General features: G+C 43.1%; 51 protein-coding genes, 1 tRNA gene and 1 other RNA gene (1 of these 53 running past the window's edge). 34 read left to right on the forward strand and 19 right to left on the reverse strand.

Annotated elements, in window-relative coordinates; all coding sequences use genetic code 11:
• The first annotated feature begins 364 nt into the window (after positions 1 to 364).
• The 7 genes from L696_RS0124860 (at position 365) to L696_RS0124890 (ending at position 6,990) form a co-directional block, all read left to right on the forward strand.
• Positions 365 to 1,315, forward strand: a complete 951-nt coding sequence (locus L696_RS0124860; RefSeq protein WP_025686033.1) for an ROK family glucokinase — start codon at positions 365 to 367, stop codon at positions 1,313 to 1,315.
• 51 nt (positions 1,316 to 1,366) lie between these two features.
• Positions 1,367 to 2,266: an RNase adapter RapZ gene (gene rapZ, locus L696_RS0124865; protein ID WP_025686034.1), complete on the forward strand. Its 900-nt coding sequence runs from the start codon at positions 1,367 to 1,369 to the stop codon at positions 2,264 to 2,266.
• 12 nt (positions 2,267 to 2,278) lie between these two features.
• Positions 2,279 to 3,265, forward strand: coding sequence for a gluconeogenesis factor YvcK family protein (locus L696_RS0124870; protein ID WP_025686035.1), 987 nt, complete (start codon positions 2,279 to 2,281; stop codon positions 3,263 to 3,265).
• Positions 3,266 to 3,270: 5 nt separating this feature from the next.
• The gene (gene whiA / locus L696_RS0124875; RefSeq protein ID WP_025686036.1) at positions 3,271 to 4,215 is read left to right on the forward strand and encodes a DNA-binding protein WhiA; all 945 of its coding nucleotides are present in this window, start codon (positions 3,271 to 3,273) and stop codon (positions 4,213 to 4,215) included.
• A 135-nt stretch (positions 4,216 to 4,350) separates the two neighbouring features.
• On the forward strand, positions 4,351 to 4,620 hold the full coding sequence (locus L696_RS0124880; RefSeq protein ID WP_013368811.1) for an HPr family phosphocarrier protein: 270 nt from the start codon (positions 4,351 to 4,353) through the stop codon (positions 4,618 to 4,620).
• Between the two features lie 270 nt (positions 4,621 to 4,890).
• Entirely contained in the window at positions 4,891 to 5,649 is a 759-nt protein-coding gene (locus tag L696_RS0124885) for an SIMPL domain-containing protein (protein WP_025686037.1), read from the forward strand.
• 231 nt (positions 5,650 to 5,880) lie between these two features.
• Complete coding sequence (locus L696_RS0124890; RefSeq protein WP_025686038.1) at positions 5,881 to 6,990, forward strand: PdaC/SigV domain-containing protein; 1,110 nt, start codon at positions 5,881 to 5,883, stop codon at positions 6,988 to 6,990.
• Positions 6,991 to 7,118: 128 nt separating this feature from the next.
• Here L696_RS0124890 and clpP read toward each other — a convergent pair whose 3' ends face one another.
• Complete coding sequence (clpP, locus tag L696_RS0124895) at positions 7,119 to 7,715, reverse strand: ATP-dependent Clp endopeptidase proteolytic subunit ClpP (protein ID WP_025686039.1); 597 nt, start codon at positions 7,713 to 7,715, stop codon at positions 7,119 to 7,121.
• A gap of 209 nt (positions 7,716 to 7,924) precedes the next feature.
• Positions 7,925 to 7,999: transfer RNA gene (locus L696_RS0124900), tRNA-Arg, on the reverse strand.
• Between the two features lie 235 nt (positions 8,000 to 8,234).
• Here L696_RS0124900 and L696_RS0124905 point away from each other — a divergent pair.
• The 10 genes from L696_RS0124905 (at position 8,235) to ssrA (ending at position 20,219) form a co-directional block, all read left to right on the forward strand.
• Positions 8,235 to 9,272 carry a sugar-binding transcriptional regulator gene (locus L696_RS0124905; RefSeq protein ID WP_025686040.1) on the forward strand — a complete coding sequence of 346 codons (1,038 nt, stop codon included), beginning with the start codon at positions 8,235 to 8,237 and terminating at the stop codon, positions 9,270 to 9,272.
• 87 nt (positions 9,273 to 9,359) lie between these two features.
• Positions 9,360 to 10,370, forward strand: a complete 1,011-nt coding sequence (gap, locus tag L696_RS0124910) for a type I glyceraldehyde-3-phosphate dehydrogenase (protein ID WP_025686041.1) — start codon at positions 9,360 to 9,362, stop codon at positions 10,368 to 10,370.
• 123 nt (positions 10,371 to 10,493) lie between these two features.
• On the forward strand, positions 10,494 to 11,675 hold the full coding sequence (locus tag L696_RS0124915; protein ID WP_025686042.1) for a phosphoglycerate kinase: 1,182 nt from the start codon (positions 10,494 to 10,496) through the stop codon (positions 11,673 to 11,675).
• Positions 11,676 to 11,731: 56 nt separating this feature from the next.
• Positions 11,732 to 12,484 carry a triose-phosphate isomerase gene (gene tpiA / locus L696_RS0124920; protein WP_025686043.1) on the forward strand — a complete coding sequence of 251 codons (753 nt, stop codon included), beginning with the start codon at positions 11,732 to 11,734 and terminating at the stop codon, positions 12,482 to 12,484.
• 1 nt (position 12,485) lies between these two features.
• Positions 12,486 to 14,030, forward strand: coding sequence for a 2,3-bisphosphoglycerate-independent phosphoglycerate mutase (gene gpmI / locus L696_RS0124925; protein WP_025686044.1), 1,545 nt, complete (start codon positions 12,486 to 12,488; stop codon positions 14,028 to 14,030).
• 63 nt (positions 14,031 to 14,093) lie between these two features.
• Positions 14,094 to 15,380: a phosphopyruvate hydratase gene (gene eno, locus L696_RS0124930; protein ID WP_025686045.1), complete on the forward strand. Its 1,287-nt coding sequence runs from the start codon at positions 14,094 to 14,096 to the stop codon at positions 15,378 to 15,380.
• A gap of 340 nt (positions 15,381 to 15,720) precedes the next feature.
• Entirely contained in the window at positions 15,721 to 15,954 is a 234-nt protein-coding gene (gene secG, locus L696_RS0124935) for a preprotein translocase subunit SecG (RefSeq protein WP_013368823.1), read from the forward strand.
• A 187-nt stretch (positions 15,955 to 16,141) separates the two neighbouring features.
• Positions 16,142 to 18,769 (forward strand): ribonuclease R, encoded by a 2,628-nt coding sequence (gene rnr / locus L696_RS0124940; protein ID WP_025686046.1) that lies wholly within the window; start codon positions 16,142 to 16,144, stop codon positions 18,767 to 18,769.
• Positions 18,770 to 19,035: 266 nt separating this feature from the next.
• Positions 19,036 to 19,515: an SsrA-binding protein SmpB gene (gene smpB, locus L696_RS0124945; RefSeq protein ID WP_014279183.1), complete on the forward strand. Its 480-nt coding sequence runs from the start codon at positions 19,036 to 19,038 to the stop codon at positions 19,513 to 19,515.
• Positions 19,516 to 19,854: 339 nt separating this feature from the next.
• Positions 19,855 to 20,219: a transfer-messenger RNA gene (gene ssrA / locus L696_RS29935) on the forward strand.
• Here the strand turns inward: ssrA and L696_RS0124950 are convergent.
• From L696_RS0124950 to L696_RS31590, 9 genes are all read right to left on the reverse strand, one after another.
• Complete coding sequence (locus tag L696_RS0124950; protein ID WP_025686047.1) at positions 20,180 to 21,739, reverse strand: recombinase family protein; 1,560 nt, start codon at positions 21,737 to 21,739, stop codon at positions 20,180 to 20,182. The two genes, ssrA and L696_RS0124950, sit on opposite strands and share 40 nt — an antisense overlap.
• A 210-nt stretch (positions 21,740 to 21,949) precedes the next feature.
• On the reverse strand, positions 21,950 to 22,117 hold the full coding sequence (locus L696_RS30710) for a hypothetical protein (RefSeq protein WP_155985470.1): 168 nt from the start codon (positions 22,115 to 22,117) through the stop codon (positions 21,950 to 21,952).
• A gap of 98 nt (positions 22,118 to 22,215) precedes the next feature.
• Positions 22,216 to 22,665, reverse strand: coding sequence for a JAB domain-containing protein (locus L696_RS0124965; RefSeq protein WP_025686048.1), 450 nt, complete (start codon positions 22,663 to 22,665; stop codon positions 22,216 to 22,218).
• Between the two features lie 426 nt (positions 22,666 to 23,091).
• Positions 23,092 to 24,777 carry a DUF927 domain-containing protein gene (locus L696_RS0124970; protein ID WP_025686049.1) on the reverse strand — a complete coding sequence of 562 codons (1,686 nt, stop codon included), beginning with the start codon at positions 24,775 to 24,777 and terminating at the stop codon, positions 23,092 to 23,094.
• Positions 24,778 to 24,969: 192 nt separating this feature from the next.
• Entirely contained in the window at positions 24,970 to 25,512 is a 543-nt protein-coding gene (locus tag L696_RS0124975; protein WP_025686050.1) for a hypothetical protein, read from the reverse strand.
• A 96-nt stretch (positions 25,513 to 25,608) separates the two neighbouring features.
• Entirely contained in the window at positions 25,609 to 26,616 is a 1,008-nt protein-coding gene (locus L696_RS0124980) for a hypothetical protein (RefSeq protein WP_025686051.1), read from the reverse strand.
• A 370-nt stretch (positions 26,617 to 26,986) separates the two neighbouring features.
• Positions 26,987 to 27,706 carry a hypothetical protein gene (locus L696_RS0124985; RefSeq protein ID WP_025686052.1) on the reverse strand — a complete coding sequence of 240 codons (720 nt, stop codon included), beginning with the start codon at positions 27,704 to 27,706 and terminating at the stop codon, positions 26,987 to 26,989.
• A gap of 776 nt (positions 27,707 to 28,482) precedes the next feature.
• A complete protein-coding gene (locus L696_RS0124995) occupies positions 28,483 to 30,105 on the reverse strand; it encodes a hypothetical protein (RefSeq protein ID WP_025686053.1) in 1,623 nt (540 codons plus the stop codon).
• 166 nt (positions 30,106 to 30,271) lie between these two features.
• On the reverse strand, positions 30,272 to 30,418 hold the full coding sequence (locus L696_RS31590; protein ID WP_155985471.1) for a hypothetical protein: 147 nt from the start codon (positions 30,416 to 30,418) through the stop codon (positions 30,272 to 30,274).
• Between the two features lie 222 nt (positions 30,419 to 30,640).
• On the opposite strand from L696_RS31590, the gene L696_RS0125005 reads away from it, so the two are divergent.
• Positions 30,641 to 31,003 carry a helix-turn-helix domain-containing protein gene (locus L696_RS0125005; RefSeq protein WP_025686054.1) on the forward strand — a complete coding sequence of 121 codons (363 nt, stop codon included), beginning with the start codon at positions 30,641 to 30,643 and terminating at the stop codon, positions 31,001 to 31,003.
• Between the two features lie 33 nt (positions 31,004 to 31,036).
• Here the strand turns inward: L696_RS0125005 and L696_RS0125010 are convergent, their stop codons facing one another.
• From L696_RS0125010 to L696_RS0125030, 5 genes are all read right to left on the reverse strand, one after another.
• Positions 31,037 to 32,077, reverse strand: coding sequence for a hypothetical protein (locus tag L696_RS0125010; protein ID WP_025686055.1), 1,041 nt, complete (start codon positions 32,075 to 32,077; stop codon positions 31,037 to 31,039).
• An 88-nt stretch (positions 32,078 to 32,165) separates the two neighbouring features.
• The gene (locus tag L696_RS0125015; protein WP_025686056.1) at positions 32,166 to 32,681 is read right to left on the reverse strand and encodes a hypothetical protein; all 516 of its coding nucleotides are present in this window, start codon (positions 32,679 to 32,681) and stop codon (positions 32,166 to 32,168) included.
• Between the two features lie 99 nt (positions 32,682 to 32,780).
• On the reverse strand, positions 32,781 to 33,056 hold the full coding sequence (locus tag L696_RS0125020; RefSeq protein ID WP_025686057.1) for a helix-turn-helix domain-containing protein: 276 nt from the start codon (positions 33,054 to 33,056) through the stop codon (positions 32,781 to 32,783).
• 223 nt (positions 33,057 to 33,279) lie between these two features.
• A complete protein-coding gene (locus L696_RS0125025) occupies positions 33,280 to 33,642 on the reverse strand; it encodes a type II toxin-antitoxin system RelE/ParE family toxin (protein WP_025686058.1) in 363 nt (120 codons plus the stop codon).
• A 302-nt stretch (positions 33,643 to 33,944) separates the two neighbouring features.
• Positions 33,945 to 34,340: a hypothetical protein gene (locus L696_RS0125030; RefSeq protein WP_025686059.1), complete on the reverse strand. Its 396-nt coding sequence runs from the start codon at positions 34,338 to 34,340 to the stop codon at positions 33,945 to 33,947.
• Between the two features lie 325 nt (positions 34,341 to 34,665).
• On the opposite strand from L696_RS0125030, the gene L696_RS0125035 reads away from it, so the two are divergent.
• The 6 genes from L696_RS0125035 to L696_RS0125060 all read left to right on the forward strand — a co-directional run bounded on the left by L696_RS0125035 (position 34,666) and on the right by L696_RS0125060 (position 41,970).
• The gene (locus tag L696_RS0125035; RefSeq protein ID WP_025686060.1) at positions 34,666 to 37,653 is read left to right on the forward strand and encodes an HNH endonuclease domain-containing protein; all 2,988 of its coding nucleotides are present in this window, start codon (positions 34,666 to 34,668) and stop codon (positions 37,651 to 37,653) included.
• Positions 37,653 to 38,327, forward strand: coding sequence for a hypothetical protein (locus L696_RS0125040; RefSeq protein ID WP_049827519.1), 675 nt, complete (start codon positions 37,653 to 37,655; stop codon positions 38,325 to 38,327). The genes L696_RS0125035 and L696_RS0125040 overlap by 1 nt, the downstream gene beginning before the upstream one ends.
• A gap of 164 nt (positions 38,328 to 38,491) precedes the next feature.
• On the forward strand, positions 38,492 to 38,662 hold the full coding sequence (locus L696_RS31320; RefSeq protein ID WP_162833927.1) for a hypothetical protein: 171 nt from the start codon (positions 38,492 to 38,494) through the stop codon (positions 38,660 to 38,662).
• 627 nt (positions 38,663 to 39,289) lie between these two features.
• Complete coding sequence (locus L696_RS29940) at positions 39,290 to 39,775, forward strand: DUF6119 family protein (protein ID WP_342447955.1); 486 nt, start codon at positions 39,290 to 39,292, stop codon at positions 39,773 to 39,775.
• 325 nt (positions 39,776 to 40,100) lie between these two features.
• Positions 40,101 to 41,507 carry a hypothetical protein gene (locus tag L696_RS0125055; RefSeq protein WP_025686062.1) on the forward strand — a complete coding sequence of 469 codons (1,407 nt, stop codon included), beginning with the start codon at positions 40,101 to 40,103 and terminating at the stop codon, positions 41,505 to 41,507.
• Between the two features lie 4 nt (positions 41,508 to 41,511).
• On the forward strand, positions 41,512 to 41,970 hold the full coding sequence (locus L696_RS0125060) for a PDDEXK family nuclease (protein ID WP_025686063.1): 459 nt from the start codon (positions 41,512 to 41,514) through the stop codon (positions 41,968 to 41,970).
• Positions 41,971 to 42,001: 31 nt separating this feature from the next.
• On the opposite strand, the gene L696_RS0125065 is transcribed toward L696_RS0125060, so the two are convergent.
• Positions 42,002 to 45,718 carry a DUF1156 domain-containing protein gene (locus tag L696_RS0125065; protein WP_025686064.1) on the reverse strand — a complete coding sequence of 1,239 codons (3,717 nt, stop codon included), beginning with the start codon at positions 45,716 to 45,718 and terminating at the stop codon, positions 42,002 to 42,004.
• 346 nt (positions 45,719 to 46,064) lie between these two features.
• Here L696_RS0125065 and L696_RS0125070 point away from each other — a divergent pair, with 346 nt between their 5' ends.
• The 3 genes from L696_RS0125070 (at position 46,065) to L696_RS0125080 (ending at position 49,437) form a co-directional block, all read left to right on the forward strand.
• Positions 46,065 to 48,341 (forward strand): P-loop NTPase family protein, encoded by a 2,277-nt coding sequence (locus L696_RS0125070; RefSeq protein WP_025686065.1) that lies wholly within the window; start codon positions 46,065 to 46,067, stop codon positions 48,339 to 48,341.
• 403 nt (positions 48,342 to 48,744) lie between these two features.
• A complete protein-coding gene (locus tag L696_RS0125075) occupies positions 48,745 to 48,972 on the forward strand; it encodes a DUF896 domain-containing protein (RefSeq protein ID WP_025686066.1) in 228 nt (75 codons plus the stop codon).
• Between the two features lie 66 nt (positions 48,973 to 49,038).
• A complete protein-coding gene (locus tag L696_RS0125080; protein ID WP_025686067.1) occupies positions 49,039 to 49,437 on the forward strand; it encodes a DoxX family protein in 399 nt (132 codons plus the stop codon).
• Between the two features lie 434 nt (positions 49,438 to 49,871).
• On the opposite strand, the gene L696_RS0125085 is transcribed toward L696_RS0125080, so the two are convergent.
• The gene (locus L696_RS0125085) at positions 49,872 to 51,098 is read right to left on the reverse strand and encodes an MFS transporter (RefSeq protein WP_025686068.1); all 1,227 of its coding nucleotides are present in this window, start codon (positions 51,096 to 51,098) and stop codon (positions 49,872 to 49,874) included.
• Between the two features lie 229 nt (positions 51,099 to 51,327).
• Between L696_RS0125085 and L696_RS0125090 the strand changes: the two genes are divergently transcribed.
• From L696_RS0125090 to L696_RS32205, 7 genes are all read left to right on the forward strand, one after another.
• Positions 51,328 to 51,906, forward strand: a complete 579-nt coding sequence (locus L696_RS0125090) for a TetR/AcrR family transcriptional regulator (RefSeq protein ID WP_025686069.1) — start codon at positions 51,328 to 51,330, stop codon at positions 51,904 to 51,906.
• 31 nt (positions 51,907 to 51,937) lie between these two features.
• Positions 51,938 to 52,081, forward strand: a complete 144-nt coding sequence (locus L696_RS28990) for a hypothetical protein (RefSeq protein ID WP_162472205.1) — start codon at positions 51,938 to 51,940, stop codon at positions 52,079 to 52,081.
• 189 nt (positions 52,082 to 52,270) lie between these two features.
• On the forward strand, positions 52,271 to 52,927 hold the full coding sequence (locus tag L696_RS0125100) for a PspA/IM30 family protein (protein WP_025686070.1): 657 nt from the start codon (positions 52,271 to 52,273) through the stop codon (positions 52,925 to 52,927).
• Positions 52,928 to 52,953: 26 nt separating this feature from the next.
• Positions 52,954 to 53,985 (forward strand): TFIIB-type zinc ribbon-containing protein, encoded by a 1,032-nt coding sequence (locus tag L696_RS0125105; protein WP_025686071.1) that lies wholly within the window; start codon positions 52,954 to 52,956, stop codon positions 53,983 to 53,985.
• Positions 53,985 to 54,776, forward strand: a complete 792-nt coding sequence (locus L696_RS0125110; protein ID WP_025686072.1) for a TPM domain-containing protein — start codon at positions 53,985 to 53,987, stop codon at positions 54,774 to 54,776. Before L696_RS0125105 ends, L696_RS0125110 begins: the two co-directional genes overlap by 1 nt.
• A gap of 19 nt (positions 54,777 to 54,795) precedes the next feature.
• Positions 54,796 to 55,794: an SPFH domain-containing protein gene (locus tag L696_RS0125115; RefSeq protein ID WP_025686073.1), complete on the forward strand. Its 999-nt coding sequence runs from the start codon at positions 54,796 to 54,798 to the stop codon at positions 55,792 to 55,794.
• Positions 55,795 to 55,906: 112 nt separating this feature from the next.
• Positions 55,907 to 56,062, forward strand: a complete 156-nt coding sequence (locus L696_RS32205) for a VOC family protein (RefSeq protein ID WP_342447956.1) — start codon at positions 55,907 to 55,909, stop codon at positions 56,060 to 56,062.
• Positions 56,063 to 56,404: 342 nt separating this feature from the next.
• Here L696_RS32205 and L696_RS0125125 read toward each other — a convergent pair whose 3' ends face one another.
• Positions 56,405 to 57,671, reverse strand: partial view of a phytase gene (locus L696_RS0125125; protein ID WP_025686075.1) — the 3' portion only. 134 nt of this gene lie beyond the right edge of the window; the window shows 1,267 of its 1,401 coding nt (coding positions 135-1,401); its start codon lies off the right edge, out of view; its stop codon occupies positions 56,405 to 56,407.

Here is a 57,671-nt window from a genome sequence, read left to right on the forward strand (position 1 = left end):
ATGGCGGCTATGGACTGCGAGAAATATCTCGAAGGTAGCGCTGTTCATGACTGGAGCAAAACACTGGATCAATAAAGAAAGCTACAGGATACAACATGGCTAAGGTGAGGGCGATTGATAGGCCCTGTTAAGCCGTGCCTTGGATTCAGGAAGAGAAAGCCTGCTGCATCTGCACAGGCTTTCTCCTTTTTATGGATGATGAGACCTGAAGTTCCGCTAATCCTGCGCTTTCCAACAGGGAAGTGTCCTTGACCGTAACCGGGGCTTCAATTATAGTTGGAACGTAGGTAATTATTATGAAGTCAAGATTTTAATCATATATTTCATACACAGTTTTTAAGTAAACATAAAGGTGGCTTGGAACATGTCTGAAAGTATCTATGTGGGTGTCGATTTGGGCGGTACAGCAATCAAGGTGGGCATTTGTAATGAAGACGGACAGCTTTTGCACACATACGAAGGACCAACGGAAACAGCTAAGGGCGTAGACGTTGTGATCAGCAATATCGAAAAATATGTGCGGCACATTGTTGAGCAATCTCCCTATGAATGGGATCAACTGAAGGGTGTCGGAGCGGGCGTTGCCGGTTTTACGAATGTTCGCGAAGGTATTATAGTCCTCGCTCCCAATATTGGCTTTCGTGACGTACCGATCCGTGCACTGTTGGAGGAACGGATTGGCAAGCCTGTAAAAATAGACAATGATGCTAACGTCGCTGCACTTGGCGAGGCTTGGGCCGGGGCGGGCAAAGGCATAGAAAACTGCGTATGTTATACCCTGGGTACGGGTGTAGGCGGTGGCATTATTATTAATGGTAAAATATACCAAGGTTTCTCAGGCATGGCTGGAGAAATTGGTCATATGAGCGTCGTACCGGATCTGGAGGCCATTCAGTGCGGGTGTGGCAAAATGGGTTGTCTGGAAACCGTATCTTCTGCAACGGGCATTATCCGTATGGCAAATGACGCTGTGGAACGTGGAGATCGGACTTCCCTGGCGCTGGAAGCTCAAATCGCCGCCAAGGAAGTATTTGATGCGGCCAAGGCCGGGGATGAGGTTGCGCTGCGTATTGTGAAGCGGGCTGCCTTTTATCTGGGAAAATCTATGGCAGCGGTTGCCACCGTGTTAAACCCGGAGCTGTTTATTGTAGGCGGTGGTGTTTCCAAAGCGGGTGATTTCTTGTTCGAAGAGATGCGTCTGGTATTTGCCAAACTGGCACCTGAGCCGCTCCAGCAAGGGGTATCTATTGTTCCGGCATCGCTTGGCAATGACGCAGGTATCGTAGGAGCAGCCGGTTTGCTGCTGCGCTCCTGATCCATAGGTACATGACATAGAGCGAAGAAGCAAAAGGAGAGGGAAGTCCATATGACAGACAACCTAAAAAACGCTGCGCCGTGGGCAACACTCATTATTATTACGGGAATGTCAGGCGCAGGGAAGACCATTGCAGTGCAAAGCCTGGAAGACTTGGGCTTCTTCTGCGTTGATAATTTACCGCCTGTGCTGATTCCCAAATTTGCTGAATTAATTGAACAGTCCAACGGTAAGATAGGCAAAGTGGCGCTGGTGATTGACTTGCGCGGACGAGAATTTTTTACGGCCTTGTCGGAATCATTGAACTATATTAAGGATCATTTTACGATTCATTGTGAAATTTTGTTCCTGAATGCCAATGATGGTGTTCTCGTACAGCGATACAAGGAAAGCCGTCGTCGCCACCCGCTTGCTCCGGATGGTATGCCTCTGGACGGAATTCGACTGGAGCGCAAAATGTTGGAGGAGCTGAAAAGCTCGGCAACACAGGTCATTGATACAAGTGTGATGAAGCCTGCAACTTTAAAGGCGCGGATTATTTCCCGATTTTCTCATCTGGGGAGTAGCATGCTTTCCGTAAACATTACCTCTTTCGGCTTCAAATATGGTATTCCCATTGATGCCGATCTTATATTCGACGTGCGTTTCCTGCCCAATCCTCACTATGTGGACCAATTGCGGCCACACACCGGACAGGACAGCGATGTGTATGATTATGTTATGAAATGGCCTGAGACTCAGGCATTTCTGACCAAACTGTTGGATATGTTACATTTTTTGATTCCGCAATACCGCAAGGAAGGCAAGAGTCAGGTCATTATCGGTATCGGCTGTACCGGCGGTAAGCATCGTTCTGTCGCGATATCTGAATATTTAGGAAAAATGCTGGGTGCCAGTGAAACAGAATCAGTTTCAGTTTCACATCGGGATGCTGATCGCGACCGGCATTAAAGAGGTGAAAACATGAAAGAGACCGGATCACAACGGGAGCGCCCTCGTATTGTTGTTATGGGCGGCGGAACCGGCTTGTCCGTCATGCTGCGGGGGTTGAAACAAAAGCCGCTGGATATTACGGCTATTGTTACAGTCGCTGACGATGGTGGAAGCTCCGGGATATTGCGCAGTGAGCTGCAAATGCCCCCTCCGGGGGATATTCGTAATGTGCTGACTGCACTGGCTGATGTAGAGCCGGTGATGTCCGATATGCTGAAATACCGTTTCGGCGCAGGATCAGGCTTGGCAGGCCATAGTCTGGGCAACCTGATTTTGGCGGCGATGACCGATATATCAGGAGATTTTGTGACGGCGGTGCGTGAGCTTAGCCGTGTATTTGCTGTACGGGGGCGTGTGCTGCCGGCGGCGGAAGAAGGCGTTGTGCTGAGTGCCGAAATGGAGGATGGCACGGTGGTTACCGGTGAATCCAAAATCCCGGAGGCGGGCGGCAGAATCAAACGTGTTTTTCTTGAACCGACTCACGTGGAGCCGTTGCCTGAGGCTGTAGAGGCCATTAATGAGGCCGATGCGATCCTGATTGGTCCTGGCAGTCTGTACACCAGCATTTTGCCTAATCTGCTTGTACCGAAGCTTGCAGAGGCTGTAGTGAAATCAGACGCCATCAAAATATTCGTCTGCAACGTTATGACTCAGCCGGGCGAAACGGATGGATATACTGTGGGAGACCACCTACAGGCTATTTATGAGCATGTAGGGCATCATTTGTTTGATTATGTAATCGTCAATAATGGAGAAATTCCGCCCCAGGTACAGGAAATGTATGCCGAGCAGGGAGCCAAGCCGGTTCAAGTAGACATGGGAGAACTGACTGACCGGGGGTATAAAGTGGTGGCAGATACGCTTGTTCTGTTCCGCACCTATTTACGGCACGATGCCGACAAACTGAGCCAGCACATTTACCAATTGGTACAAAACTGGATATTAAGAAGGAGGTGAGTCCCTTGTCCTTTGCGGCACAAACAAAAAAAGAGCTTACGATGATCGAGAGCCAGCCCTGCTGTGAAAAAGCAGAACTATCTGCGCTCATACGCATGCTCGGTTCCGTACAGCTGTCCAATAAAAGGGTGACATTGGATGTATCCACAGAAAATGCCGCGATTGCAAGGCGGATTTACTCCTTGATCAAAAAGCATTTTCAAGTTCATATCGAGCTGCTTGTACGGAAAAAAATGCGCCTGAAAAAAAATAACGTGTACATTGTCCGCATTCCAAGCGGTGTACAAGAGCTGTTGAAGGATCTTTACATCGTATCAGAAGGGTTCTTGTTCACGGACGGGATTAATCGGGATATCATTCGGAAAAACTGTTGTAAGCGGGCTTATTTGCGTGGCGCTTTTATGGCAGGTGGCTCTGTGAACAATCCGGAGGGATCGTCTTACCATCTGGAGATCTCCTCGATGTATGAGGAGCATTGTCAGGCGCTGGTCGATCTGGCGAATGAGTTTCATCTGAATGCCCGCTGCATTGAACGAAAAAAAGGCTTTATTCTCTACATCAAGGAAGGCGAAAAGATCATTGAGCTTCTCAGCATCATTGGGGCGCATCAGGCTTTGTTCAAATTCGAGGATGTCCGCATCATGCGCGATATGCGCAATTCCGTAAACCGGATTGTTAATTGTGAAACGGCTAATCTAAACAAGACAATTGGAGCCGCTGTCCGACAAATTGAGAATATCAAGCTGCTGGAGAGGGAAGTCGGGCTGGATACGCTGCCAGATAAGCTGCGCGAGGTGGCGGAAATTCGTCTCGCCCATCCTGACTTGAATTTGAAAGAAGTTGGGGAAATGCTCAAAGGGGTCGTGAGTAAATCGGGGGTAAATCATCGACTTCGTAAAATTGATGAGATGGCTGACAAAATCAGGGGAGAAAACGGCCTGATTCCGTAAAAAGAGTGTCCGTGGGGCTTTCAGCCCCGTTTTTTTAGTTTTTTTTCTAGTGTCTGTCCCGGGTTAATGTTATAATGTGATAAATAAAATGGAGTAAGTAGTGTCCAGATTTATTTGATGAGGGGGTAAGCTAACATGTCAAAACATCCGGTAGTGGTACGCTTGAAAACAGGACTGCACGCCAGACCTGCTGCGTTGTTCGTACAGGAAGCGAATAAATATTCATCTGAGATTTTTGTGGAAAAAGAAGACAAAAAGGTTAATGCCAAGAGTATCATGGGTATTATGAGCCTTGCCATCAGTACAGGTACTGAAATTAACATTAGTGCTGAAGGCGCGGACGCCGAGCAGGCTGTAAACGCTTTAGTAAGTCTGGTTAGTAAGGTAGAGCTGGAAAATCAATAAACAAACATCTGCTTTGTGATATGGTAAATGCTCTTAGTGAAAAGCCCCTTTGGGGCTTTTTTTGTATCCGGAAAAACAGAGTGGTCAATCCCCTCCTTGGGCTGCTCTAATGGGGTCTCTTTGAATACCGCCGCTGTGTTTGGCCCAAGCTACAAGTAATTTACATCCTGTGGTGGTACTCTGTTCGGAAATATGGTGCCTAACTGCAACCTTTTCCCTTTGTTTCCGTCTGGAAGGTACACACATCATCAAGAAAAGAGGGCGAATATGATGAAACATTGGACAAAAGCTGCAAATACAGCAGTTCTGGCAGGAGCATTATTGGCAGGAGTAGTAGCGGGAGGATTATGGACAGGAGCAGATCGCGCCTATGCCGCGTCAGCATCTACGACGGTAAGCAGTGTAATTAATGTGAGTGGTAGCGGGGAGGTATTGGTTAAACCCGATATTGCCTATCTATCCATCGGCGTACAATCTGAAGGAAATACAGCAGCCGCTGCCCAAAAAGCCAACGCCGTTAAAATAAGTAAGGTCACACAACTGCTGAAAGAAAAGTGGAGCATCAGTGCGGACGACATTCAGACGAGTCAGTTCTACGTGCAGCCTAACTATACCTACGACGAAAAAGCTGGACAGAAGCTTAAAGGCTATATTGCCAACCATACACTTTCCGTTAAATACCGTGATTTGGATAAAATCGGTCAATTGCTGGATGGGGCCACACAATCTGGAGCGAACAACGTAGATAACGTGCGTTTTTCAGTAGAAAACTCTTCAGCTTATGAAGAAGAAGCCATTGCCAAGGCGTTGGGAAATGCTCAATCCAAAGCAAATGCTGTAGCCAAGGCAACCAAACGTGGGCTTGGAACTCTCTTGAACGTAACGGTAGATGGGGGAGATGCCCAAATCTTCACACAACGTGAGGCTACTATGAGTAAAGCACTCTTGGATACAAATGGTGGAACAGAGATACAATCCGGTCAAGTGACCGTGAAGGTCCAGGTATCGGCACAATACGAATTGAACTAACGTACAGATTATAACGAAGCCACAAGCTTCCTGCTTTATTTGCAGGATGACTTGCTGGTTTTTTTATATGTCGAAACTATTTTGTAATGAGTCTGTAATAGCTGGGCCCCTTAAATGTACAGATTGAAATCGGAGAGTGTACAGATTGTAAACAACGAACATTGGGGTATAGATATAATAAGTAAAGTAATCAATACACAGTACACATCTACAACAGGAGGAATACTTCATATGAACAAGCATACAAAAAAATGGGGCTCCGCACTGCTGGCAGCGGGTATTTTAGTAGGAGTCGCAGTTGTTCCCGTTTCCTATATCGAAGCAGCTTCATCCAAACAACAGGCTACAGCACAGCAACCAGGTATTTCTATCAAATGGAATGGTAAAACGTTGTCCACCAAAGGGATTCAGGTGAACGGAAGCACATTGATTCCCGTAGCAGTATTGCGCGACAGCCTGGGAATTCCGGTGAGTTATGATGCCAAAACAACGACTTATACCGTAGGTAGTGGGTACAACAAGCTTTTCATCATGTCCTCTTCCTCGTATACCTATGTCAATGTTAACAGAATCAGCACGCGTAGCATGACCGCCAAACAGATCGCCGGGAAGCTGTACATTCCTATGAGTCTGCTGAAAGACTATCTGGGTATCGATGCTCAGTGGAATGCAGCTCAGAAAACAGTAACATTGAGTAAAAGTCAGCTAAATCCGATCACGATTACGTCCCAATCTCTTCCGGCTTCGAGTGATGCAAAGGTGTCCTACAAGGTTAAGTACCCGCAAATCAGCGGTGGCCAGCTAAACCCTGAAGCTCAGCAGGCCATTAACAGTGTGCTCAAAAAGCAAGCGGAGGGAGTACTGGCAGCAGGCAAAAAGCAAGTAGCAGAGGGTGAGCCTACAGTAGAAAGACCGTATGCTTTCAGTAATGATTTTGCTATTGCCTATAACCAACAAGGGATTTTGAGCATCATTATGGAGGATTATTCTGATACGGCTGGTGCTCATGGCATGACGGCCCGTAAAGGATATACGTTCTCACTCGCTGATGGAAAATTGATGCAATTGTCTGACGTGCTGAAGGCCAATCCTAATTACAAACAGTTTCTTAATAGCGACCTGAAGAAAAAAATTAATGGTCCAATGGTGAATGAAGGCGGCTTTGGTGGCTTCAAGGATATTGCGGCTAATCCTAATTTTTATGTAACGAATAGCGGTGTGACGATTGTGTTTGACTTGTATGAGTATGGGCCTTATGCGTATGGTATTCCTGAGTTCACTTATTCGTTTGGTCAATTGTTGCCTCAAGGCAGCAAGCCTTTTGCTGGACAGAATGAATAGTACAAATGAATCATTTGGATTATTTATACCCAAAAGAACAGTAAGCGCAAAAAAGCTGCCTACCGGATACAATCATCCGGGGCAGCTTTTTTGGTTTACCAGCTATTCAAAGGCGATAACTCGTTCTCTTATACACCTTCTGGAGAGGAGCTAGTTAGCACTTTATCAATAATACCGTATTCCTTGGCATCATCTGCGGACATGAAATAGTCACGGTCTGTGTCTTTTTCAATGCGCTCCAGTGGTTGGCCTGTGCGATCTGCGAGAATGCGGTTCAATTTGTCGCGCATTTTCAGAATGCGGCGGGCGCGGATTTCAATATCCGTTGCTTGACCTTGTGCGCCACCCAGCGGTTGGTGAATCATAATCTCGCTGTTTGGCAAGGCAAAACGTTTGCCCTTGGCACCTGCGTTCAGCAAGAACGCACCCATGGAAGCCGCCATACCTACACAAATCGTAGACACGTCAGGTTTAATATATTGCATCGTATCGAAAATGGCCATACCAGCTGTGATCGAACCGCCAGGGCTGTTAACATACAAGTGAATGTCTTTTTCAGGATCTTCGGCAGCCAAAAACAGCATTTGCGCAATAATAGAGTTGGCTACAACGTCATTGACGTCCGAGCCCAACAAAATAATGCGATCCTTCAACAGTCTGGAATAAATGTCATAGGCGCGTTCGCCGCGGTTACTTTGTTCTACTACCATAGGAACATAGCTCACGTCAAAAAACCTCCCTTTAATATCGTTAATGGATTTGGTGGACATGCCGATTACACGTCCCTATTTATAAACTGTTACCGTATTAACCACATGATAAACAATTTCAAACAAAAAGTCAAAGAAAGTCAAACTAATGGTTAAAAAAAAAGAGCCCTCTGCGCTCTAGTTGGTTAAAATAGTATATAGAAACATTTAAACATTCATAAAAATGGCGCGCCCGCGAGGAATCGAACCTCGATCTCAGGCTCCGGAGGCCTACGTCATATCCGTTGGACCACGGGCGCACAGCTAATTGGAAACAAAGATGATTATATGATATACGGCATTGAATTGCAAGCTTTTATTACGTGCGCATATTCACATAAAAAGTTGAGAAATATAGGTTCAGATAGACTTGCATGTAGAGCAAATATTGGTTAAGATATACGTGGGACTTAAAAAGTTAACCCGGGACGTTTTAAGACCAGTTAGTGATATAGCATTAGAGACAGAACTTAGAAGTGTGCGGGAGTGGAAAGCATGCGAAAGATATTAGAAATACAGAAGCAGCTTCTGCCCGACCTCATGGATGTTTTGAAAAAAAGGTACACGATCCTGCATCAGATTATGCTGTCCGATGTCATTGGACGGCGAACGCTGGCAGCTTCACTGAACATGACCGAGCGCGTGTTGCGCGCCGAAACTGATCTTCTTAAAGCCCAAGGGCTGATTGAGATTGAGAGTGTGGGCATGAAGGTGAGCAAAGCAGGACTGGATCTGCTGGAACAGCTGGAGCCGATTGCGAACAACTTGTTCGGCCTGTCCCAATTGGAGGATCAGATTCGTCAAGCCTATGGTTTGAGGAAGGTGGTTGTCGTTCCAGGGGATTCGGATGCTTCTCCTTTAACGAAGCAGGAGCTGGGCCGTGCTGGGGCAAAAGCGCTGCTGAGCGTTATGGACGACGAGGATGTGGTCGCCGTAACAGGTGGCACGACGATTGCGGACGTGGCGGAACAACTGACACTACCTGCTAATGGCCCACTTAAGGGCGGATGGTTCGTACCGGCACGCGGGGGTTTGGGAGAAAGCATGGAAATGCAGGCCAACACAATTGCTTCCACAATGGCTCGCAAGGTCGGCTCACAATACCGTCTGCTCCATGTACCAGATTTGCTCAGCAATCATGCTTACAACTCCCTGCTTGAAGATGCGAATATTCAGGATATTTTGAGCCTGATTCGAGAGAGTCGGATCATCATTCACGGGATAGGCAACGCCATAGCGATGGCACGCAGACGCAAGCTTGACCCCGAAACCTTTGCCCAGATCAGCAGTGAGGGCGCGGTTGCCGAATCGTTTGGCTATTATTTTAACGAAGACGGTGTCGTTATTCACAAAATGCTGACGCTTGGACTCCGTTTGGAGGATATCAGGCGTACCGAGACGGTTCTAGGCGTAGCTGGAGGTAAGAGCAAGGCGGCCGCTATTCATGCAGTGCTGCGTTTCGGGCAGGAAGATATTCTTGTCACCGACGAAGGCGCTGCTGCTGAAATTGTAAGCCATTATTTGAATGGTTAATACGGATTTATGAATTGTGTTGTCTTGACGGGCTTTCGGGTCTGTCTTGAATATATAAACTAAACGAACTTTGGGAGGAACTCACTCATGACAGTTAAAGTTGGTATTAACGGTTTCGGACGTATTGGACGCCTTGCTTTCCGCCGGATTCAAAACGTGGAAGGTATTGAAGTAGTAGCAATTAATGACTTGACAGATTCCAAAATGTTGGCACATCTGTTGAAATATGATACAACACAAGGTACTTTCCAAGGAGAAGTAGAAGTACACGATGGCTTCTTCAAAGTTAACGGTAAAGAAGTTAAGGTTTTGGCTAACCGTAATCCTGAAGAACTGCCTTGGGGAGACCTGGGCGTAGATATCGTTCTGGAATGCACAGGTTTCTTCACAACTAAAGAAGCTGCTGAGAAACATTTGAAAGGCGGCGCTAAAAAAGTTGTTATCTCCGCTCCAGCTACTGGCGACATGAAAACTGTCGTTTACAACGTAAACCATGAAATTCTGGACGGTACTGAAACTGTAATCTCCGGTGCTTCTTGCACAACGAACTGCCTGGCTCCTATGGCTAAAACACTGCAAGACAAATTTGGTATCGTTGAAGGCCTGATGACTACAATTCATGCTTATACTGGCGACCAAAACACTTTGGATGCTCCACATGCTAAAGGTGACTTCCGTCGTGCTCGCGCAGCAGCTGAAAACATCATTCCTAACACAACTGGTGCTGCTAAAGCCATCGGTCTGGTAATTCCTGAACTGAAGGGTAAACTGGATGGCGCGGCTCAACGTGTACCAGTAGCAACTGGTTCCCTGACTGAGCTGGTAACTGTTCTGGAGAAAAACGTAACTGTTGAAGAAATCAACGCTGCGATGAAAGAAGCTTCCGATGCTGAAACTTATGGCTATACTGAAGACGAGATCGTTTCTTCCGACATCAAAGGTATCACTTTCGGTTCTTTGTTTGACGCAACTCAAACTAAAGTCCTGACTGTTGGCGACAAACAACTGGTGAAAACTGTAGCTTGGTACGACAATGAAATGTCCTACACAGCACAATTGATTCGTACGTTGGAATACTTCGCTAAATTGGCTAAGTAAGAACAGTCTCATCGCGCAACATCATAGAGCGGAAACAGCAGTTATTGTTTCCGCTCTTTATATATCAAAATGTGCCTTAAATTCCTGTTTCGTAAAATTAAAAGGGTGCGGAGGAATACGGAGATGAACAAAAAGAGCGTACGTGATATAGAACTGAATGGAAAACGGGTGTTTGTTCGTGTAGATTTTAACGTTCCGGTTGAGGACGGTAAAATTACGGATGACAAGCGTATTCGTGAAACCTTGCCAACGATTAACTACCTGATTGAAAAGGGTGCAAAAGTTATTTTGGCGAGTCACTTTGGACGTCCAAAAGGTCAGGTCGTTGAATCCATGCGTCTGACTCCTGCTGGCGTGCGTTTGTCTGAACTGCTCAAAAAGCCTGTTGTTAAAGTGGACGAAGCAGTTGGTGAGGCTGTTAAAGCGAAAGTGGCTGAACTGCAAAACGGCGACGTGCTGTTGCTTGAAAATGTACGCTTCTATCCAGGAGAAGAGAAAAATGATCCTGAACTGGCAAAGCAATTTGCTGAACTGGCTGACATTTTCGTGAATGACGCATTTGGTGCAGCGCACCGTGCTCATGCTTCCACAGAAGGTATCGCGCATCTTCTTCCAGCTGTTTCCGGCTTACTGATGGAGAAAGAATTGTCTGTAATCGGTAAAGCTCTTTCAAACCCAGATCGTCCTTTTACAGCCATTATCGGCGGTTCCAAAGTAAAAGACAAAATCGACGTGATTGACAATCTGCTGAACATTGCAGATAACGTAATCATTGGCGGCGGTTTGGCTTATACATTTTTTAAAGCTCAAGGTCATGAAGTGGGTCAATCCCTACTGGATGAATCCAAACTGGACGTAGCTCTTGGATTTATCGAAAAGGCGAAGAAGCTCGGCAAAAAATTCTATCTTCCGGTAGATATCGTTGTTTCTGACGATTTCAGCGCTACAGCGAACACGAACATTGTGGACATCGACGGTATTCCTGCAGATTGGGAAGGCGTGGATATCGGACCGAAAACACGTAAAATCTATGCAGATGTTATCAAAAACTCCAAATTGGTTGTTTGGAATGGACCAATGGGTGTATTTGAAATGGAGCCTTTCGCTGGCGGTACGCGTGAAGTAGCGGAAGCTTGCGCAACAACAGAAGCATACACCATCATTGGTGGCGGTGATTCTGCGGCAGCGGCTGAGAAGTTCCATCTGGCTGACAAAATGGATCATATCTCTACTGGCGGCGGCGCGTCCCTCGAATTTATGGAAGGCAAAGCACTTCCGGGTGTTGTTGCACTCAACGATAAATAATCAAACCTGCGCGTAATAAACGCTTTAGGGCACCTAATAGTTAGGAGTTGAAACCATTGAGAACACCGATTATCGCGGGTAACTGGAAGATGTTTAAAACCGTACCAGAAGCTAAAACCTTCATCGAAGAGATCAAAGGCAAAGCAGAGGTTGTAGGAGTGGAAAGCGTGATTTGCGCACCATTTACGAATCTTCCTGCTCTGGTTGAAGCAGTAAAAGGTACATCTATCAAAATTGGCGCACAAAACCTGCACTTTGCAGAAGACGGCGCATTTACAGGTGAAATCAGCGGCGGGATGCTGAAAGATCTGGGCGTAGACTATGTTGTGATCGGACACTCCGAGCGTCGTGAATATTTTAACGAAACCGACGAAACGGTGAACAAAAAGGTTCATGCGGCATTCCGTCATGGTCTGACTCCAATCGTATGTGTTGGCGAAAAGCTGGAAGACCGTGAAGCGGGTCAAACCAAAGAGGTTGTAAAAGTGCAAACTGTAGCAGCTTTTGCTGGTTTGGCTAAGGATCAGGCTGCACAAGTAGTTGTTGCTTATGAGCCAATCTGGGCCATCGGAACCGGCAAATCCTCTACTTCTCAGGATGCGAATGAAGTGATTTCCTATATCCGTAGTCTGATTAAAGAGCTGTATGATGAAAACACAGCAAATGCTGTACGTATTCAGTACGGTGGCAGTGTAAAACCTGAAAATGTTACTGAGTACCTGGGTCAAAGCGATATCGACGGCGCGCTCGTGGGCGGTGCCAGTCTTCAACCGGCGTCGTATATCGCGCTTGTTGAGGGGGCGAAGTAAGATGACAGCACCAAAACCGGTAGCTTTAATTATTATGGACGGGTTCGGGCTGCGCGACACCGTGGAAGGCAATGCGGTTGCACAGGCCAACAAACCGAATTACGATCGGTATTTAAAACAGTATCCTCATACAACGCTGACGGCTTCTGGCGAAGCGGTGGGTCTGCCGGAAGGACAAATGGGTAACTCCGAAGTAGGTCACTTGAATATCGGCGCAGGTCGAATTGTATATCAAGACTTGACTCGTATTTCGAAGTCCATCCGTGAGGGTGAGTTCTACGACAATGAAACATTGGTTAAAGCAGTCCAACATGCCAAGAAGAACAACACGAAACTTCACCTGTACGGACTTCTGTCCGACGGCGGCGTGCATAGCCATATCAGTCATCTGTTCGCTATGCTGGACTTGGCGAAAAAAGAAGGCTTAACAGAAGTGTACATTCATGCTTTCATGGATGGACGCGATGTTATGCCTGACAGCGGCGTGGACTTCATGCAGCAACTGATCGCCAAAATTCAGGAAGTGGGTATTGGTAAAATCGCGACTGTACAAGGACGCTATTATGCCATGGACCGCGACAAACGTTGGGAGCGTGTAGAGAAATCTTACCGTGCAATCGTGTACGGCGAAGGTCCTCAATATACAGATCCAATGGAAGCATTGAAAGAATCGTATGAAAAATCGGTGTTCGACGAATTTGTGGAGCCTACGGTTATTGTGAAGGCTGACGGAAGCCCTGTAGGGCTGGTCGAAAGCAATGACTCTGTTATCTTCCTCAATTTCCGTCCTGACCGCGCGATTCAACTGTCTCAGGTATTTACGAACGCGGACTTCCGTGGTTTTGACCGTGGTCCGAAATGGCCTAGAAATTTGCACTTTGTTTGCCTGACGTTGTTCAGCGAAACGGTTGAAGGCTTTGTAGCCTACGAACCGAAAAACCTGGATAACACATTCGGTGAAGTATTGGTGCAGAACAACAAAAAGCAATTGCGTATTGCCGAGACTGAAAAATATCCGCACGTTACTTTCTTTTTCAGTGGCGGACGTGATGTGGAGCTTCCTGGCGAAACTCGTATTTTGATCAACTCACCTAAAGTGGCTACATATGACTTGCAGCCGGAAATGAGTGCGTATGAAGTAGCGGATGCTGCTGTTAAGGAAATCGAAGCCGACAAGCATGATGCGATTATCCTGAACTTTGCCAATCCGGATATGGTTGGACACTCTGGCATGCTGGAGCCAACGATTAAGGCGGTAGAGACGACGGATGAATGTGTTGGACGTGTTGTAGATGCGGTTAAAGCCAAAGGCGGCGTGGTTATTATCATTGCCGACCATGGTAACGCGGATATGGAAATTGATGAGCAGGGACGTCCGTTCACAGCTCACACAACTAATCCGGTTCCGTTCATTTTGACTGACGAAAATATCGTTTTACGTGAGCATGGAATACTGGCTGACGTAGCTCCAACGCTTCTGGATTTAATGCAACTTCCGCAACCTGCGGAAATGACAGGAAAATCTATGATTGCATCCCGCAAGTAAGCTTGATTTAATAAGTATAGGCTTGACCAATAAATCATGAATCACAAAGGAGATTAAGTACAAATGACTATTATTTCTGACGTGTACGCTCGCGAAGTTCTCGACTCCCGTGGTAACCCTACGGTTGAAGTTGAAGTATATCTGGAATCCGGTGCTATCGGTAGCGCTATCGTTCCTTCCGGTGCCTCCACAGGCGCTCACGAAGCTGTAGAGCTTCGCGATAACGACAAATCCCGTTACCTGGGTAAAGGCGTTCTGCAAGCTGTTAAAAACGTGAACGAAATTATTGCTCCTGAAGTAATCGGCTTGGATGCTGTGAACCAAGTAGAAATCGACACGCTGATGATCAAATTGGATGGTACTCCAAACAAGGGTAAACTGGGTGCAAACGCAATTCTGGCTGTATCCATGGCTGTAGCTCGCGCTGCTGCTGAAGCTCTGGGCTTGCCACTGTACACTTACCTGGGCGGATTCAACGCTAAACAATTGCCAGTACCAATGATGAACATCGTTAACGGTGGCGCTCATGCCGACAACAACGTTGACGTTCAAGAATTCATGGTTCTGCCTGTAGGCGCGCCTACTTTCAAAGAAGCTCTGCGTGTTGGTGCGGAAATCTTCCATAACCTGAAATCCGTACTGAATTCTAAAGGTTTGAACACAGCTGTTGGTGATGAAGGCGGTTTTGCTCCTAACTTCAAATCCAATGAAGAAGCTTTGTCCACTATTATCGAAGCAATCGAAAAAGCCGGTTACAAACCAGGCGTTGACGTATTCCTCGGTATGGACGTTGCTTCCACTGAGTTCTACAAAGATGGAAAATACACACTGGAAGGCGAAGGCAAATCCTTCACTTCTGCTGAGTTCGTTGACCTGCTTGCTTCTTGGGTTGACAAATACCCAATCATCACCATCGAAGATGGTTGCTCCGAAGATGACTGGGAAGGTTGGAAATTGCTCACTGAAAAATTGGGCAACAAAATCCAATTGGTTGGTGACGACCTGTTCGTAACAAATACAGAGCGTCTCGGTAAAGGTATCGAAGAAAACATCGGTAACTCCATCCTGATCAAAGTAAACCAAATCGGTACGCTGACTGAAACATTTGATGCTATCGAGTTGGCTAAACGTGCAGGATACACAGCTGTAATCTCTCACCGTTCCGGTGAATCCGAAGACAGCACAATTGCTGATATCGCTGTTGCAACAAATGCAGGCCAAATTAAAACAGGTGCGCCTTCCCGTACTGACCGTATCGCGAAGTACAACCAATTGCTCCGTATTGAGGATCAACTGGGTGAACTGGCTCAATACCACGGCCTGAAATCTTTCTACAACCTGAAAAAATAATATTGCGCAAAGATGCTGACGGTGCCAGGCAGCTGTGATTCAAGAACACGGAGTCTGAGCGCTCAAAGTCATTTACGTAATTACAAAACAGACCTGTTCGCTAACGTGAGCAGGTCTGTTTTTTTGGTTTTTTCTTATGTGATGTCGGTTATACTCTTTTGCAAGGCTTAATGAAGTGGCTCGGTATAGCTGGTTGTTATCTACTGGAAGCTGTGGTAGAATGAAAATAGTGTTTTGCGTTAATTTCCAGCTATTCATAACATGATATGATCATGTTTTCATAAAAAAGGCTGTGTTGTTTTGCAAAACAGATGTATTAGCTCAGGAGGTGGGATTTTTCATGGAAATCTTTTTGAAAGTGCTGCTCGTTGTATTCTCGATTGCTGTTATTGCGGTTGTTTTACTGCAAAAGGGGAAAAGTGCAGGTTTGTCCGGTGCCATCTCTGGCGGTGCTGAGCATCTGTTCGGCAAGACAAAAGCTCGCGGTATGGATTTGATTTTGCAGCGCGTGACTGCTGTTTTGGGTGCGTGCTTTATGATCGTTTCCGTTTTAGTTGCATTTTTTGCAAAATAAGCTAAATAATAACCTTAAGCCTTCGTTTCACGGGAAACGGGGGCTTTTTTGGATTTTAGATAGGCAGGGATGCCTTCGATTAAATTCGTGTATACTAGGGTATGAGTATATAAAGAGCCTTGTATCAGGAACAAGGACCATGCGGATTATTACTGAAAATTAAAGGTCACCCGAGGTGGACGATATTATGATAACAGAGCAACAATTACTTGATTTTATGCGCGAGACCGCATACAAACCTATGACTTACCAGGAGCTTGAGCAGCATTTTGAAATTAAGGATGCGGCGGATTTTCGCGAATTCCTTAAGCTTTTGAACGCGCTGGAGGAAGACGGAAAAATTCTGCTGACCCGGACGAACCGCTATGGTGTGCCGGAACGGATGGATTTGCAGCGCGGACGTTTGCAGGCTCATGCCAAGGGATTTGCTTTTCTGATCCCAGAAGACCGGGAGCACCCGGATGTGTACATTCATGCTAATGACTTAAAGAGTGCGATGAATGGAGACACCGTACTGGTAAGAGTGACGTCGAAGGGACCTTCGGGTGGCCGTTTGGAAGGCGAAGTCGTGCGGATCGTGAAGCGCGCAGTGCTGCAGGTGGTAGGCGTGTTCCAGAGCCAGGAAGCGTACGGCTTTGTTTTGCCGGATGATAAGCGCATTAACCGGGATATTTTTATTCCAAAAGCCAGCTCCAACGGAGCCGTAAACGGTCAAAAGGTCGTTGTGCGCATTGTGAGCTATCCGGAAGGACGAGCTGCGGCGGAAGGCGAAGTGTTGGAGGTACTAGGTCACAAGGATGATCCGGGCGTCGATATTCTATCGGTCATTCGCAAGCATCAGCTTCCAGAAGCTTTTCCCGATGAAGTGACAGAGGAAGCGGAGAAGGCTCCCGATGCGATTACCGAAGAGGAAATTGTACGTCAGGGGCGGCGCGATCTGCGCGATAAAACGATTGTTACGATTGATGGCGAGGATGCCAAGGATCTGGATGATGCGGTTAATGTAGAGCGTCTGCCGAACGGTAACTACCGTCTGGGTGTTCATATTGCCGACGTAGGGTATTATGTGCGTGAGAGTTCCAAGCTGGATCAGGAGGCGTATAACCGCGGTTGTAGCGTGTATTTGGTCGACCGTGTTATCCCTATGCTTCCGCATCGGCTTTCGAACGGCATTTGTTCCTTGAATCCGCAGGTGGATCGGCTGACATTGTCCTGTGAGATGGAATTCAATGAGCATATGAAGGTCGTGAAGCATGATGTTTTCACCAGTGTCATTAAAACGAAGGAACGAATGACGTACACCAACGTTCGCAAAATCCTCGAAGAGGAAGATGCTGAACTGATGGAACGGTACAAGGATCTGGTGGAAGACTTCCGTACGATGAAGGAACTGGCGTTGAAGCTGCGAGCTAACCGGATGCGCCGGGGCGCGGTTGATTTTGATTTTGATGAAGCAAAAGTGATTGTGAACGATGAAGGCAAGGCCGTGGATATTGTTAAAAGAGAGCGTACCATTGCCGAGCAGATTATCGAGGAATTCATGCTGGCAGCCAATGAGACGGTAGCCGAGCATTTTCACTGGCTCAAAGTGCCGTTCCTGTATCGGATTCATGAGGACCCGGACCCGGAGAAGCTGCAAAACTTTATGGCTTTTGCCGCCAATTTTGGACACCAGATCAAAGGCCGGGGGAATTCTATTCACCCGCGTGCGCTGCAAACGTTGCTGGAAGATATTCAGGGCACGAAGGAGCAAACGGTGCTTAGCACAATGATGCTGCGTTCGATGAAGCAGGCGAAGTATGATGCGGAGTCGACAGGACATTTTGGACTGGCTGCGGAGTATTATTCTCATTTTACATCGCCGATTCGTCGTTACCCTGATTTGGTGATTCACCGTGTTATTCGTGAGGTATTGGAAAATGGCGGGGCTTTAACAGCCGAGCGCCAGGAGTATTTGACTGCACGGATGCCAGATATTGCGCAGCAATCTTCCGAGCGGGAACGTGTGGCTGTGGATGCAGAGCGTGATACGGAGCAGATGAAAAAGGCTGAATACATGCTGGACAAGGTCGGCGAGGAATTCGAGGGAATCATCAGCAGCGTAACCAGCTTTGGTATGTTCATTGAGCTGGACAATACGGTGGAAGGCCTGACGCGTCTGAGTGCGCTTACGGACGATTATTATCATTTTGACGAGCAGCATATGGCGTTGATCGGTGAACGTACCTCCAAGGTGTTCCGCATCGGAGATGAGGTTAAGGTTCGCGTCGCGCGCGTGAATATGGAAGATTACACGATTGATTTTGAACTCGTCGATATGAAGCAGCGGCAACGCCGTGAGCGCACGGGTGGTTCAAAGCCAGGCGTTGGCTTTACGCGTGGCGGTGAGGGCCGGGGTAAAGGCAAGCTCAATGAAGGGCGCGATCGTAAGGGTGGTAAGGACAAGGCTGGCAGAGAGCGTAAAGGCGTTCGTGATGCTGCCGGGAAGCCTAAAGAAGCTGGTTCAGGCGTAGGCGGCGGAGGTATTAGTACCGCAGGTCGCACGGGCCGTAGCGGTGGTAACGGAGCAGGAGCTGGCTCAGCCAGCGGCTTCGGTTTTGGCAGCGGCAAGGGCGGTTACAACTCGCCAGCATCAGGTGCGGGTAAACGTAAGAAGAAGACGTCAGCCAGCGGTATTTTTATCGGCGGAGCAGCTACACCAGGCAGTGATGTCAGCCCAAGCGGTGACGGTGCTGTACGTCGTAAGCGGAAGAGCAAGGGTAGCGGTGGTGGCGGTAACAGCACCGCTGGGTTTGTACGGAAAAAGAAAAAGTGAGTGATGTTGATGGTAGCTTACTTTCTTGTTAGATAGATGAATCTTTGGAATCAGTGTATTAAGCTGATCTTTGGTTTGATTACGGCGGTTTCTGTCTGATGTTTTGGACGGAGGCCGTTTCGTTTTAAAGACTTGACCTTTCTTGCTTTTACCGTCTGGATTTTGTTACAATATAGTTCTAAGCGGCTCATTTGCAGTTATTTAGTGAACAGGCTGGAGCTTTCTTTTTACGGAATAGATTACATTAGGAACAAGGAGTGGTATTCATGGGTAAGAAGGCAGACGGGAAAGTGCTCGCCCAGAACAAAAAAGCTTCCCATGACTATTTTATCGAGGATACCTACGAGGCGGGCATGGTGTTAACGGGAACGGAAATTAAGTCTTTGCGTAATGGTCGCTCTAATATCAGTGATGCGTTTGCTACCATTCGTAATGCTGAAATTCACATCCACAACATGCATATTAGTCCTTTTGAACAAGGCAATCGTAACAATCCGACCGATCCGACGCGTACTCGTAAGCTGTTGCTGCACAAAGAGCAAATTCGTAAGCTTATTGGTCTGTCCAAACAGGAAGGCTACACGATTGTGCCGTTAAAGATTTATGTTCGCAATGGCTATGCCAAGTTGTTGCTTGGACTGGGTAGAGGTAAAAAGCAGTACGACAAGCGTGATGCTGCAGCTAAACGCGATGCTCAGCGTGATATCCAACGCGCTTTGCGTGAGAAGCAGAAAATTGCGAGATAACGTAGCTTGAGTCGGCAGACTAAGTGAAGCCAGCGTGTGATTAGGCTGGAGCTATTTTTTAGGAACTACTTCGTTGTTAATTGAATTATTAGGCATGGTACAAATTACGTGAATAAGCTACTTGTTCCTGTAATGGTGCTATTTTATAGAGCTTAAATGGCTTCATTTCGTTTCGTTATGAAGTGTAATATGGTATACTAATGGAGTAGTAAGTTTTCATGTTTTTGTACTTCTGAGTTTGTTCGACTGTTGAGTCTCAGGATTCAGCTTCCGATATAGTATCATGCATGCTTATGCTCCGGTATTTCCGGATTTATCCGTGGAGCCCTTTTATAATAAGGGGGCGTTTATGGATTCGACGGGGATAGTTCGAGCATGGGTAGCGGGTAGTGGGGACGCGTCCGCTTCATCAACGCTAAAGCCTATTAAACGGCAAACAACAAAACAACTACGCTTTCGCAGCCTAAGAAACTGTGTGCGTGCTTCTACCCAGCATCGTCCATGTGACTGGGATAGGGGCTAACAAATAGTGGAATACGCTGTCTCATCTCCGCCTGCGGTGAGCTGAAGAAGATAATCAGGCTGACCCGAAGGGAATCCGGTGACAGGGAGTTCCTAGGGTGACATCAAAACTGTCACTACACCCGTAGAAGCTTATGTGTCGTTATCTTCGGACAGGGGTTCGACTCCCCTCGCCTCCATCGATCAAATCCACAACTTGTAGCTTAAAGATGACTTCTACGTGTTCTTTGTAGACGATCACCTTTTCTACATAGCTGCCGATGAACTTCTTGATCTCAGGAAGATTCCGGCTGGTGATGTGGTCCTGAAAGCCAGAAAGCAGTTGTCGCAGAGCATCCTCTGTGATGGCTGCTTTTTCTTTTACCTGCTGAGCCTCAAGGAGTTTCGTTTCTAGCTCAATCTTTTGCTGTTCCAGTGAGGACAACTTTTCAAGAATGGTAGGATTGTTCAGTCCGCCAGCTACCGCATTTACAATGTTATCGATCTGGCGCTCTACACCTTCCAGACTCTTGTTCAGGCGTTGTTGATCGGCTTTCACATGAGTTTCTTTGGACTTCTGGTACTCATTAAGCTGTTTAGCCAGAAGAGGGATAGCTTCATCGTTAAAAATCTTCTCTTGGAGTTGGGCTAGTACATAAGCTTCAATGTACTCCCGGCGTAATTCGGGATTCTTGCATGCCTTTGTTCGGTCACGGTTGCCGCAACGGTAGGTAACATATTTCAGTTTGCTTCTACCACTGTATTTGGTATTGCCCATCATGGCATACTGAATACCTACGTTTTTCAAACATTCCCCGCAAACAATGAGTCCGCTAAGCAGGTACATTTCTTTTGCCTTGTAAGCGCCAGGTTGGCGCTTGTTTTGATTCATCTTATCCTGTGCCTTCTGAAAATCTTCCTTGGTTACAAGTTGTGGCATACCACCTTCGACACGAATCACATCTTCACTATTTTTATGTCGATTACCATTACGCTTACCAGCCGCATCCTTGCTGTCGGTGAGGTTGAAAATGTAGGTGCCTGTGTACTTTTCGTTACGAAGAATCGTACCCAAGGTGCCTTTGCTGATGGGTTTACCGTAACGGGATTTGTAACTTTGCTCCGTCAGTTCCCGAATGATCTGATTGTACCCGTGACCAGCGAGGAACATAGAAAAAACAGTTTCGACGATGCCGCGTTCCTCTTCATTAATGATGTACTTTTTTGTTACAGGATCTACAGCATAGCCGATGGGAGGTAAGCCGCCTGTATGTTTACATTGGTATGCTGTTTCTTTCATCCCCTTCATGACCTCACGGGCCAAGTTTTTGGAATAGTACTCAGCCATACCTTCCAGCAACGATTCCAAAATGACACTTTCGGGAGAGCCATCTAGGTTTTCGGTGACGCTGTACAGTTGAATACCGTTCAATTTCAGTTTGCGTTTGTATTTAGCACTGTCGTATTTGTCCCGGCTGAAACGATCCAGCTTATGAACGATGAGCACATCAAAAAGACCTTTTTCGCTGTCGAGAATCATTTGCTGAAACTGTGGTCGTTTGTCAGAGGTAGCACTTTTGGCGCGGTCGATATAGATTTTAACGAGTTCAAAGCCTTTTTGTTTACAGTAGGCTTCAATGGCTCGAACCTGAGCGTCAATGGATTCATCCCGTTGGTTGTCACTGGAAAAGCGAGCGTAAGCTACGGCGCGTTGAATGGTCATAAGTATAGTTACCCCTTTCGATGTAGGCGAATGATGATGATGATGAATTTATAAAAGAAGGTGAATCTGAGGGAAAGAGTAGCCTCTCTGTAAAAGGAGAGGCCACAGATAGGTGTAGTTCACAAAAGCGTTAAATCGTTAAAGTGTGTGAATGTGTTCGCGTTCTGAAAAGTCTACCGCTCAGGTATCTTCAGGAACATAACTGTGAGCCTATCGTTTTCGCTTCAAAATGGTATCCAGCATTTCAACGGCAGGTTGGTAGTATGAAATAGTCGTTTCCCGTACCTGATCGGCAGTAATCCAGGAAGAGGCATCGGGATCAGTGCAAAATTGTTTGAGCTTGCGTCTGGAAATACGAGTCGAGTAATGCATTGGCATGAGAACAAAAACTCCTACTTATCTTTTTTTAGATTGGGCGATGATCTCGAATGCCAACTGAGCAGCAGCGACGATCAACGTGAGTATGGCTTGATTCATTACATGAGCCCCCTTTGCTTGAGGCTGACAAACGAGTCATCGCCCAAAATGATATGATCCAGCAGTTCAATACCTAAAATAGCACCGCTTTGTTGAAGCCGCTTGGTCATGTCCAGATCTTCCGTAGAAGGATCTGGCTTGCCAGAAGGATGATTATGACAAGCAATGATGGACGCAGCGTTGGACAGCACCGCTAGTTTAAACGTCTCCCTCGGGTGTAACAAGGACGAGCTGAGTGTACCCAGTGAGACCAACTGTAAGGCCATGGGCTGGTTCTTGGTGTTCAGGGTTAGGACACAAAAGGCCTCCCGGTCACAGTCCCCGATGAACTCTCGGAAAAGGCAAACGGTATCCTCGGGCCTGTGAACCACCCGATCTGCAAAAAGCAAAGATTTCTCTCGAATGGTGTGCAAGTGCAGAACTTGTACACGTTTAGCGGCTTGTTTCATTAATGTTCCTCCTTCAAACAGGCTGTGATGTAGTCTTGTGGTCAGGACTACAAAGATATAATGTCTGTTTGAAAAAAGGGTTGATTCGGTTTTAAACAAAGGTTGTTCCTACTAAGCGTTGGAAGGAAGCCTACTTGTGAAGCGTCTGTGGGCATGTTATAGTTACCAGGCATCAATGAAACCTCCATGATAAAATGTAGTTAATTACTATATCATGGTTATATTAAATGAATGAAACGACGACAAAGACGCCTCTATGCCCCTAAAACAAGAGTTTTTATGTTAATTTGTTTGTTTTTTAGGAAATCTCGCGTGAAAATCACGCCAAGATTCCCGTAGACAAGGATAGAAAAAACCATGAGCCATTAAGGAACATAGGAAAAAATCCCGTTTTCCCGTGGGAATTCGTTTACACCCTGTTTTGCATCATGCTTCGTTTACATCTGCTTCATCTGGATTGAGTCGAATACAATATACGGGTACCGTTGTTGATTCATCGTGAATTTTTCGTTTGCGTGTGTATCGGTCTCCTTCGGTGTCTAGCAAACCTCTGGTTTTCCAATCCTTTAATACCACCTTGGGTTCATCGAAGCCGCCATCCTTCATCCACTGATGAAACACCGATGGAAGAATATAGACGAATCTTTCACCTGACTTTTTATATAATCCACCGAATACTTTACGGTTCTCCAGTACAGCTACATCCATATGACTTCCTTTGCTTCTAATGCGCTTTAGGTCACTGAAGTTAGAACGGTTCATAGCAAATTGTTCGTAGAAGTATTCGAGCGCCTTTGCTCCGAGATCACGGTCATCTTTTACAGCTTTTTCATTTTCTATGAGTAGGTTTTGAATACCCTTCAGATCGAAATCAAGCTGAAGGGCCTCCTTTGCGATTTCTCCCGTGAGCATCAAAATAGCTAGCTTTTTAGCGATGCGTTGGGAAAAATGGCTCTGCTCAGGCATGGCATCTATAATGCGTTGAGTGCATTCCTGCCACATCTTAACCACCTGAGCTCTACCTTTAGCCAATAGAACCGTTGCGAACTTTGGTCCTGCATGTCCATAATTCCGCTGGATGACGTGTTTAATTTGATCGGCGCTCTTTGCATCATGTGTCCATTTGATATGACCAAGCTCTAAAATCCGCATGACAATTCCTATATTATGATTCGCTTTTGAGGTGAGTGCCCGCTCTCCATTGGATACAATAGTTGTACTCCAAGCCCCAGCCTCTTTTAGACGTGATTCTTTATCGAGGCGTCCTTTTTCCTTTCCCCCAGCAAGGTAGTAAGCGATCGTGGAGAAGTCCTGGATATCCGACATGGAAATTTCATCAAGACCAAAAATCAGGCCGAAGTTCCCCACCAAATTTCCAATGATGGCATTTTGAGTAGACATCCAGGTTTGCATCAGTCCGTTCTGGTTCGTTTCAGGATAGCCGAATGTAGAGATGGCCAGTGAGGTTGCTGTTGTTTTACCCTGAGTGCTGAGGCCATAGATATGAAAAATGAGGCTGTCGATCTTGGTTGCGGAACTGATTAGCCCAACCACTGCTGAGGAAAGGCCAATCAGAATTGCTAATTCGAGATTGTGGTTCCCCATCACCCATTTTTCTACAGCCAGTCTCCACTTCTTATAGCTGCCCTTTGGTTGAATGGCTAGCGGACCGTTGTATGTGGAGTTTATCCCAATGGTTTTGTAATGCTTAAAGATCAGTTGGTCACCGTACGTATCCCAGCCTAACTTTTGATGAACCTTGTTTTGAGGCGCATTGATTTCTTCATTTATTAAATGTTTGATGACCTGAGTAGCATTATATTCATATACATCTGCCCCAAGCTTTGCGAGTTCAATGATTTTATTTCTTTGAAAATCAGCACGGCTGATCGTTGTTTCTTTCAGCCGACCATTATATTCAAAAGTTACCGTGAAGGATACTTCTCCTGTATCTATGTTTTCATGCACTGTACGGATCTGAATGGCTTTGCCCACTTTAGACAAGCCCTTCTTTTCACCGCGATCTTCCCAGATGAATCCATCTTTCAGCATAATTTCAGGGTAGAAGATATTATCTTCCTCTAGCGAGTAATCCTGATTTGTATCTGTCATTCTACTTGCTCCTTTCGCTCGCTACTTATCTTTTTGTACATTCATGAAAAATGAACGTGAAAACGGGAAATTTGCTCGAATTCCCTTGCTATGGCAAGGTTGTTGCTATTAAATTTCTTAGTAAATGGCGGTATTTTCCCGTTATGAGGACGGGAAAGTACCTGTGTAAGAAAGCATTGGGTCTGCCTGTTATTAGATACGTCGTTTGCGTCTAGACTCAGGTTGCATCCAGATTTTGTGTGGTTCATCAGTGTCAGATTCAGTATCTTCATATGCATCATCCCAAGATTCCAGATCCAACTCTTCAGTATCCAGCACTTCATCATCATCCAGTTCATCGCTTTCTTCGATCTCATCCGTGTCTTCATCTTTCAGATGACGTTCGAGTTCCTCGATATCCTGTTGATTTAATTTGTTGACCTTTTTGACATTCGTATAAATTTGCTCATTGGCAACTGTGATCTTAACGAATTTTCCAATAATCTCTTCAAGGTCTACATTGATTGATCTGCGCCCTAGCGTTACATTAATCAAAATGTCGAGGGGATCGCGCTTTTTAGGATTAGATACATAACGGTTTCGAATAACTTCACCTGTCAACAGCGTAAACGATACGTAACAGGCTTTGTCGTTAGAAAGATCAGCTTCAACATCTGTGATTTCTGCAGTATACTCACCATCAGGAACAACCTGAAGTTCTGCCTTTTTCCCCTCACGATTGATCATAAAACTCATTGGTATCGACTCCCTTATTTATGATAGGTGGGTAGGAAAGAACCTTTAGGGGTTCTTTCCATCCATTAAAAGATAGGTGCTGTGTTCGTTCCTTGATTAACGCTCTGTCTCGGTCAGGATGAAGGAAAGGCTTCGCAACTCCAAATCATGATTGTTAAAAAAGTGCATGAAAGGCGGGCAGAGCAGTTCACGAATATTGATAATAATATGGGCTATGGTTTCTGCATAAGGCCCTTCAGGAGACATGCAGAGCAAGGTTAGGCAGCCATCCTGTTCCGAGCATTCCAGTACCTCAAACTTCTGGTTGACCAAATTTATAATTGCTGTTGCTGTCGTGTCTGAAGGAATAGCCAATTCAGCACGGGCGAATGGCATAAACAATGCCGTGGAATCAGATGGAGTAAATGGTTCAGACAACTCGACATCAAATTCAAGTGGTTGCTCTAACTGTTTCCTAACTTGAGACTTAAGCCACTCCATTTTACCCTCCAGAATGTAGTCCAAGATCGTTTTCTCCACTTCTGGAACCGAAGGCACTGGATGTGTTAACCCCGTAATCTCCATAAACTTTTTGGGTAAGAAATAACGCTCATAGAAGAATTCCTCCCACTCTGTACCATCCGTAATGCTAGAGAAGTGTACTTCGCTAACCATAAGACCGAGCTCTTTATCAAAGAAGTGGACAATGTTTTGCTTGATTTCTTCTTTTTGTTTACCCTCTAGTTCCATCAAATTAATGGGTATTGGGGGGGACCAAAGAAGATTCAGGCCTGATTCACAGTCAGCGGTAATAAGGTGATTTCCGAAGAGCAGTGTTTCAAGTCGATTACGAGCCTCCGCAATCAATAGGGGGTCCTCAACGGAAGGGAAAGCTTGATGATCCATTCCGTTAATTACTAATAGGATATTGTCCAGATACTTGCCTTGAATAAAGTGGTCGTACTCAGAGGCCAGTGACTTGTTCATTCTGAAGTTAGATTGTACTCTTGCTGCTTGCAACTCATGTAAAGACCAAGATTGATCTTGTCCAAGACTAGAGTTTACGAATACTGGCCAGAGATCATTGTTTTTCAAAAACTGAATTGCTAGAGAATTTGTTGTCATGGTTTCAGCCTCCAATGTGAAAAACAGTGTGGATGTAAACTAATCTGTGTGTCGGTCATTACTGGCTTCGACTGCCCGAAATTTACTCGACAAAAGCGTTTCTTTTTCGGCGCTATTAAGTTTTCAAAAGAGCTAATTACACTTTAAGTTTTCTGCAATTAATCATCACGGAAAGAAATAAAATGAAAATTTTCTGAGTTAATATGAGGACAGATAACTAACCATGAGTAGGAATAAAAATATTACTTTTATATGAGGATATGCGCTATAAAAAGGGAGGAGCCACACACCTTAAAATGTATTAATTACCAACACAAAAAGGATGTGATGACACATCCTTTTTGTGAGAGAAGTGATACTTCTATTAAGATTAAACTGATTCATCTAACATTTTCGCGATTGCCTGTTCAACTAAGTTAAGTCCTCCATAATTAGATTCTATATCTGATTTTTTTTGGGTTAGTTTTTTTTCAAGTAATCTCACTACTTTCAGAGCTACTTCGTTATCATCAGGTATTGAAAAGGTTCCATCTTCATCAACTTCTTCGAGTTCTTCTATGGCTTCATTTTTAAGTTCATCAGTGAATCTTACGAAAAGATCGCGTGCCACTTTTTTTGTAGCTGATAAAATTTGTTTTTCAATATCCAGTCTATCTTTTGAAGGCATTTGTTCAAGTAAAAAGAGGATGCAGTCTCGTAGTTCATCGAATTGGTCATGAACATCTTTGAATTCTAATGCTAATTTGTATTCTTCTGTGTTTTGGATTTTCCCTTTTAGTGAAGAGATAGTAAAAGTATCAATTTCTCTAATTAGATCGTCTCTATGTGACTTAATATCAGATTCGTTACTATTACTGTAAGATCTTTTTTTTGTGACATATGGATCATTATGTATGTTTTTTATAATGGCTCCAAATAAGGCTTCTTGCTCTTCAGTTAATACATACTCCTTAATTTTCTTCTCATTTACTCTCTGAAAGTCTCTTGTATTCAGATTAAAATTTTCACAAATTTGTTTGATGTAATTTATTACTGTTTTTTCAGTTACATAGTATTTTTTAGCCAAATCTTTGCTTGTATAGAGCTTCATGATAGTACCCCTTTACTGTTTTTATTTTTTCTAACTACTAAGATATTAGGATAAACTAATTTTACTCTGAAATATAGTATTATGTCTTTCTATGATCCTACGTGCCGCACGCTGAGCGTCTCAGCGTCATACAAGATTATAATATACATTTATTTATAATTTTGTGTCGTGGAAGTGTGGGATTTTTTTGATCAGAACCATGAATTGAAAAAAAAGAAGAGCCTTCGGAGTAATTACCGATAGCTCTTCGTATTTGATTAATAGAACACATTGGACGGATGAGGTCTCAACTCATACATATATTCAAGAGCGCGACAGTCTCCGAGGGAAATATAGCATACATTCATTGTGTTCTTTCTAGACTTACTCCATAAATGTTGCTGATTTCCGTGTGGTAGGTAAGGTATTATCTTCTCCAGCAACAACCTCAAAGTTCACGAGGCTACTTTTGTCGCCTTGTCCTTTGGTCTGAATGGTGTGTACGCCTGGCGAAAGATAGAGCTCAGCCGAATTGGTTTGATTATTTTTCACCTTCATCACTTGCTCATCATCAATGTAGACCGTAACCTTACCAATTCCATTTAAGAGCCGCCTGTACGTTCCACGTTTATTACAACAAGTTCTTGATTTTTATCTGTTGTGTTTGAAGCATTGTTGTTGCAACTTGTGAGCAATGATAGCCCAAGTATGAGTAAAATGAGAACACTGAAATCTTTCCCAAGACGTTTTATAGTTAAATCCTTCCAAAATAATTAGCTTCGACACAAAGGATATTATTACGCCTTCACAAATAAACCATTAGTATACTTGTATTCCTCGTACAGTCCCTGCGAACCGTATGGAAGTAGGAACTGGTTGCCAGACATTAAAATATCCGATTGTCCTATGCCACTCCACAGCAGTTCTAAAGGGTTAGTTCCCTGCTCCGAAGCCATGAAATTATAGGTGAGTATCCACACGTACATGTCGGCTTGTCCATCACTCGCAACCAAAACAATTTCAGGCGTTCCATCTTGAGTAAAATCATGTTCTTTAACAGCAAGCGAGTAATCAGGCAACAGGTCCCCAAATTCATCAAAGGGACTACTGCCTTCTATGGAAGGCAAGGATATGTTCCAGCCCTGCCCCAAAGCATGATCGACAACTTGTGCTTTCACGCCATTGGGATGATCCAAACCCAGCACAATGTCCATGTTATCCCCATCTAAACGAACAGGATAGGTGAGATCAGCAGCAGGAGGAGTCCAGTGGTTGAAGTCTTTTAAGCTCACTGTTGGGGCGGCACCTCCTGCTGGAGATGGAGTCTGTACTTCCTTCACAGGTGTTGTAGCTACCCACACAGGAGGAGCGGGTTCCTGTTCAGATGATTTGGCTTCGACATTGGTTTGAGCCGGGGGTTCTGACTGAGGGGACGTTGATGTGGAAGAAGTAGAGGCGCTTTCCTGCCAAGCCCCTTTATCCGAGGATGGGTTGCTTCCGTCCAGTTTGGAAGTGACCTCTACTAAAAAGTAAGTCCAGTCCGACAGATCTTGTCCATTTCCGTCAATAGCGTAAGCAACGGGGGTAAATTGATTTTCAGCAAACACTTGAAACACGGTTTGAATGTTGATGCTCACGCCTTGATCGGTGTAGGTGGCTTGGTACATAACGTATTTGTTCACATCTTCTTCGTTGCCGCCCTTGTTGACTTGTTTCCAGACCACATTGCTAAAATACTTGTCATTGCTTAGGGCTTCGTCCATCGTATGATGGGTGCCGCCTGGAACCGCAGCATTTTTAACCCAGGTGACGTATGGGTTATCAAAGCCTCCGCGTGAAGCAATGGCAAACAGTAAAATGAGGATTGCGATAATCCCAGCGCTTACTATGCTGAATATCTTTTTAGGCTTGTTGCTTAGCACTTGGGGAACGATGGAATCTTGTCCCGATTCTGTGTTGTCGGAATGCTTTATTTGATTAATTGTATCTGCTAAAAATTGAACGAATGAGTTTGCATCACCTTTAGAGCCAGTCATGATGTTCAGGTTATTTCCTGAACGTTGTCCGATTTGAATGTTGATGTTAAAGGTGCGCCACAGAAAAAGAGCAGTCAAGAGTAAGGGTAAAAAGTTCATGGTTATCAGAGTGACGAATACAAACAAAATAGCAAACACCAGGTCAAACCAATTAATTTTGGAGCCCACAGCCATGGAATTGATGTTGGTGAGCGAAATGTCCTGAGTCGATGGTTGTAAGGGGAAAGCGCCTAAGATGAAGTTTTGTCTAGTTAGCAACAGTTTTTCGCCCTCGAATGTAACGGTTGTTTTCTTTTTTAAGTACGTAAGATAACTGAAACCCCCGTTCCATTCAAAAGTAAAATTCTTTGGGGTAGGTGGAGCTTGTTCTGCCTTGGTTAGCATGTGCGGTGCACCTTTCTATATTGATTTAACGTAGCTAATGAAAATAAATATAAGCTTTGAGATTTGTATTATTATGAATTAGTCCAGCTTAGTTATTCGTTGTTTTGTGCAAAAGGCCAGCTTCGGGCTGGCCTTGTTTCCTATCTTTGAAAGAAACTTACCAGTGCTACATCCACATATTCCTAAAAATCCATTTTCTAATGACTACAGCGAGTATTGCACCGAATACGATGCCTGAAATGATGCTCGTATCCGTAGAAATAGATCCAATCAGTCCAAGGACTGCTCCCCCAATAGCCCAATTCATTAACATTCAATTCAACCCTTTCAGTATGAAATAGAAGACGATTTTGGCGACTTTCCACCTATGCAGGATACTGATGATATACAATTTGGCCTGCTACTCAAGTACTATAAGTAAGATAAATCCATTATAAAGTACTTATAATACCTTAAACAAGATATTTTTATAGTTTAGTAGTATTACTTAACCTTATTCATTTTAACTACCCTTACTTTATAAGGGGTGCATAGGATGTCTGATTTGTTAAAATTGGTCGGAGCAAGGATCAGGAATTTACGCAAGCAGCGAGGACTTTCTCAAGCAAAGCTTGCAGAACTGTCCGAATTACAGGACTCCTATATTGGCGGCATTGAACGAGGAGAGCGAAACATATCGCTGAAATCAATTGATAAAATTACTTCTGCACTTGAAGTTGAACCTGTCGAAATTTTTAGATTCGGCTCATTAGATGGAATTGAAGGAAATACAGAGAAGCATCATGTTGTAGAAATGCACCGTTCTTTACTCATGGAAAGAAGTTTTGAGGAGGTTGCAATGATTCAAAGAGTTGTGCGCGACATGCTTCACACATTTGATAAAGAAAAGAATAAATAATGTAGTTTTCAATGTAATTTTACGATGATTAGATCAAAGATCATGCTCCTTAATATATTTCTTATTAACAGTAATTTTTGTTCCTTGAAAATGAGTGTAAAACTTCATGTCACGAGTCGATTGGTTGGCTTGTACTGTAAAAGCCTGTTGGAGCGAAGAATCGTCCGTAATGAAGTAATCCCGTCCTTTCTGCTTACCAAACAAGGAAATGAGAGCATATTTAAAGCTTGCGGGATTACAAATGCCTCCAGTACCCAAAGGGAGCAGCTCAACGACCTGTCCTATGGTAAGTTTTTGCCCCACATCAGGCTGTTTATCCAGTAAGGAGAGCAGGCAAGCAAATAGAACATCTGCATTGGAGCGCAAAGTGATTTTCTCCAAGTCGTAGTGTTCTGTTTTAGCGTCATTCCATGAGAATTGCCAGATGTGAGGCTCACTAGTCATGTAGCTGCTATCTACATTTTTGTAAGCATGACGGTTGCCGTAGGCTTTTAGAAAACGGTCGAGCTGAATACGGTTGTGATCACCAAAGGAAAGCTTGGGTAAGATGGCGCGGAAAAAGCTAGTGTAATTTTCGAGGTCAAGTAAGGAGCGAGATAAGTTGCTTCCTCTGTCCTGATGCTGGATGGTTTGAAGCAGCTCGTGCATGGCTTGAATGCGGTGGGGGTCTGTGATTTCATATTCATCGGGGCGCATGAGGTTTAACAGGAAGGAAACTGCCTGGAATCCGTTTGTCCAGTCGGTCAACTGTCCCTCCCAAAATTGTAGGATGTCTTCGGGTGCTGGGGGCATCTTTTCTGTAAATTCCGGCCACAGCTTGATGATGTTTCTAACCACACTACTTTGTGCAGAGGGAAGGTCTTTCCGCTGCCAGCCCCCGAATGTCCAACCAAGTATTTGCTTTAACATCGTCGGTGTCACATTAGCTGGGTCACATAAAAGACGTTTCCATTCTTCCAAAGGATACACGGGATATCTGGCGAAAGGAAAGTGAGATAGATGCGTGTCCATCTGGTCTTGAATGAGAGCAACGAGGGCGCGTTTTTCTTTTTCCGTGAAGGTTAACGTTGACATGGTTTTCGCTCCATTTCTAAATAAGAATAGCGACAGTATGGACATTCACATGCCCGCACCGTCGCTTTTTTGAATTGGAAAGATTCATTTACAGAGTAAAAGGATCATCTTCTTTTGCACTCTGCATGAACAGAATGCGTTGCTCCGGTGTAAGGAAAGGGTCTTCTAGCGCGATGTAATAAGGATCGGCTAACTCATTCACCCAACGCAAGGCATCTGCAATTTCGCCGCCATGAAATACAGGGCTGTCTGACAATACTTCATCCTCTTTTACAATACTTACAATTCCAGTATCCTGGTCTATCGTCACAAACAAGTTCGTACCATCCACGTATCTGTTTGTTCCACACTGATCGGTTGTTCTGATGATCACACGTACAAAAAAGGCCTGTTCGGAATGGAGCGCTTCATGCTCTTCCAAACAGGCGGGTAGGAACTGTTTTTGATTGTGGGTGAACGGCCTAATCGCTAGCGCCATGATCCAAGTGTTTCCGTACGATTCAGGATTATTTACAAAGTCCCCGTTGTATTCAATGACCTCTTTTAGTTTATTTAGTACATTGTCCTCATTTGCCTTTAAACTTCTGCTAGTTCCTTCAGCCATTGTTCGGCCTCCTTGCGAATGGTGTTGAATATATAACAAAAAGAGTCGCTGCATATAATTAGCAGCGACTCTTCGGGCCACGTTTAGCAGCCTGCGTCTTTATTGATCTGACTTTTCTTGAATAACAATTTTGAGATCCAATGCATCAAGAATTCTAAGGAGAGTCTCAATATTATAATTTTCTCCACTTGTAACACGCACAATTTGAGGGTGTTTCATCCCAACGGTATCAGCTAATTTCCGGACACTGAGATTACGATTCCCCAGTTGTTTTTTAATTGCATTAATAATCTCTAATTTTGGTACAGAAATTGCGTAATATTCATCGGGAACATTCAGGTCTTGGAGATCGTAGACAATGGTGTCATTCGTCATGGGTGTAATCTCTCCTTTCTGAAATCCGAATCCCAAAACGCTAATGAGTACTAACAGCTGCTAAAAATATATTTTGGATATCAGCAATTAGTTACTTTTTAAAAAAGGTAATCACTCTCCTTTCTTCTTTTTATTACTTTCTTTGTTTGAAAAATAAAGACCATTAGTTTGTTCTGTTCTGGTTCTTTATCGAGAAATAGGGCTAGTATTCCCGAAGAGAAGGCTACCAGCCTTCTCTTGCGGTGATACGCTCAGCAGTAATAATGTCTCGTTTTCTAATTTTTTCATCTTTTTTTATGAAAAAATGAATAATTGCATACTCTGACCCGGAGAGATGTTTAAATAAAAAACGCCATTCTGTCTTTGATTGCCCTTTAACCTTCAACTCCCAAAATCCAGAACGCTTGGTATTTTGAATTTTCTTACCAAGATAGTTCTTATCTGTTCCGTGAGCATCAAGTAAAGCCAATGCCTCAAGAATTTTCCGTCGTGCGTCTGGGCAGACATTTTGGTTTGCTATCCCGTTGAGAAATGCTTCTTCTGAGAAGACGAGGTTTTTATACTGCTGGATTCGATGGATACTCATCGACACCAGCTCCCCACTTATATTCGATTTTATAAAAGAACACAGAAGGCAGAACCTTCATACAATAGATGGTAACATATTTGTTACCAAGCGTCAATTATTCTTTGAAATTTTTTTGTTGGCATCAGAAGGGAGACTTTTTGAAATGCAGCGCACTATAGGTTCTTTTAGAAGTGGGGATTCACTATTGAAGTTTTAGAAAGATAGGAGGGAATATCCAGATTTTTTATGAAATTCAAGATTATTTTTTAACATTCTGTAGTATTTCCTTTAGGTTAAAAAATATGTGTCCTCATTTGCCTTTAGACTTCTGCTTGTTCTTTTAGCCATTGTTCGGCCTCCTTGTGGTGAATCCCGACTTGTGTAAACAGGGTAATGATGTAGTCATTGGTGTTCATGACAGCGATTTTGTAAATTTGGATGCTGCCTAGGTCGAACAGCTCGACGTATTCAGGGTAACTACCGAAAAGTCCGTCGTCTTCTCGTCTAAAACCTACGAGGCTAAGATCGTGTAGGTTATCCCCTGCTTCTAGTATGAAGATAGGGCCGGAAGGCTGGAGGGAAAAATACGGATCATCTTGGTCATGGAATAAGTTGCGAAGCTGAGTGAAGTATTCTTGGATGTGTTTTAAAAAAGAGGGGGAAAGCGAAGAGTATTGCAGTGAGTCGATGTCTTGCTGGGTCTGTATGATGCGCACAACGTAACCTCCTAAAAGAAAATAAGGCTTCACTGATAACAGGAGCCTTTCAAAGTAATAATATCTATTTTCATTTAAGGCCAAGACGGTTTTAGGGTACTTCATATATTCATTCGTTCGCTATGTTAATTCAAAATAACAGAATGGATGGGGCTTTATGTAAACAAAAGCTTTATTCTATCCGATACATACATAAGAATGGTTTGCTGTTAAAAATAACCTCTTAAACTCAGAATCTGAATGGTGTGATAGCTACGAACACATGTAAACACAAGGTAGCTGGCGAACGCGCCTTGTGCCGCTGGAAAGGAGATAAGGAAAAGCATTGGACGTACTGCAAAACGGAATAGGATATGAAAGTCTACGCTTATACGGTCCCTTTCAACCTCAGCATATGGAACAATTGCGAATTACCAGGGCCGTTAACGATCATGCATACCTGTATGTGAGCGGCATGCTGTCGGAAGAACAGGGAGCCGCGTGTGTTGGACAGGACATGGAGCAGGAACCGATTGTCATACGTCAGTTGGATGAGCAAGGACAGTCGATCAGAAGATTGTTTCACGGGCTGGTTACACGCATGTCCGTACACTGCATAAGGGGAGTATATACCTTTGAACTGGAGGCGGCCTCGCATTCCTACCAAATGGATATCAAGACGAAAAGGCGCTCTTATCAGGACATACATCGTACCTATGATGATCTGGTCACTACAATGATTCGGAAGTACATGTATGGAGATGCGATTGATACGGTAACCAACTATGCCGAGTTAGGTGCTTTTGTTTTACAATATGAAGAAACCGACTGGGCCTTTTTAAAGCGCCTTGTCTCTCGCTTTGGTTCGGTACTTGTGCCGGAGATCACGGCTGCATCACCTAAGGTTTTCTTTGGAATGCCAGAAGGCAAGCAGTACAAGGTTGAGCGAGATGTATTTTACAGGGTACGAAAAACGTTTCATGAGTTAGATACAGGAAAACCAGGGGAACGTGCTGGCGCGTATGTCACCTATACGATTGAAAATCTGCAATACTATGCGCTGGGTGACTTGATTACGTTACCCGTCGGACAAGGCAAAGAGCTAGTTGTTGTTCGGGCAGTGACAGAGTTAAGGGGCGGTTTACTCCAAACTCGTTATGATCTCCAAGCCGAACGGGATATTCACTATACTCGGTATGAAAATGATCAAGCTATCGGGATTTCGCTCACGGGAATGGTGCTGAAGGCACAACAGGATTTCGTACAACTTCAACTGGAAATAGATCCGAAGCAAGACCCAGCTAAAGCTTGTTGGTTTCCCGTAGCCACCCGTTATGTCGCGGAAGAACATAGCGGCTGGTACGACATGCCTGAAGTTGGGGAACAGGTGGAATTGTATCTGCCTACACACTGTGAACAGGAAGCCTATGTGACCGATTCCTTGCGACAACATCGCCACGCCAATGGACAGCCAGATGTGAAGGTATGGAAACACGTACAAGGTAGCGGCGTAGAAATGTCTGAGCAGGAGATGACCCTGTCCACTTCCGATGGGTTTTCGATTACACTACATGAGGATACGGGTATCACCATTAACAGTCTGGGAAATATACAGATTCAGGGCGGTCATGTAAAGCTGGATGCAGGTCAGGAACTATCACTTGAAGCTGGAACCGCACTATACTTAAAAGGTGGAGCCAGCAGTATGGTACTGGATGGTGAGACGGATACCCAAGCCCCAGTGATTTATCAGGAGGGTACGGTGAAGGCTCCTGTTTTCGTAGCTGACCTCCCTCCTGTACCCGAGCCGCCGTTGATGAATATTAAGGCGTATGAGGCAGCGCAATCGGCAGCAGCTAACGCTTCTTCCAGAAGTACAACTTCTACTCCTACGGCAAAGGTTACAAGTCCAGCGGCGCTTCAACAGGCCAACGCATTGCTGGGTACAGTATCCAAGCTATTAGGCTCCATTCCAGCAGTCGGAAATGTGGCCAGTGTGATGTTGAATACATCGGGCGGAATAGCAGGCAAGGTAGCAGCAACAGTTTTACAAGCAACCGCAGCGGTTCCTGTTCGGAGCAAAGGAACGCCTACCTTGGGAGCATCTAAGGAAACGGGTGTACATCCGTTAAAACATTTGGCAGGACTGGCGCTTCAAGGATTGATTAGTCAGTATGAGCATGAGCAAGCGAAACAAGCCTATTATAGCAAGTGGATTTTAGGTAAAGTATATACGAGTGCGCGTCATGTGGCACATTCCGGTGGTCCCCTAGAGTTCGTTCAAAACTTGCTGAAAGAGTCTAATGCCATGGTTCATGCGTATCAACAGATTCCGGTAGATCTTAGACAACGCTGGAGGGCGAACTATGACAGTTACATGGCACAACAAGCAAAGCCAACGCAAGAAGAGAAATCTCAGTCTTGGTGGGAACGAGCATTAGAGAAGCAAGGTGAAGCTGAATTACTGAACGCACAACTACAGTTAGAAGGAGCCCGGATTAGCAGTGAAATGGCATGGGATGCTACACAAGGAGCATACCAAGCTGGTTTAAGAAGTGTATCACATGGTAAACATCATATTGACTACAGCCCAAAACATCCGATTGCAGGTAAAACAGGTGAAGTGATAGGAGATGTTTTCAGCACTGTAGCTGGAGTTGGAGAGATGATGATTGGTACGGGGGGAGAGGTTGGTGGTTTTCTCCTTGATGGATCGGTCGTATTGTCTCCGGCTGGTGTGTTGGTGAACGTTGCATCTGCTGGTTTTATATATCATGGAGGTGTGATGTCCTATCATGGGGCGTCAAATGCAGGAGGAGATTCTGCTGAACTCTGGAAAATGATTAAAGAAAAAAACAAGCAGGGCTCGACCCCTCCTAAGCCCACTGATACCAAGTCGAGTAAGGGCTCGCCAACACCACAGAAACCAAAAAAGAGTGTTCCTGAAAATAAAGGAAACAAGGATGCAGAACCAGGCCCTTATTCTAATCTTGTAGATTCGAAACATGTGGGGCCAGGTAAAAACTTCACACCTGCCCAAAAGAAAAAAATTATAGAGGAAAATAGAAAACAAAACGGAGGCGTGGTAAAATCTGATCAATCTGGTCAAATAGCTACTAAGCCACAAAAAAGCCAAAAAGGTGTTACTCCCGATCAGAATGAATGGCAAATTGATCATATTTACCCCAAAGATAAAGGTGGAAGTAACAGTTATAGTAATGCCCAGGTACTAACACGTAAAGAAAACAGAGATAAATCAAATATTTTGCCTTCAGATTCATCGAAAGCCAATAAAGCGAATCCACCTTCTAAACCTAAAAAAGGGAGACCATAATGAAGCCTATAATGATAACTAAAGGATGGAATAAACACGATCTTTGGAAGGGATGTATACTTTCATCTATTGCGCACGCAATTATGGTGGCCCATTACCCTGAACTGTCCTATGAACATTCTTGGGATGGAATGAACTACAGTGTTATCGACGGAGCAGGTGGGAGAGCAACAATTACATTCAGTGAAAAGTATTGTGTTGCAGCATTCCGAAATGACAATGTTTCTCGTTCAGATGTTAAAGCTGCTATTGATTTTTTTGAAGGAGCACCCAATGAAGTCTTGGAGCTAGCGAGAAACGAAACTTTGGAGTATCTGCTGGAAGAAGGGGAAGATGGTGTGCCCATACCCTCTATTACTACAGCTTTTTGGGGGGATCAGGATAACATAATCTCTATAGATAACGTAGTAAGAATCGTTTTAAATGGTGGCTATCTTTTAGAAAGCCAGTTAATGGAATATGATTCAGCGGTTGAATCTTGGCGAGATTATTATGAGATGACGGATGAACAAGTTGATCTTCTTAAATCAATATACACGAGAAAAATTAAAGATTTAAGTAATGACATAATATTAACCAAGGAAGAAATTGAAGCAATTGGAACGAGTGATCCTGAGGGATTGAATGAAAGCGAGACTTCCTTTGGGGAAATTGGAATACGTTGGGGCAATTAACGCTGGTAGTCAGATGTTATTGTCTTGCTTTATCTGAGTGATAGCGACGATACTGATTTTGGCGAAGTTTGACGCTTTCATCGGTATCGTTGCTAAATGTTATTGATAGATATTGAATAGGTACATATAATTGACAGTATTAAAAAGGAAGGGATTGGACTAGCATGGCTAAAAATACTGGCAATGACTACAGAAAAGGAGCTGTAAGAGATAGATCTCAAACTTACAATCCTAAAAATGACACGTGGGTTAAAAGGGATGCAAGTAATGGAAGATTCTTAGAAGCTAAAACGTCTGATAACACTCCTTTTAAGGGAGTTAGGAAGGAAAAGTAACTTTTTGATAGAGGGTTAGTAATTTTAATATGTGTGGAGAACAGAGAGTAGTTTGTCTGTTTTCATTGTAAGCGAAACCAATTTAACTGATTGGTACACTGATTCAAATAAAGGCGGCGGTTGAAACAGAAGTCATTCTGTCTTGACCGCTGCTTTTTTTAGCTGATCCAATTTGGGTTTTGTCTATGTGATTTTAGAGTTGAGCCTATTTATATTCATTCAATTTTGAATTTATTATCTTTTTTTGAAAAAACAAATATACCGACATAAAACGACAAATTTTTCATTGGATAAATGGTATTATTACTTTTGTACCTCCCTTCATACTAATGAGTAATACTAAAGTAGGTATAATTTGTCAATTAACTCTATAAATAACTTGGTATGCTTCGCTTTTAAAGTACGGGTATGAAGTAACGAAAATACCAGAAAGTCTAAATTGTCCTGATAGAATTTGGGTATTAATTCCTTAATGAGGATGTAAAACTATTTAGACAGGCTTTGCAACTTAAGTATTTATCTGGTGATGATGCATTTTCAGAAGTAGAAAGCCCTGTTGATTTGGATTTTGAATGTGTTGCATATGTGCAGAAAAACAAATCTAGAGCGCCTAAATAGATTTCGTTTATAGATGGGCATTTTGATGTGAACTCTTTGGGCTTAATGAATGCTTCTAACTCTTTTATATTGTTATTGCGAGTTAGAAATCGAATTTTTGGAGTTCCATTTGGCTATGGCTATAGTGTTCTTGATCGATCAAAAATAGAACCTAGTTTTGGATTAAAGGTAACCCTGAATGTCATAGACCCACAGCGTATCGAAACTTTGGACACTAGAAATATTGATTTAGTTACCAAGCAGAGGAGAACACATGTAACCGTAGGGAGCACAGTATCTGAATTGGGATTAAATCAAAATATAGATTGGGTAAGGTTTGTAAGCGGCAAACCTGTATCTAAAGATTTTGCAACTAAGTTGTCGGGTTCTGATCCATTGTCCATAACAACTGATGTATATTTGGGGGATTTAGGTAGTCTAAGTAAGGACTTATTGCAAAAAATACACTTAGATGAATATAAAAAGCAATTTAAATTGAGAAGCCGGAGCGATTGATCTGAACGGCACTCCATTGGGGGTCGGCTAGGTCATAGTAGAGATTATCTTGGAGAGCGGTGATGTCTTGTTGGGTTTGTATGAGACGCATAAAGACCTCCTAAGATATATTGTTATAGTATCAATTCAATATTAGGTAATGTAATATAGAATTAGCACTATGAATGCAATCAATACTGTTCCAATTGCAAAATGACTTTTTTTGAAATATCTAACAATTGAGCTGTTTGATGTAGTTAGCTTTAAAAATAATAGTACTACTAATTTAATTACATATGAGTTGAAAAAGGAGGATTATATACTTAATTAAGTATATATAAATTGTATGAAAACTATTGTGCAGGTATTTACTGATGGAGAAAACCAACCTATAGGGCTAACTGAAATCATTGACAGCTGGCTAGAAAATTGGAATGCAAACTACTTGGACATTGGAGAAATAGAATTTGAACCAGGAAGAAATTTGAAAGAATCTAGTGTAGCAAATTCAATACCTGCTCTCCTTAAAAGGATTTCAACTATTCGAAATCCAGATATTTTCTTTGTAGCTAAGCAAACTCAAGACTTGTTAGGTGGAGTGGAAGTGACTGTCCACTCGCCCGACGGGTCTAACGCTGATAAAAGATATCCTTTACTTTGGGCATCAGGACAGTATGGAGTAAATAGCTTTGTCGTTTGTCCTTATCAGAAAACCAGACCTACTGGAGCACAAAATAGATTGCCTAATCGTCACTCAAAAAGGAATATAGAATTTTTGAGCGATTGGGATGTAAATAACCCGGCAAGTTTTATTAGGCAAATTATTCCCATCATTGATTTGCAAAACGGTTCTCTTGATGCACTTCCTACAAAAGTGCAGTTATCAATATTATCTTGGAAGGATATAGGGCAATTTTTCTCCCATACTCTTGCTCGTAAAATTATAGGAGAGAATCAAAAAGTAATAAATCATTTGGAAGAATTTCGCGCTAAATTAAAATTGTTAGCTGACGCGTGTTTAGCTTCAGCAGAATACTCTAATCAAAGTTCCTTGCTGAAATTAGAAAATAAATGGATTCAAATTTATAATTCTAGGCCTGATAGTGGACATTGGGAACGTGGTGAGGGTCAGTTTGATTCCATTGATGGAAGAGTTATGTTCACATTGGATGAAATTGAAAAGTTGCCTCCGATCGGAAAACCTGAAAAATTCGAGCTTTGGCTACCTCAAATGGTTTCTAATCATGCTTGGCTATTAGAACAAAGAAGTAGAGGTTATGGAAGCAAGCGATTAAGAAATATCGTCATAGAACTAAACGGAAAATGCAAGATAAAATATGCTGATGATCTGACTTCAGAAGATTGGGATCTTTTGAAAGCAAACAAAGGCTTACTTTTAGAAAGGTTGGATTGGAAACCTGATTTTTATAAGGTTTCTGAAATGGTTAATCTACTCGAAAGAAATGGAGTGGCCAAAAAGGGACTTAAGTCAACGAATCGAATAATTATAGAACAAATTATAGAACAACTTCATAGAGAGGATTTATATTTTAGTAGTCACAGAGCATATAAGATAGGTTGGGAAAGTGAATTTGCTGCGCGATTGAAAGAACTTCCAGCGAATTCAACATTATTAGTTCCTAGAATTCCTGAAGCACTATTACCGAAGGTTCATGGGGTCGAAGTGATTGCTGCTGAAAATTGCACTAAACTTCATTTACTAACTCTAAGACAACTGCATCGGAGAGGATGAAACGATGGCAGGACAAGGAGAGGTTACGAGAACAATAGCAGAAAAGCTAACATTAAACGGTTGGACTGTTTTATTTGTTTGTATTCCCAATACAGCCCATGTTAATGTTTTTCCTATAAGATCTTTGGCCGGGGGTTCCAGACAACGATACCCTGATATTTTAGCTTATAAAGGAGAAGTAACACGTTTAATTGAAGTAGAGATGAAATTGAACGAGTATGTGTATGATGATATTCAAGAAAGATTTTTTGATTTTGTAGGGGCATTAAAAAATTTCGAGTATTGGCAAACGTGGAAACTTCATATTGAGTCTCAAGTCAATAATGTTCTTCCGATTAATTTTTTCCCACAATGCGAATTGATCATATGTGGAAAAATTAATAAAACAAATAAATGGTTATCGGAAAAATTAGAGAAGGAGCATAGTATCAAGGTTTCAGAATTTAAGAATTTCATAGCATAAATAAAAGGGGCGAAAGCCCCTTTTATTTATGCTAATTTCTTTTTCTTCTTAAATGCATACTAATTCGCCCGATTACTGATTCAGCTTTTAAGCGAGCTTCTATGTCATCTAAGCTACATAAAGAGGCAACTCTCAAGTAGGTTAGAAAATCTTTTAAATCGCTATCAGACAAAGTTTGAATTTCGTTCTCAATAGTTTTATCAATATCCTCTTGGTGAAATTTAATCAATTTTCTGATAGAGTCTAATGTTTCATTGCTAACAGGAAAATCCATCCAACTAAATCCTTTCAAAGTTTTTAATCCAGTGGGAAATGTCGAGATAATATCTTCAAGATAGATATAGTTATTATTCTCTTTTTTTAATTCTTTGATGATAGTATTCATTTCGGATTTAGCTATAATATTTGGAAGTTCTTTAAGAAGCATTGATACTGTGAGTTCTTCTTGGTCATTTGAAAGAACTTTATATTTACCTAAAAGAGAGCAAGCAGGAATGATTAAAGACATTTCTAAATCAGCTCCAAATATTTTTGCGTTTAAATATTTGAGAATATGACTTTCCAGAAAGTCTTCTAATAATTCATAAAATTCTTCAATTATAATTGTTTTCTTTTCAAATGTTTTTTTTGGAATACAAACTAATACACAAGATGACGATAACGCAGCTACTTTTCCATGTTGAAATTTTGACTTCCTTTCCATATGAATTGGCCAAGAGGCTACCAGCTCAAATCCTGCATTTAAAACTGACTCAATTAAAGCACTCCACGCTTCTATCTTTTTATGTCCATACATTAGTACAAGAGCCCCATCTTTTTTTAAGGTTTTTGCCGCAACACTGAGGGCTCCTTCCATTTTAGATCTAAAATGAGAATCATCCTTCGCGTTAGTAGCCAATTTATGTGCCCTATCAACGATTGCTTCTTCTCCTTTTGGTGACAACGAGGATAGGAAACCAAAGTTTTCAGAATCACCCAAAAATTCCCTCATCCAAACATAGAAGACATCTGATAGATAACTATATGCTATAGAGTCATAGTAAGGAGGGTCTATGGCTACTAAATCAACAGAACCACTGGGAAGAGAACATTTAGCAGCATCGCTAATCTGTACAACACCTGATTTAGGCAACTTGTTAAGCTCTATTACTACTTTCATGATCCAATCGCAGGCGCTTTTCCAGCCAGCTGCACGAGGAGTAGTAATTGGTACCTCTACATAATCCCAGACCATTGCTATTGCCTGGTGTCCAAACATGTTAGCGGGAAACTCTCCATTTGACTGCCACCAAGTGTGTTTATTGCTATATAGTACAACTCTATTAAAAATAAGGCTAAGAAGAATCGTGTATAACTCTTTTACTGTACTTGGTAGATCCCTTTGGCTTATTTCATTTTTATAGTCATAAAGTAAGTTAAATAACAGTAAAAGAGCTTTGCTTTGTCTTGGATTATATAAATCAGAAGTTTTTGTTATACCATATTGATAAGCCCAAGTATGGCGTATTCCATTTATATCAAATTTTTCTGAGGGAACAGACTTTAATTTTCCATTATTTAAATTATAAAAGCTAGAGCTTTCCAAAAGCTGATAGTCAGAATCTTGTGCAATTAAAAATTCTTTTTCTCCTCTTTCATTTAGTATCAATTTTGCAAATAATGTTTCACCGATTTTTCCGCTAGTACCTGTTTCACGAAGCCAAGAGGTCGGTACTGTTGAGTCGCAATGGGCGCAGATTGCTCCTTTTTGTGATACAGTTCCTTCATTAGCAATTTTACGCTCCTCTTTTGTAATAGGGTAAATTAAAGAGAATATTGTATTTTTGGCTTTTGCATCTTTTTGCAATGAGAACGCAACTGGTTGCTTCCCTTTAGCTAACCACTTATTTCTTAATAAAGGCGTTGAGTACCCACAATTTGGACACTGGTATGTTTTGCACCAAAAGAAAGCGAGAGGTGCAATGTTGCCTGAATTATTATACAAGCTACTTATTTCTTTTAGATGATTGTTTGTTATTTCATGGAGTAATGTGTTGAATTCACTGATCCATTTAGAGTCGACTTGTGGTATTAATTCTATTGACGCTTTTAAAGCTGTAGCTGCAACAGGATTTAACTCACCGGCATACGCATCTAGACCAAGACGAAGAGCTTCAAGTGGCAAGGACCCTCCACCAGCAAAAGTGTCAATAACTAAAGGTGGAGTTTCCCTTCCATAATTGAGTATAGCTCTTGCCTTTTGAAGTAGCTCTTCATCGTTTGTTGCTTCCCAGGTAGAAAGTTTTGCGGTAAATTCATACAATTTCTGTTCAACGCTCAGAGTTTCAGGTATGGTAGAATTGAGTATCTCAAGCAACTTTTGTGAGTTTTTAAATTGCTGCGCGCTTGGACACAACGCAGCAAAGATAGAAGCTCTAGAAACTGCTAATGGTCGTCTAGCCCACCACATCTGTAAAGTGCTTATATGTCCTTGCCTGATAGATTTTTCTCTCTGACATGCCTCAGATACTTCCTCAATTGGGAAATCATTTATGATTAAAGAGTCATATGAGTTCTCATACTTCTGTTGCTTTTTCACAGTATACTTTTCTAATGCTAACTTTCTTAATTCAGAATCCGAAGGGAGTTTTGTATCGAATAGAGAATTTAGATCCTTAGCAGAAATCTTAGGGTATGAGGTTCTATGGAGAACAGTGGGCCGATTCTCAAATACTGCTTCAGCAGCAGCTTGGGAATTCAAATAAATCTCAAGCCCTTTTAATAACTCGACGTCGTCTTTGATATGCCTGACAACTAACACATCACCAGCGCACAAAACTGTTTCGTTCGAAAAGACCGCGCCTAAATTCTTGTTTTTCCATATAGGCATTCTTCTAACAAAAATTTTAGGACCTTCGAAGCGTTCAATGGTTTTTGGATGAGCAAGATGATCTCCATAATTGACAAATAACCTTCCAGTAGTAAGTGAAAAGGGCTGGATGTCACCGGTTCGCAAGCAAGGAAGCCAACCATCTTGTGGAGAAGACGAGGAGTACGGCTTGAATTGTAGGGTATCTTTAGTCTGTGGGGGAATCCCCGCACCTTCTTCATATAGTTTTACTCCACTAAATACATTGAACTCCCTTTTATTAATTTGAGCTCCCTTTGTAGAACTTATTTTATAACTTGTGCCACTGAGATGATAAATTATTGCATGTCCTGTTGTCACACCCATTGGCTTGCCAGAAAGTATAGTTTTTTCAACACCAGTAACACGATCAACAAATGCTAAAGGCATTAAGAAAACTTTCTCAACATTTGGACCCAGTATGGAATCACATGCTTCAAAAAATTTATATTCTCTCAAAGATCCATACGGTGGATTTGATATTACTGCGTTAATGTTTTTTGGTAGTGTAGTTTCAAAAAGAGAATCAATTGGATTAATATCCAGAAAATTTCCGTTTATTAGAATAACCTGCTCTGCTGTTTCTCCAAGCAATAGATATAGCTTGGCACGAGCAGCTTTAAGCATCAGTGGATCGATGTCAACTCCAATAATTCTTCTATGAACATCAGGAATTCCTGCTCTAAGCATTTCTTTGGCCACTGCTAGAAGTAAATTTCCATCACCGCATGCAGGATCTATGACAAACAAATCACTTAATGGTTTTTTAAATTTCGTCACCATTTGGTTTGCAATAATTTCGGGGGTCATGTACTGGCCTAAAATCTTCTGTTTATCTTTAATTGTGTTAAATAATTCCATGTATCGGTCCTCCCCTTATAGGAACTAAGGTTCCTATAGAGTATTTTACCACAGTTATTGATTATTAAAAGTGAACGAAAGGTCAAAAGGCGTAATATCATATTCTTTTCAAACATGCTTTCCTTCGGTTAAAATTTAGTTTTTATCCATTAATTTTATTATCGTGACGATTTTGGAAGTAGCTACACTCCTTTTTCGATAAAATTGGGTAACTTTACCCGAAACCCCGATCTGTTGTTCCGGGGTTGTTCCAAATTTTTCTTGACTTAGGATAGTCGCGAGTATATATTTGGAAGGAATCATGATTTGGAACAACGTTGGAACAACTAAATATAGGAGGGATAGCTTGCAAAAGTACAAAGCTTCTTTAAGTAGGAGTAACGGGAGAGAGTTTTGGTCAATTATTTTTAGGCATCCAGTTCGTTTAGATGGAAAAGGGAAGTACGGGCTAAGAATAAGAAGGGGGCTAGGGACAAGTAACAAGGAAGTTGCTGAAAATTTTGTACAACAAATGAATGAGATATTGGCTGATGAAACTTTATGGACTCCGGCGGCAAGAAACCAAGCCCTTGCAAGGAATTACAACGATATTATAATTAGAGCGTTTTATGATGACCTAGAAGAACAACAAATTAATTTTCGTATTTTGAGAAACAATCGAATTCCGCTACCACTCGATAAGCAATATAGAAGTATGCTAATACTCGGTGCAACTGGTGTAGGAAAAACAACATTCTTAAGACAGTTAATGGGGACATATTCTAAATCAGATCGCTTCCCAACAACCTCTGCAGGTCGTACTACAACTTGTGATATGGAAGTCATTTGCGCGGAACAAGAAGAGTTTGAAGGAGTAGTGACTTTTCTAACTAGAATAGAAGTAAGGACATATGTTGAGGAATGTGTTCAAGCTGCTGTACACGCGAAATTAATTGGGGCAAGTGAAGAGGATATAATACAAAAGTTTATTCTCCATAAAGATCAGCGATTTAGATTAAATTATGTTCTTGGTGATCTGTCGTTAATTAGCGAATCTCAAAATGATGAGTTTGACTTCTTTGATGATGAACTCGATGATGAGGATCTACTTGAAGAAGATGAAATCGAAGAAATTGATTTAAGGATAGAGATGTCCGGTAAGTTAAGTGTCTACTTGTCTCGCATAAATGATATTTCAGTTGAAGCAGTAAACAGTTTAACCCAGAGTTTTGAATTAGAGAAGGATGAGCTTTCTATTGGTGATAAGCAAGCTCTAAGAGAACTAATTGTTGAAGAGTACCTAGAACAGAATACTGAATTCCTGGAAGTTGTTGACGATTTGATGGACGATATTCAAAATCGATTCAGTCATTTAGAAGTCAGTGGTTTAACTAAAGATTCAACAGATTGGGCGATTAGTTATTATTTTAATAATAGAAATAAAAAGGAATTCCTTAAAAGGATGAGGTTATTCTCGAGTAATCACAAAGATCAATGGGGACGTTTACTTACTCCGATTGTTGAGGGCCTGAGACTTAAAGGGCCATTTAAGCCGGATGGTTACGACGAAGTGCCCAAGCTTATCTTGTATGATGGTGAAGGGATTGGTCACTCTTCTGATTCGGAAACAACCTTACCAGATAAAGTTACGGATTTGTTCGGCCAGGTACAAACAATACTCTTAGTTGATAAAGGTGACCAGCCAATGGTGGGGCCGTCTCGGATGGTTATCAAATCGGCAGTTATTAGTGGTCACATTAGGAAGCTAATACTTTGCTTTACTCATATGGATGCGGTTAAAGGTGATAGTATGAAGAGAGGAGTAGAGAAAGTTAACCATGTGAAGGCCTCTATAAGCACAGCATTGAACAGTTTGAATGATGGTTATGGTCGCAGTTATATTGCTTCTGTGGAACAACTGTTGAAGGAGAGGAGCTATTTCTTCTTCAAGATGCAAACTAAGATGGTTCAAGCTAGTTCCTCGCAATTAATGGATCTGATCAATCATATTTTTAATATGAAAGACTCTGATGATGACCAAATGCCAAAGGCAGAGTTGCAATATCATTTTTTGAACTTATCAATGAGTATTCAAAATGCTATTAAAGAGTTTCATGAAAAATGGGATGCAATATTGGGACTTGGTCGTTCAAATGGAGTGAAACCTGAGCATTGGACAAGAGTACGGGCGCTTTCTAAAAGATTAGCTCTACTTAATCATCACTCCTATGACACGTTGAAGCCAATTTCCGATTTTATCGACTTGTTACAAGACCATCTGGCTCAATTCATTACAAAGCCTAAGAAATGTGAGCCTGAGGATATTAAGGATATCGTAACTGAGAAAATTAGGCAAGATGTTTACTCACAATTACATCAGATAGCTCCCAAAATTCTGCTAGCTGATAAAAAGCAACATTGGAAGGCAGCATATAACTATACGGGTAGAGGCTCGGCAACATTAAGGGCTAAAGACATACAAGAGATTTACCAGGATGCCGCGCCAATTTTTGGTGAAACCCCAAGAGAGGCTCTTGATGAATTTAAATTTCAAGAAATGATGAATGGTTTAGTTGAGGAAATAATTCAAAAGTATGATGGGGAGCTCTTAACATTCAGGAACGCGAATAATAACTCTGACTAAATCAAGCCACCTCCCCAAACATCCTCAACATCATCACCCGTCGAATTGTGGATTTGCCGTGCCACGGTTCGCCTCCATCGATCAAATCCACAACTTGTAGCTTAAAGATGACTTCTACGTGTTCTTTGTAGACGATCACCTTTTCTACATAGCTGCCGATGAACTTCTTGATCTCAGGAAGATTCCGGCTGGTGATGTGGTCCTGAAAGCCAGAAAGCAGTTGTCGCAGAGCATCCTCTGTGATGGCTGCTTTTTCTTTTTCTCTGTAAGCAATCCAAGGGTTGATCTTCTTTTCTTTCGAATAAGTATTGACACGGATAGAAAAGTATTATATCTTTATATCAAGATAAATAAATTTAAGATATATCCGATCAAGAAAATTATAAATATGGAGGGTATACACATGCTTACAATTTTAAAAAGAATTAATCAGCTTGCAAAAAAAGAAAAAGAAGTCGGGTTAACTGAAATTGAAAAAAATGAACAAACTGATCTTCGCAAAGAATACCTTCAAATATTTCGGGGTTCTATAAAAAGCATTCTCCTGAATGCTACTATTTATGATCCGCATGGAGACGATATTACTCCTGAAAAATTAAAAAAAGAACAGGCACAAATAGTACAGCAATGAACTTAATTTTGCTAAATATCTTTAATTTAATAATCTTAAAATAATATGATATGGAGAGTGATTTTTATGTTGGCAAGTGGATTGTTACTGTTACGTTTGGTGGTTGGATTGTTGTTGGTTGGGCACGGAGCTCAGAAACTTTTTGGCTGGTTTGGCGGTTATGGTCCAAAAGGTACCGGCGCTTGGATGGAATCGGTCGGAATTAAACCGGGAGTATTCATGGCAGTGTCCGCTGGCTTGATGGAATTGCTGGGAGGAGCACTATTTGCTTTGGGACTACTCACTCCATTGGCAGCATTGTTCATTACGGTGACTATGCTCGGAGCGATTTTCAAAGTACATGGCCAAAACGGGATTTGGGCAACAGCTAATGGCTATGAATATCCGCTAGTTCTGATTGCAGTCGTAGTCGGTATCGCATTGACAGGGGCGGGTTCATATTCCATCGATGCAATACTTAAATAAAACACTATGAACCTGCTGAATCTTTGGGTCAGAAACTAATGCACCAGAGTGGTTTGAACCGCAACGGGCTCATTGAAACAAACCTGCATCCTATTGAAGTGAGAACATTAACAGATACAAAAGTGAACGAAACGGCTGCTGTTTTGTCCCATAGAAAGATGAAGTTGCTTATACACAGATGGCCAGTAAAGCGATCATTGTACCTAGTATGAAGGAGGCCAAAGTTCAAATCATTTGTTTTGAAGTGGACTTCATATACAACTTCTCTACCTAAATGGCAAAGGTCACGTGGATGGGAACCGCCAGGTTTAGAAAAACGGTACGTTCTGCTCCTGGCTAAGTTTATTTCACACGTCTTCGATCACCATAATCCCCTATTCGTCGTGTGTATCTCTAACTACTTAGACGAATAGGGGTAATTTTTTGTTGTATGGTTATTCTGCCGAAGGTTTCTTTTGTACGTCTCCATTCGTTTCTTTTTCAGTGAAAAAGTAAAGCAAAGCTAGCAACGGCAGCGCGACTCCAATGAGAGCACTGAAATTCCAACCTCCTTGCGCATAAGACCAACCGCCTAATGATGATCCAATGGCACCGCCTACGAAAAAAATAGACATGAAGAGTCCGTTCAGACGCCCCCTCGCCTCACTTCCCAAGGAATAAATCACACGCTGCCCAAGTACAAGATTTCCCGATACGGCCATATCCAGTGTAATCGCTGAAACAAAGAGCAGTACGAGAGCTACGGTTGAATGGTTTTGAAAAAGATAGATTAGCAAAAAAGACAAGGCGGCAATGATCATGGCAAGCCCGGTTAAGAATTTACTCCAGCCTTTATCAGCCAATCTCCCGGCAATTGGAGCTGCTACTGCGCCGCCCACGCCTACTAAAGCAAACAATGCAATACCTTGCTGGGACATTCCGAAATCATCTGCCAATCGTAGAGGAACAACAGTCCAAAATAGGCTAAAGGCTCCAAATAGACAGGCTTGATATAGGGCACGGCGGCGCAATACGGGCGTTTGTTTTAAAAGAGTGCCTAGAGAGAAAATTAATTTGCCGTAAGATACCGTAGGCGCAGGCTTACGTTCAGGAAGAGCACGCGAGAGCAGAACCGTCAACAGCGTCACAACAATTGCTGACAAAATAAATACGGCTTGCCAACCCCAGATGCTGGTTATAAAGCTTGCCACCGGTCGTGCGAACATAATTCCTAGCAACAGTCCGCTCATTACATTCCCAACAACCCGGCCTCGCTGCTCTTCAGACGCTAAATAGGTGGCATACGGCACCAGGATTTGGGCTACCACAGATCCGATTCCAATGAACAGAGATGCGGTCAGGAACAACGACGCATTGGGGGCGAATGCGGCTGCGAGCAATGCAACGACTGTAATGATTAGCGATACGACCATGAGGCGTCGATTTTCAATAATGTCACTGAGCGGTACGATAAACAGCAATCCCACAACATAACCGATTTGAGTTAAAGTAACAATGAATCCCGCTGCTGTGGAAGAAAGGCCCATAGCAACATGGATCGGCCCTACCAGGGTTTGAGCATAATAAAGATTGGCAACGATCAGGCCGCATGCGGCTGCCAACAGAAACATCATCCCATTTGAAATACGGTTACTTCCTATTGCTTGTTGTTCTCTTTGCATGATAATCCTCCTTATGATTGTTTGGTGATTGTGCAACAACACTTCTTCATTCAGTGCTACCGGAAAATAAATACTGAACGTATAGTTCATTAATTCGATAATTAAATAATATACTGAACGTTTGGTTTTGTAAATAGGTAAATTCATTTTATTTTTACTTGCCATTTGATATACTAAACGTACAGTTTATTTTATAGTTATTTATACCTATCAGGAAGGTGGCATTCCAGTGCAGAGTAAAAGAGGACGTCCGCGTAATGTCGAGACGCAAAAGTCTATCCTTAACGCTTCATATGATCTACTGTTGGAGCATGGCTTTGGAGCGGTTACGGTAGAAAAAATTGCTGAACGAGCTAAAGTTAGCAAAGCGACCATTTATAAATGGTGGCCTAACAAGGCTGCCGTGGTGATGGACGGCTTTCTGTCAGCTACCATAGCGAGATTGCCTGTGCCGGACACAGGTTGTGTATTAGATGATATTCTCATTCATGCCACGAATTTAGTACGGTTCTTAATAAGTCGAGAAGGTAAAATCATTACGGAGTTAATAGGTGAAGGGCAGCTTGATTCAGGATTATCGGAGGCATACCGGACCCGATATTTTCATCCTCGGCGGCTCGAGGCCAGGCTCCTTTTGGAGCGGGGGATGGAGCGCGGGGAATTGAAGAAAAATCTCGATATTGAATTAAGTGTAGATCTCATTTACGGACCGATTTTTTATCGATTGCTGGTAACCGGTTATCCATTAGACGATTCCTATGTGCAACAATTAGTCATGAATGCGTTCGAAGGAATTCGCTCGGACTGAGTCGCGGAGTCCTCTGGACCGTGGTCATAGCATGCTGGAGAATGAAGAGATTGGAAAAATTGCTGCCGCCCATAGCAAAACCATTACACAAACGATTTTACGTTGGCATATCCAACTGGGCGCGATTCCAATCCCGAAGGCATCTGATATAGGGGCAGGACCCCAAAACCTATGAAGAATTATAAAGCGGAAGGATAGACCTCTCCATTTGATGAGCCCACTCAGCGAGCGGGCTTTTTATGTTTCATGAGTTAGATTGTAGATGGATTGTAGGTCAAACACTCAAATGTCAGGGAAATGAACCCTTTTTTCCAGATTTGATGTATTATATGGTGGAATGTAATCTTTTCGAAGGGAGACCATGATGGGGATTCTATCGAGATTTAGGGATATTATGAAAATGAATGTTAACGCCTTATTGGATAAGGTGGAGGATCCGGAGAAGACGATTGATGATTATATGCGGAACCTGAACATCGACCTGGGCAGGGTGAAGGCTGAGACAGCTTCAGTGTTGGCGGATGAGCGAAGAGCGAAAAGAGCTTTGGATGAATGCAGAGCCGAGATCAAAAAGCTTCAAAATTATGCTATGAAGGCAGTGGAAGCTGGCAATGACGAGAACGCTCGAAAGTTTCTGGAGAGAAAGGCAATGCAGGTGGAGAAACTGGAACAATTCGAAACCGCTTATGACTTGGCTTCATCAAACGCCGAAAATATGAAACAAATGCAAAATAAACTGGTGTCCGATATGGACCAATTGGAAGCACGGCGCATCAAGCTAAAAGGGAAAATGGCGGTTGCCAAAGTACAGCAATCATTGAACGCCATGGGCGGTCAGGATTCCGTATTCGAAGCTATGGAAGAGAAGGTTAACAGGGCATATGATGAAGCAATGGCTATAGCCGAGCTTAGAGCAGGGGCGCAGGGCGATCTGGATGATTTATTCGTACAATATGAGAAAAGCACGAATGCAGAAGATGAATTGGCTGCGATCAAAGAAAAACTGAAAGATCAGAAATAACAGTTCTTTATGATAGAGGTGAGCAGATGCCGGTTATTGAATACAAATGCCCAAACTGCGGCAGTGGCATGGTCTTTGACAGTGAAACAGGAATGTTATCCTGTCATAGTTGCGGAAGAAAGGACAATATCGAGTATTTTCCAGATCCTCTGACGAATCATGTTTTTCTAGAAGACGAGGCTCAGGAGTACCATTGTACCAGTTGCGGAGCAGTTATTATGACCGAAGTAGAGACAAGTGCGACGGTTTGCAGCTTTTGCGGATCAGCGGTTGTGCTCGGCGAACGACTGACCGGGGAGTTGGCTCCGGCGCAGGTCATTCCTTTTTCGATCAGTAAGGAAGAAGCAATACAAGCATTCCGAAAATGGTGCAAGAATGGTCGCCTGACGCCGAACCGATTCATGACAGCAGATCGAATCAAGGGAATCACCGGGATGTATGTGCCCTTCTGGTTATATGATCTACATAATAAAATTGAAGTTCATGGTCAGGGTACCAAGGTAAGAACCTATACGAGCGGCGACTATGAGTATACGGAAACACAGCATTTTGATGTATATCGGAAAATCCGTTTGAATTATGTTAAGGTTCCGATTGATGCTGCGGAGAAAATGAATGACGAGCTGATGGATAAATTGGAGCCTTTTCCTTACGAACAGCTAAAAAGCTTTAAAACCCCGTATCTCGCCGGCTACATTGCGGAGAAATACAGTTATAACGACGAGGAACTCTTCCCGCGAGTAAAAGAAAAAGTGAAGGAATATATTGATGCTTACATTCAGTCTTCGGTGTCAGAATATACGGCTGTGAACTACACGGAAAAGCAAATTGATACTACATTAAAACAAGCGGATTATGTCCTGCTCCCGGTGTGGGTCATACATTATGACTATAATCAATTGGAGCATACTTTTGCTATGAACGGACAGACGGGCAAGGTAGTCGGTAAGCCTCCGATTAGCAAGTTCAAAGTGACGGCTTGGTTTGCAGGCATTTTCGGCATTACTCTCTTTTCATTGAGGTTAATCACTTGGTTGATGATGGGAGGGGGATTCTAGTGAGAAAATATAGAGCCATTATAGCCGTTTTGTTGTTCTTTGCTGTTTTTGTGGCGGTTCCTATGGAAATGAAGGGCGAACCAGCAACGACAGAAATGAAGCCCTTGATTTATGATGAAGCGGGTCTGCTCAATCAAGAAGAGTATAATGTGTTGAACGCTATGGCTAATCAATATGGAGCGGAAAGAGAAACGGACATTATTATTTATACTACCCTCAATCCCGACAATATGGATGTTATGAAAATGACGCAGGACTTTTATGATGACCATGGCCCTGGGTATGACAGATCTCATGGGAACGCGGTCATTTTAACGATGGATATGAGAAATAGAGAGATTTATTTGGCCGGATTTTATAAGGCAGAACGGTATCTGGATGACGACAGACTAGATAAAATACGTAACGAGATTAGCCCGTATCTGACGAGCGGTAACTATGGGCTGGCATTTCAAAAGTATATTCTGAGCGCGCACAGATATTTGGCAATCCGTCCAGGGGTGAATCCAGACAGTATATTTTTTAAAGGCTGGCTTCATTTGGCGGTTGCACTGGGATTGGCGGCGATTATCGTGGGCAAGATGGTTTCCAATTCCGGTGGCCGAGTTACGGTAAATCGGCAGACCTACGAGGATGCGGGCAATTCAGGGATTCTGGAGCATCGGGACCAGTACCTTCATACCACGACAACGAAACGGAAGATTGAAAAGAGCAGCAGCAGTAGCGGCTCAAGCGGGGGCGGAACCACCAGCGGCGGTCATTCGCATAGCGGCAGCAGAGGTTCATTTTAACGGAAGGGATGGATGCAGAATGGGATTCTTCAGAAACCAATTTGCGAATGTGGTAGAGTGGGAAGAATTTAGAGATGATATGATTTTTTGGAAATGGAGCAACCGGGAGATTAAAAAAGGAAGTAAGTTAATGATCCGCTCCGGTCAAGATGCGATTTTCGTAAATAACGGCAAGATCGAAGGGATTTTCGAGAATGAAGGATCTTACAATATAGATTCTGAGATTATCCCGTTTCTGTCCACGCTAAAAGGGTTTAAATTCGGCTTTAACAGTGGTATGAGGGTGGAAGTTTTATTCGTCAATACGAAGGAGTTTACCGTCAAATGGGGGACGCAAAATCCGGTTTTGATCCCGACTTCCCAGCTTCCAGGCGGTATGCCTATTCGTGCGAATGGCACGTTTAATTTTAAGGTGGACGATTATGTTACGCTTATAGATAAGATCGCCGGGATGAAAGACAGCTATCTGGTGGAGGATGTTAAAATCCGGATTACTTCTGTGCTGGATCAGTTGTTAATGAAGTGGATCAGCAGAGAAGGGAAGGACATGTTTAATCTGCAAGCGAATGCTTCCGATATTTCCAAAGGCATTCAAGAAGATCTGGATATGCAAGTGATGGACAACGGGATGACGATTACAGGCTTTCATGTGATGAGCTTCAATTATCCTCAAGAAATTCAGGATATGATTACGAAGACGGCTTCTCATGAAATGATCGGTAATTTGCAAAAGTATCAACAGATCACGATGACGGACGGTATTGCATCTGGCAACGTAAAAGGCGGCGGCGCTGCTTCGGATATGGCGAGTATGATGATGGGGATGAATATAGCAAATGAAATGATGAAAAATTTGAACCCCAACCAAAAGCCTCCTGCCGAGGCTCAACCGGAATCTGAATCTGCTACTCCTTCTCCTACTGGAGACCATAAAAAGCCCAATTTCTGTCCTAACTGCGGTGTGAAAAACGAAGGAGCTAACTTCTGTCCGAATTGTGGTCAGAAATTGAACGCGTAACCCATGAGGTCGGTTTATTTACGAGCTGAACATAAATTTGTTTAATACTGAATAAGTGATTAGTCCAAGGTGCGAATTTATTGTGGGTAAAAGACTTTTGCAGTCCCATAGCATGTTCCCAACGAATGATATTGAGAAGACATCTGAGTTTTACAGCCGATATTTAGGGTTTAGGGCTGTGTCATATTTGGAAGCAGAAGAGCCACATATTTGTTTGTATCGTGATGATACGGAAATTAAAGGATTGAAAAATGTGCACAAGATATAGGAGCAACGAAGATGACCAAATTCCATGATCAGATCATTGCGTGGTACAAGTTTGATGATGCTGGGAACGTCGGCAAGGATAGCTCAGGGCAAGGTAATGACGGGGTTGCTTCCGGCGCGGTAGCACCAACAATCTCCAATGCTAGCGGCAGAGCGGCTTTGACGCTTGGGGAGGTCCTAATGATACATCGTATATACAGCTTAGTTAGGGTAATGATAGTGGAACCTTTTCCTGCTTAAAAACAAAAAAGGGGTGTCCCAAGCAGCCGAATTATGGCTTTTGGGGCACCCCCTTTTTTCTATAAATAGAGTCAGAATGCTGAGTTGATTTCCCCGACAGGCATTATTTCGTGCTTCTGTTCACCAATTCACGCGGGTTGATGCCATCGTCTATTGTTAGCGGGATGCGTGCACCCTTGGCAATCTGCTCCCAAGGCACCATTTTAAAGTTCTGATTTAACTTTTTGCCGTTTTGAAGATTTTCATCATCTTGCACAACGAAGATACCGTGCGGGAAGTCCTTGCCTAAACCATAGCCAAGAACATCAATACCATCTGTAACAGAGGTACCGTCGACTGTAGGGCTGGCGTTGATCGTAAAGTTGCTAATATAAGCGTTGTCGCCTTGTCGTTCATAGATTGCGTAACTGCTATTTCCCTGACTGGAGGCCATGAGATACCCCTTGCCGTCTTTGCCGTAATACAATGTAAGCCCCTCTATATCATCCTGAAGTCTGCGTCCGTCTGCAACATCCACACGTCGTAGCGGCTCGGAAGAACCGTCTGGCTCGGCATCATATTTCCAAATGGCGTGATCCTCTTCGGCAATGTAAACCGTGCCATATTCATCATCAGCGACCATTCCTTCAGATTGCGTAGCAAGCTTGAACTGGCGGACAAGCTTACCAGCTATTTTGCCATTTCCGTTGTCAGTCAGCTCATATTGTTCAAATTCACCCTCCTTGCCCAAAACGAGCGCATAAAACTTGTCTGTCTTGAGGCTATGGTACAGGCTGAACCCATATACTTCTTTCATAGATGATTTAATAGGCTGGCCAACCACGTTTGTTAACGTTCCTGATACCCCGTCAATGGCAAAGATATCAACGGTGTTGTTGGTGCGATTGGTTGCTCCTGCAATATCAATCTTTTTGCCGCCCAGTGTAAAACCGTAACGGATATCCACGTTGTTCATTTTGCCGACTTTATAGTTCTGTAATTGCTTGCCTTGCAGATCATAGACCAGAATTCCGCCGCCTTTATTGGTCGCTACAAGTCTGCTTTTCTCCGGGTCCGCCGGATTGAGCCAGATAGCAGGGTCGTCGGCCGCGTCATCTCCATCCTCCACTGCTTCTGTCTCAGCAGTAGGGGTAACCTTGTAGGTAGGAACTGCGTCTTTGGGATCAGTATATTTGCTGTTTTCTGTCTCAAGCGTGGCAAGCAGCTTTGCCGGAAGATATAAATTCCCGCCGACCATTTTGATTTCGCGATCTGCTTCTCCGGTTTGGCCTGCCAGACGATAGGTCTTCTCGCCGACGGTAAAGGTGCCGACAATGCCGTTTTTCAGTTTGACCGCAGCAGACTTATCGTCACTGTCCCATGTAATGACC

The organism is Paenibacillus maysiensis (genome assembly GCF_000520815.1).
Taxonomy (GTDB): domain Bacteria; phylum Bacillota; class Bacilli; order Paenibacillales; family Paenibacillaceae; genus Paenibacillus; species Paenibacillus maysiensis.

Bases quoted from the DNA above. Each gene is read 5' to 3' on its own strand.
- L696_RS0125080 (WP_025686067.1), top strand. From the start codon at position 49,039: ATGTTGGCAAGTGGATTGTTACTGTTACGTTTGGTGGTTGGATTGTTG.
- L696_RS0125010 (WP_025686055.1), bottom strand. From the start codon at position 32,077: ATGTCAACGTTAACCTTCACGGAAAAAGAAAAACGCGCCCTCGTTGCT.
- L696_RS0125040 (WP_049827519.1), top strand. From the start codon at position 37,653: ATGAAGCCTATAATGATAACTAAAGGATGGAATAAACACGATCTTTGG.
- L696_RS0124915 (WP_025686042.1), top strand. From the start codon at position 10,494: ATGAACAAAAAGAGCGTACGTGATATAGAACTGAATGGAAAACGGGTG.
- L696_RS0125005 (WP_025686054.1), top strand. From the start codon at position 30,641: ATGTCTGATTTGTTAAAATTGGTCGGAGCAAGGATCAGGAATTTACGC.
- L696_RS0125085 (WP_025686068.1), bottom strand. From the start codon at position 51,098: ATGCAAAGAGAACAACAAGCAATAGGAAGTAACCGTATTTCAAATGGG.
- L696_RS0124890 (WP_025686038.1), top strand. From the start codon at position 5,881: ATGAACAAGCATACAAAAAAATGGGGCTCCGCACTGCTGGCAGCGGGT.
- L696_RS0125115 (WP_025686073.1), top strand. From the start codon at position 54,796: ATGGGATTCTTCAGAAACCAATTTGCGAATGTGGTAGAGTGGGAAGAA.
- L696_RS0125020 (WP_025686057.1), bottom strand. From the start codon at position 33,056: ATGACGAATGACACCATTGTCTACGATCTCCAAGACCTGAATGTTCCC.
- L696_RS0125015 (WP_025686056.1), bottom strand. From the start codon at position 32,681: ATGGCTGAAGGAACTAGCAGAAGTTTAAAGGCAAATGAGGACAATGTA.
- smpB (WP_014279183.1), top strand. From the start codon at position 19,036: ATGGGTAAGAAGGCAGACGGGAAAGTGCTCGCCCAGAACAAAAAAGCT.
- rapZ (WP_025686034.1), top strand. From the start codon at position 1,367: ATGACAGACAACCTAAAAAACGCTGCGCCGTGGGCAACACTCATTATT.
- L696_RS0124860 (WP_025686033.1), top strand. From the start codon at position 365: ATGTCTGAAAGTATCTATGTGGGTGTCGATTTGGGCGGTACAGCAATC.
- L696_RS0124870 (WP_025686035.1), top strand. From the start codon at position 2,279: ATGAAAGAGACCGGATCACAACGGGAGCGCCCTCGTATTGTTGTTATG.
- L696_RS0124995 (WP_025686053.1), bottom strand. From the start codon at position 30,105: ATGCTAACCAAGGCAGAACAAGCTCCACCTACCCCAAAGAATTTTACT.
- L696_RS0124885 (WP_025686037.1), top strand. From the start codon at position 4,891: ATGAAACATTGGACAAAAGCTGCAAATACAGCAGTTCTGGCAGGAGCA.
- L696_RS32205 (WP_342447956.1), top strand. From the start codon at position 55,907: ATGTTCCCAACGAATGATATTGAGAAGACATCTGAGTTTTACAGCCGA.
- L696_RS0124880 (WP_013368811.1), top strand. From the start codon at position 4,351: ATGTCAAAACATCCGGTAGTGGTACGCTTGAAAACAGGACTGCACGCC.
- L696_RS0124970 (WP_025686049.1), bottom strand. From the start codon at position 24,777: ATGACAGATACAAATCAGGATTACTCGCTAGAGGAAGATAATATCTTC.
- L696_RS31320 (WP_162833927.1), top strand. From the start codon at position 38,492: ATGGCTAAAAATACTGGCAATGACTACAGAAAAGGAGCTGTAAGAGAT.
- L696_RS0125055 (WP_025686062.1), top strand. From the start codon at position 40,101: ATGAAAACTATTGTGCAGGTATTTACTGATGGAGAAAACCAACCTATA.
- L696_RS0124975 (WP_025686050.1), bottom strand. From the start codon at position 25,512: ATGAGTTTTATGATCAATCGTGAGGGGAAAAAGGCAGAACTTCAGGTT.
- gpmI (WP_025686044.1), top strand. From the start codon at position 12,486: ATGACAGCACCAAAACCGGTAGCTTTAATTATTATGGACGGGTTCGGG.
- L696_RS30710 (WP_155985470.1), bottom strand. From the start codon at position 22,117: ATGCCAATGCATTACTCGACTCGTATTTCCAGACGCAAGCTCAAACAA.
- L696_RS31590 (WP_155985471.1), bottom strand. From the start codon at position 30,418: ATGTTAATGAATTGGGCTATTGGGGGAGCAGTCCTTGGACTGATTGGA.
- eno (WP_025686045.1), top strand. From the start codon at position 14,094: ATGACTATTATTTCTGACGTGTACGCTCGCGAAGTTCTCGACTCCCGT.
- L696_RS0125075 (WP_025686066.1), top strand. From the start codon at position 48,745: ATGCTTACAATTTTAAAAAGAATTAATCAGCTTGCAAAAAAAGAAAAA.
- L696_RS0124985 (WP_025686052.1), bottom strand. From the start codon at position 27,706: ATGAAGCTCTATACAAGCAAAGATTTGGCTAAAAAATACTATGTAACT.
- L696_RS0125025 (WP_025686058.1), bottom strand. From the start codon at position 33,642: ATGAGTATCCATCGAATCCAGCAGTATAAAAACCTCGTCTTCTCAGAA.
- L696_RS0124905 (WP_025686040.1), top strand. From the start codon at position 8,235: ATGCGAAAGATATTAGAAATACAGAAGCAGCTTCTGCCCGACCTCATG.
- L696_RS0125065 (WP_025686064.1), bottom strand. From the start codon at position 45,718: ATGGAATTATTTAACACAATTAAAGATAAACAGAAGATTTTAGGCCAG.
- L696_RS0124980 (WP_025686051.1), bottom strand. From the start codon at position 26,616: ATGACAACAAATTCTCTAGCAATTCAGTTTTTGAAAAACAATGATCTC.
- rnr (WP_025686046.1), top strand. From the start codon at position 16,142: ATGATAACAGAGCAACAATTACTTGATTTTATGCGCGAGACCGCATAC.
- L696_RS28990 (WP_162472205.1), top strand. From the start codon at position 51,938: ATGCTGGAGAATGAAGAGATTGGAAAAATTGCTGCCGCCCATAGCAAA.
- secG (WP_013368823.1), top strand. From the start codon at position 15,721: ATGGAAATCTTTTTGAAAGTGCTGCTCGTTGTATTCTCGATTGCTGTT.
- L696_RS0125060 (WP_025686063.1), top strand. From the start codon at position 41,512: ATGGCAGGACAAGGAGAGGTTACGAGAACAATAGCAGAAAAGCTAACA.
- L696_RS0125100 (WP_025686070.1), top strand. From the start codon at position 52,271: ATGGGGATTCTATCGAGATTTAGGGATATTATGAAAATGAATGTTAAC.
- gap (WP_025686041.1), top strand. From the start codon at position 9,360: ATGACAGTTAAAGTTGGTATTAACGGTTTCGGACGTATTGGACGCCTT.
- L696_RS0125105 (WP_025686071.1), top strand. From the start codon at position 52,954: ATGCCGGTTATTGAATACAAATGCCCAAACTGCGGCAGTGGCATGGTC.
- L696_RS0124950 (WP_025686047.1), bottom strand. From the start codon at position 21,739: ATGACCATTCAACGCGCCGTAGCTTACGCTCGCTTTTCCAGTGACAAC.
- L696_RS0124965 (WP_025686048.1), bottom strand. From the start codon at position 22,665: ATGAAACAAGCCGCTAAACGTGTACAAGTTCTGCACTTGCACACCATT.